Here is a 57671-nt window from a genome sequence, read left to right as displayed (position 1 = left end):
CTCCCCCTTGAGCTGACGTAGAGGGGCCGAGGCGGGCGTTGGCGTCCCACGCGCGGGATGGTCAGTGGGTTTGGGTTGGGCTTGCTTGGGGCGGGGGTGGGTCGTCCAGGTGGAGGAGTGAGCGGCCTCCGGTGCGGTGGGCCAGGAGGGCGCCGAACGTCAGGGTGAGGACGCCCGCGACGATCGCCAGGGCCAGGCGGCCGTCCGCGACGATCGACATGCCGAGGCCCAGCAGGCCGCCGATGACCCAGACGAGCTGGTGCAGGGTCTCGGAGACGGCGAACGTGGACGAACGGACGTCCTCGCCGATCTCGCGCTGCACCACGGCGTCCAGCGAGAGCTTGCCGAGCGACTGGCCCAGCCCGGCGGCGAGGGCGACCGCGAGGGCGGCCCAGAGGCCGAAAAAAGCGGCGCTGATCGCCGTGACGGCGGTGACGAACGCGAGGGTGCCGAAGACGATGATGCGGGGCGCCCGGGCCTTCATCCAGGCGCCGAGCGCCGTGCCCGCCAGGCCGCCCGCTCCGGCGGCGGCCGCCAGGAGGCCCAGCGCGACGTTCGCCGAGACCTGGTCGAAGCGTTCCTGCCGCAGGAGGAACGCCAGGTACAGGATGAGGAAGCCCGAGAAGGCGCGCAGGATCGCGTTCGCCTCCATCGCCTCGGCCACGACCGGTCCCACGCGCGGGAACGTCCGCCAGCGACGGGCCTTCGGGGCCGGCGAGTCCGCGGGGACGGTCTCGGGGGAGTCGACGTGGGCGGGAAGGCGCATGCTGAAGATCACGCCCGCCAGGAAGATCAGCATGGCGATGCGGAGCAGCCAGCCGGGGCCGATGAACACGGCGAGGCCCGCCGCCAGCGGGGCGGCGATGGAGGCCGCGATGAGCCCGGCGAACGAGGCACGCGCGTTGGCGGTGACCAGCGTGATCTGGTCGGGCAGGACGCGGGGCGTGACGGCGGCGCGGAGCACGCCGAACGCCTTGGACAGCACGAGCACGCCGAACGCGGCGGGCAGGAACGTCACCGCGTCGTTGTTGGAGACCGCCCCCGCCATGCCCCAGCACAGCAGGCCGCGCGCCACGAACGTGCCCGCGATCGCGTACCGGCGGGCATGCCGCATCCGGTCGAGCGCCGGACCGATCAGCGGCGCGACCAGGGCGAACGGCGCCATCGTGACCAGCAGATAGAGGGCCACCTGGCCGCGCGCCTGATTGACGTCCAACCCGAAGAACAACGTGCCGGCCAGGGCCACCGCGACGAGGGCGTCGCCGGTGGAGTTGACGGCGGCCGCCTCGATGAGGCTGCCCAGACCGCTGCGGCCCGCGCCGTGGGCGTGCGTGGCGCGGCGGGTGAGCCTGCCGGTGGAACGGGCGGCCGAGCCGACGCGCCGGACGGCCCGGCCCGCACCGCGCGCACCCGTGCCCATGCCCTGCCGGAAACCCATGCGGCTTGATCCCCCAGTCCGGTCCGCCTCGTATCTCTCTGTGGGAACGTTCTGAACCATCTTCACCCCGGAAGGCCCCGTCTTCACCCCCGACCAGGCAAGGACTGAGCTTTACCCGGGCCTCGGCGCGCCAATCCCGCGGCCCGCCCGCCGCCCGGCCGGGGCCCGGATCCGTTGATCTACGGGATTTTGTGCGGCCATGGGGCGACGGGACGGGCGCTGTGGCCGATGGGGTGCGCGGTCACGCCATTCCATGAGCGAGAATTGGGATGTGAGCCCACTCCGTCAGTCCAGCCCCGCGCGTTCGTCCACCACCGGGTCCGCCCGGCGAACCCGTCCGCCGGCCGTCGACGCCGCTTGCGCGGAGGCCGTCGATCTCGCTCGTGCGGCCGCGGCCGACACCGCCTGGCCCACCCCCGTCGGCGAGCATCGGGGCGTCCGGGCCGAGGGCGACCGGCTGGTCACCCACTACTTCGACTGCCTCGACACCGCCTATCGAGGCTGGCGCTGGGCCGTCACCGTGACCCGCGCCGCCCGCGCCAAGGTCGTGACCGTCGACGAATGCGTCCTGATGCCCGGCGATGACGCGCTGCTCGCGCCGCCGTGGGTGCCGTGGCTCGAACGGCTGCGCCCCGGCGACCTCGGCCCGGGCGATCTGCTGCCCACGGCGCCCGATGACGTCCGGCTCGCGCCCGGATTCACGGAGGTCTCCGACTCCACTGATTCTCAGCTGGTATGGGAGCTCGGTCTCGGCCGGGTCCGCGTGCTGTCCCAGGAGGGCCGCGACGAGACCGCGAGCCGCTGGTACGAGGGGGTGGCCGGGCCGCGCGCCCTGATCGCGTCCTCGGCGCCGGCGCAGTGCTCGACGTGCGGGTTCTACCTGCAACTCGCGGGCGAGTTGCGGCAGGTCTTCGGCGTCTGCGCGAACGAGTACGCCCCCGACGACGGCCGGGTGGTCTCGGCCGACCACGGGTGCGGCGCGCACTCCGAGGCGGTCAACCTCCCGGCCGCCTCCGAGCACAATCCGCCGGTGATCGACGAGCTCGGGTACGACCTCATGCCCGCCTCGGGCACCGCGACGCCGGACGCCGAGGCCGAAGAGGCGCTCGGCCACAGCTGATCCCCCGTACGGTGTCGGTGATGTCGTCCAGACGGGTGGGGTGAACGGGCCGGTGACCGAACCGTCGCACCTGGATCCTTCGCGCACGGATCCGTTCGGGACCGGGGCCCTTCGCGAACGGGTGCTCCGCGCCTGGGCGGAGTCGCCCGCGCGGTTCCGTGAGGACGCCAACGCCGAAGAGGACTACGCCCTCGGCGGCTACCGCGACCGTGTCATCGTCGAGCTGGCGCAGAACGCCGCCGACGCCGCCGCGCGGGCCGGCGTCCCGGGCCGGCTCTGGCTGAGCCTGCGCGACGGCGTCCTGGTCGCCGCCAACAACGGCGCCCCGCTCGACGCCCCTGGTGTCGAGGCGCTGTCCACCTTGCGCGCGTCGGCCAAACGGGACGACGCGGGCGCGGTGGGGCGGTTCGGGGTCGGGTTCGCCGCGGTGGTCGCGGTGAGCGACAGTCCTTCGATCGCGGGAGTCGAATGGTCCGCGGTCCGCGCCCGCGAGCTTGCGGCGCGGATCCCCACGCTGGCGGACGAGCTCCAACGCCGTGGTGGTCACGTCCCCCTGCTCCGGCTGCCCTTTCCGCTCGCCGATCCGCAGCCGCCCCTTCCGGAGGGCGCCACGACGGTCGTCCGGCTGCCATTGCGCGACGCCGCGGCCGACGCCCTCGTCCGCGACCAGCTCGGCCAGGTCGGCCCGGCCCTCATGCTCGCGCTGCCCGCCCTCGCGACCATCGAGATCGACGTCGAGGGCGCGCCCCTCCGCACCCTGACCGCCGACCACGACACGCGGACGGCCGATGACCGCGCGCGGACCGCCGACGATCACATGCGGGCCGCCGATGACCACGCGCGGACCGCTGGTGATCGCACGTGGACCACTGGTGAGCACGCGCGGACGGCCGATGACAGCATGCGGGCCGCCGATGATCGCGCGCGGACGGTCGGTGATCGCACGCGGGCCGCCGATCAGCGCGAGTTCGGTATGGCGGTGATTGACGGGGTTTCCTGGCGGACCGTTGAGGCCCATGGCCTGATTCCGGTCGAGCTTCTGGCCGACCGTCCCACCGAGGAGCGCGCCCGTCCCACCTGGCAGGTGCGCTGGGCGATGCCCGAGGCCGGCGGGCTTCCGGCGGGCATGCCCGCGGTCCTGCACGCTCCGACGCCCAGCGACGAGCGGCTCGATCTGCCCGCCCTGCTGATCGCCTCGTTCCCGCTCGCCCCCGACCGCCGCCACGTTGCGCCTGGGGCGCTCACCGGTTTCCTGGCCGAACGGGCCGCCGAGGCCTATGTACAACTGCTGCGCGGCCTGCCGGCGACGACGCGCCTTCTTGATCTGATCCCCGGGCCCGTCGGCGCGGGCGAGCTCGACGCGGCGATTCGCCGGGCCGTCCTCGCCCGCCTGCCCGAGACCCCGCTCCTTCCGGCGGCCGCGGCTCCGGACGGCGAGGTCGTCCGGGGCCGGGACGCGGTGGCGGTCGACGGGCCGCCGGCGCTCATCGAGCTGCTGTCGGGCGGGCAGGAGGGCACCGAGGTCGTCGTGCCGGGCCTGCTGCCCGCCGGATGGCCCGTCCGGCACCAGGCGCTGGGCGCGCTCGGCGTCCGGCGCATGGAGCTCGCGGACGTCGTGGACGACCTGGCCGCGCTCGACCGGGAGCCCGCGTGGTGGCGGCGGTTGTACGAGGCGTTCACGGGAGCGTCCACCGACTCCCTCGGGGCCCTGCCCGTGCCGCTGGCCGGCGAGCCCGACCCGTTCCGCGAGCACGGGGCCCGGATGGTGCGCGGGCCGCGCGGGCTGCTCGTCGCCACCGACGGCATCGACCCGGCGGGCCTCGGCGCCCTCGGGCTGCGCTTCGTCCACCCGGAGGCCGAGCATCCGCTGCTGCTGCGGCTCGGCGCGATCGAGGCGGGCCCGCGCACGGTGCTCGCCGATCCGGCCGTCCGGGCCGCGGTGGAGGGTTCGTTCGACGCGGACGACCCGGAGCTGGTCGCGGCGGCCGTGCTCGGTCTGGCGGCGGCGGCGCATCTCGATCCCGGCACCGAACCGTGGCTCGCCGAGCTGGCGCTGCCCGGCGACGACGGCGATCTCTATCCGGCGGGGGAACTCCTCCTGCCCGGCAGCCCGCTGCGCGACATCATGGCCGACGACGCGCCGTTCGGTGTGGTGGCGGCCGAGCTGGTCGAACGCTGGGGTCCCGAGCCCCTCGAGTCCGTCGGCGTGCTCAACGGATTCGCCCTGGCGCGCGGCGAGGACGTCAACCTGGCCGCCCTCGCCGACCTGGTCGAGTCGTTCGACCTCGACGGCGAGGACCTGTGGGCGGACGAGGCGCTGGAACGGCTCGGGTTCCAAGACCTGCCGCCGCTGGTGCCGGAGTTCCAGGCCGTCCGCGACCTCGAACTCGTCGCCGACTGGGACGCCGCGCTCCGCGCCCTCGCGCTGCCCCCATGGCGTGCCGCGCTCGTCGAGCCCGCACACGTGATGCTTCACGACGGCCGCCGCTTGGCGGTGCCCTCGTACACCGCCTGGTGGCTCGGACGGCATCCCGTGCTGGACGGGCGGCGGCCCGGCGAGCTGCGGTTCGCCTCCGGCTCCGATCCGCTGGCGGGGCTGTACGACGTGGTGTCCGGCGACCTCGACCGCGAGGTGCTGCTGGCGCTGGGCGTCCGCACGTCGCTCGCCGGGCTGCTGGCGGAACCGGGCGGCGCGCAGGAACTTCTGGATCGCATGGCCGACCCCGCCCGTACCGTCGCACGCGGGCAGCTGAGCACGCTCTGGACGGCCCTGGCCGACCTTCCCGACGGCGTACGGGTACGTCCCCCGGAGCGGGTTCGCGCCGTCGTGGACGGCGAGGTGGAGGTCGCCGAGGCCGCCGACGCGCTGATCCTCGACCGTCCCGACCTGCTGCCGCTGCTCGTGGGCCAGCCGCTGATCATCGCCGCGTCCGGACGGGACGAACGCCTGGCCGAGCTCCTGGATCTGCCGGTCGCCAGTGAGGAGATCCCGGGCGTCCTGGAGTCGCCCGGAGAGAAACACCCCGTCCCGCACGCCGTACGCGCGGTCCTACCGGACGCTCCCGACACCTACCTGGCCCACGAACGCCTCGTCGTGGACGGCCAGCCCGTGTCCTGGTGGTGCGGAGACGGAGAGATCCACGCCGCCGGCCCGGAAGGCCTGGCCCGCGGCCTCGCCTGGACCTGCGACCGCTGGGAGGACCGCCTCCTCCTCGAAGCCGTCCTCCGCGACCCGTCCGCCCTCCCGACCCTCCAAGCCGAATCCGACCTCCACGAAGCCTGAGTCGGCCTTCGCGAAGCCTGAGCTCACCTGCTCCGCGAAGCCTGAGTCGCCCCTCGCAAGACCTGCGGCGATCTTCGCGAGGCCTGAGGCGACCTTCACGAGGTCTGGCCGACCCTCGCAAGACCGAGTCGGCCTTCGCGATGACCGAGGCGATCTCCCGCGAGCCAGGCGCGCGAGGGCTCGTTACTCGGGGGTGCGGCGGGCGGCTCTCGCGGCTTCCTCGCGGGCGCGGCCCGACTGGAGGCGGGGGACGTACCAGATGGCGAAGAGGCCGATGGCGATGCCGGTGACGCACACCCAGAGCCACCAGCGGTCGTCGGTGCCGATGATCAGGAGGGTGACCAGGGCGATCGCCCACGCGACGGTGCCCGCCACGGCGATGCGCACGTCGTTGGTCTCCAGCGGCGGCGGATCGGGGCGGCGTGCACGGGTCATGCGATCAGCCTAAACGGCGGCCCCCAGAGAGCTGGATCACACCCTGGGTCGCGCGCGGATAACGATGATCCGAGGGGAAGCGTTCGTTACCGGTTGAGGTCTTTTCGGTCGGCCGCGTTTCTGTCACCGTGCGCGCATGAGCACAACCGATGACGCAGTCGAACGGCAGGCGAGTCCACTCGACCGGTACTTCAAGATCTCCGCGCGCGGCTCGACCGTGGGCCGCGAGGTACGGGGCGGGCTGGCGACGTTCTTCACCATGGCCTACATCGTCGTCCTCAATCCGTTGATCATCGGGACCGTCGCCGACGCGGACAAGCAGTTCCTCGGCGACCTGACCACGCCGGGGGCGAGCATCCCGCTGGTGGCGGCGGCGACGGCGCTGGTCGCCGGGCTGCTGACGCTCGCCATGGGCGTCATCGGCCGCTATCCGTTCGCGATGGCCGCCGGGCTGGGGCTGAACGCGCTGCTCGCGTACAGCATCGCCAGCGGCATGTCGTGGGAGGACGCGATGGGCATCATCGTCCTCGAGGGCCTGATCATCACCGTGCTGGTGCTGACCGGGTTCCGGGTGGCGGTGTTCCGGGCGATCCCGGCGGGGTTGAAGACGGCGATCGCGGTCGGCATCGGGCTGTTCATCGCGCTGATCGGGTTCGTGGACGCGGGGTTCGTGCGGCGCATCCCGGGGGCGGCCGGCGAGGCGACGGTGCCGTTGCAGCTGGGCGCCACGGGCAGTTTGTCCGGCTGGCCGACGCTGGTCTTCGCGTTCGGGCTGATTCTGACCGTGCTCCTGGTGGCGCGGAAGGTGCGCGGGGCGATCCTGATCGGCATCCTCGCCACGACGGTCGTCGCGATCGTGGTGGAGGCGCTGGTCGACGCCGGGCCGTTCAACAAGGGACCCGGGCCCGACGGCAAGCCCGTGATCAACCCGGACGGCTGGCAGCTGAACGTGCCGAAGTGGCCCGACAAGGTCATCGACACGCCTGACCTGAGCCTGATCGGCGACTTCAGCCTCTTCGGGAGCTTCGAGCGGGCCGGGGTCACGGCGGCGATCCTGTTCGTCTTCACGGTGATGCTGGCCGACTTCTTCGACACCATGGGCACGGTCGTCGGCGTCGGCAAGGAGGCCGAGCTGCTCGACGAGAAGGGCGAGCTGCCCGGCATCCGCAACGTCCTGCTGATCGACTCGGTCGGCGCGGCGGCCGGCGGCGCGGCGTCGACCTCGTCCAACACGACCTACATCGAGTCGGCCGCGGGTGTGGCGGAAGGCGCGCGGACCGGGCTGGCGAGCGTGGTGACCGGCGGGCTGTTCCTGGTGGCGATGTTCTTCGCGCCGCTGGTCACGATCGTGCCGTTCGAGGCGGCCACGCCGGCGCTGGTGGTGGTCGGCTTCCTGATGATGACGCAGATCAGGCACATCGATCTGAACGACTACGACATCGCGATCCCGGCGTTCCTGACGATCGTGCTGATGCCGTTCGCGTACTCGATCACGGTGGGCATCGGGGCGGGCTTCATCAGCTTCGTGGCCATCAAGGCGGCCCGGCGCCGCTTCGCCGAGATCCACCCGCTCATGTGGCTGATCGCGGTGCTGTTCGTGCTCTACTTCGCGCTCGACCCGATCAAGGAGCTGCTGAACGTGAACTAGGGCTGGTGGAGGCCGCTGATGACCATCCGGATGAGGAGTTCGTAGCTGGTCTCCAGATCCTGCGGGAGGCCGAAGCCTCCCGACGCCTCCAAAATGGCGAAGCCGTGCGAGGTGGAGCGCAGCGCCCGGGCGGCGTGGATGAGGCCGTCGTCGTCGAGCTCGTACGCGCGGAGGGTGGCGAGGATGATGCCGACGAGCCGGTCGGCGGCGTTCTCCATGCGCGGCTCGGGATCGGGGGCCTGGTCCATGGCGGCGTAGCGGCCGGGGTGGTCGACCACGTACGAACGGTAGGCCCGCATGATGGCGCGCACCGCGTCGTCGCCGGAGCGGCCGAGCGCCGCCTCGCCGAGCCGTTCGGTCAGCTCCTCGATCACGCGGAGCGTGACGAGCTGCCGGAGCTCGGCGAGGTTGCGCACGTGCTTGTAGAGGGACGGCGTCTGGACCCCGGCCTTCGCGGCGACCGCCGAGAGGGTGAGGGCCGCCGGGCCGTCGGCGTCCACGATCGTGATCGCGGCGTCGACGACCCCGTCCGGGGAGAGCCCGGCCCGCGGCATCAGGCGGCTCCCTGGGGGGTGGGCGCGACCTGGCCGAGGAAGGCGAGGACGGCGGCGGCCGTCTCGGCGGGGAACTCCTGGTGCGGGTAGTGGCCCGAGCCCTCGATCATCACGATCTCGGTCGTACCCGCCAGCTCGCCCGCGACGAGCTCGGCCTCGACCTTGGGGTCGGGGAAGTCGGGGTCCTTGGTGCCCATCACGACCAGTGCGGGCTGGAAGACCCGGGGCAGCACACCCTCCATCTCCGGCTTGTCGTCCAGGCCCATGGTCCGCGCCGCCGCGAGCCGGCCGCGCTCCTTCATGTTCGCCTTGAGGGTCTTCAGGTACGCGGGGAAGTCGGCGGGCTTGGGGCCCTTGAGCAGGTTCTTGTAGTACATCCCCCACAGCGCCGGGCTGCTGAGGATCACCTTGGCGAGCTGCCGCATGAACGGGTTCATGGAGACCGTGCGGGCGAACGGGGCCTCCAGCACGATGCCGCTCACGAGGGAGGGCTCGGTGGCGGCCACCCAGGCCGCGGTGCCGCTGGAGAACGAGTTGCCGAGCACCACCGCCGGGCCGCCGCCGAGGTGCCGGATGAGCGCCGCCAGGTCCTTGCCGCCGTCGGTGATGCTGTACGAGTCGAACGGGACGCTCGACTCGCCGTGGCCGCGCAGGTCGATCGTGGCGACGCGGTAGCCGGCCTCGACGAGCTTCGGCGCCAGCAACCGGAACGTGGCCCGTACGACGCCCATCCCGGGGGCGAGGATGACGAGGGGCCCCTCGCCGGTCACGTCGTAGGCGATCCGTCCGCCGGGAACTTCGATGTACTCCGTCATGCCGTCCACTCCTTAAGGTCGATAGCCGTAAAGCTAATACTCTTAGCCTGCCATGTCAAGCGGCTCCGTGGGACGATTGGAGGCCGGGAGTCCAGCGACCGATCGGAGGGGCCGGAGTCGTTGTGCGCCGCCGTGCCGGCGGGTGGAATATCCGCCGCCGCCAGGTCGTTAGCAAAGGCAATGACTTCTGCGAACGAACATGACCATGCCACCGACCGGAACCGGAGCGTCCGTGCCGTCCTCGGCGCACGGGCTGGCCGAAGACCTGCGCATCTCGATCGCCCGGCTGTCGCGCCGCCTGCGCCGGCTGAGGCCCGTCCCCACCGAAGGCGACGGCGGTCCGGGCCCGCTGTCGCTGACGCAGTTCGCCGCGCTCGCCGCCCTGGAGCGCCATCGGACGATGACGCCCCGGGAACTGGCCGACCACGAGAAGGTGCAGCCGCCCTCGATGACGCGCGTGATCGCGTTCCTGGAGGGCCGGGGACTCGTGGAGCGCAGCCCGCATCCGACGGACGGGCGCCAGGTGGTGCTGAGCGCGACGGCGGCGGGCCGGGATCTGCTGGCGGAGGAGCGGCGCCGCAAGGAGGCGTGGCTCTCGCAAAGGCTCAGCGAGCTGACGCCGGAGGAACGGGTGATCCTGCGCAAGGCGGCCCCGATTCTGGACAAACTCAGCCAGGCCTGACGCCGGCTTCCACGCCTTCCGCCACTACGGCTGCCGCGAATGCAGCCGTAGCTGGCGACAGTGTCACCACGGCTGGCGGGAGTGTCGCCGTGTCTGACGGGAGTGCTGCCGCGCCTGGCGAGGGTGCAGCCGTGTCTGGCGAAGGTGCCGCTGTGCCTGGCGGGATGTTCCGGTCGCTGCGCAATCGCAACTACAGGCTCTTCACCGCCGGGCAGGTCGTCTCCAACACCGGCACCTGGATGCAGCGGGTCGCGCAGGACTGGCTCGTGCTGGAGCTCACCCACGGCAGCGGCGTCGCGCTCGGCATCACGACCGGGCTGCAGTTCCTGCCGATGTTGCTGTTTGGGCTCTGGGGCGGGGTCGTCGCCGACCGCTACTCCAAGCGCCGGGTGCTGATGATCACCCAGGTGTCGATGGGCGCGCTCGCGCTGATCCTCGGCGTGCTGGCCATGAGCGGGACGGCGCACGTCTGGCACGTCTACGTGCTCGCGTTCGGCCTCGGCCTCGCCACGGTCGTCGACAACCCCACCCGGCAGGCGTTCGTCGTGGAGATGGTCGGCAGGCGCGATCTGCCCAACGCCATCGCGCTCAACAGCGCCACGTTCAACGGCGCCCGGCTGGTCGGGCCCGCGCTCGCCGGCCTGCTGATCGCCGCGATCGGCACCGGTCCGGTCTTCCTGGTGAACGCGGCGTCGTTCGGCGCCGTGCTCCTCGGCCTGTACGCGATGCGGGAGCGCGACCTGAACGTCGCCGAGCCGGTCGCGCGCGCCAAGGGGCAACTCCGCGAGGGTCTCCGGTACGTACGCGGACGCAGCGATCTGATGCTGGTGCTCGCCCTCGTCGGCTTCGTCGCCACGTTCGGCATGAACTTCCAGATCACGGTCGCGCTCGTCGCCCGCGAGGTCTTCCACACTGGCGCGTCCTCGTTCGGCCTCGCGTCGAGCATGCTCGCGCTCGGCGCGCTCACCGGTGCGCTACTGGCGGCCCGCCGCGTGTCACGGCCGCGATTGCGCCTGCTGCTGGGATCCGTCCTGGTCTTCGGCGTGCTGGAGATGATGACGGGCCTGATGCCGACGTACGCGACGTTCCTGGTGCTGCTCGTCCCCACCGGCATCGCGCTCATGACGTTCACCACCGCCGCGAACGCGATGATGCAGCTGAGCGTCGAGCCCGAGATGCGCGGCCGCGTGATGGGCCTCTACATGCTCGTCTTCATGGGGACGAACCCGCTGGGCGCGCCGATGGTCGGCTGGATGGCGCAGGCGTTCGGCCCCCGCATGACGATCGTCGCCGGCGGCGTCATCGCCACGCTCACCGCCCTCGCCGTCGCGGCGCTGGCCGCTCCCGGCGGGACGGCCGCGCGCTCGGTCGCCCGTTCGGTCGTCCGCGCGCCGCGGAAGGTCGTCCGAGCACCGGCGATGCTCGCGAACAGGATGACAGCGGGGCGCGGCTACTGACACTCTTTGACGGTCATTGCTCGGCATGCCGGGATCGCCCGGTTGATGTGCGAGGGTGCTGCTCGTAGGACGAGGGGGAGGGCACGGCGATGGCCGTTTCGATGCAGAAGGGCCAGCGGATCTCGCTGGAGAAGCCCGGCGACGCGCTGACGATGGTCCGGATGGGACTCGGCTGGGACGCGGTGAAGAAGAAGGGCTTCTTCGGCGCCCGCCAGCAGGAGATCGACCTGGACGCCTCGTGCGTGCTGTTCGCCGACGGGAGGCTCGCCGACGTCGTCTACTTCGGCAAGCTCGTCAGCGACGACGGCTCCGTCCGGCACACCGGCGACAACGTGACCGGGCACGGCGACGGCGACGACGAGTCGGTCATCGTCGACCTCGGGCGGCTGCCGGTGCACGTCACCTCGCTGGTGTTCACGGTCAGCTCGTTCAACGGGCAGACCTTCGACGAGGTCGACAACGCGTTCTGCCGCCTGGTCGACGAGACCGGCGGCGGCGAACTCGCCCGCTACACGCTCACGGGCGGCGGCGGGCACACGGCCATGGTGATGGCCCGGCTCTACCGGCACGGCAGCGGCTGGAAGATGGCCGCGATCGGGGAGCCCAGCCAGGGCCGCACGTTCGAGGACATGCTGCCGTCGATCACCGCGCACGCCTGACCCGCGGCCGGTCCCGGATGACAGAGCTGCCCCGCGGGGCCAACGCCCCGCTGCCCGCGCGCCGCGTCGGCGTCACCGTCTCCTGCGCGGTGCCGGTGGACGTGAGCGCGCTGATCGTCGATTCCGGCCGGCGGGTCCGCTCGGACGCCGACCTGGTGTTCTTCAACGCCCCCGAGGCGCCCGGCGTCCGCTGGTCGGAGGCGGGCGGCGGCCAGCGCGTCGAGGTCGACCTCGACGCGGTGCCGGCCGGCGCGGAGACCGTGGTGGTGGCGGTGAGCCTCGCCGGGCCGGGGACGTTCGGCGCCGTCCCGCCGCCGCGGCTGGAGGTCGTGGGCGCGGACGGGACGACGCTGGCGGCGTTCACCGTCGACGGGCTAGGCCCCGAGAAGGCGATCGTCGGAGTCGAGCTCTACCGGCGTGCCGGGGCCTGGAAGGTGCGCGCGGTCGGGCAGGGGTACGCGGGCGGCCTGGCGGAGCTGGTCACCGACCACGGCGTCGAGGTCGAGGATCCGGGCGAGGACGACGCCACGTCCGGCCCCAGGGTCGGCGACGCCGCCCCGGGAAGCGCCACACCGGCAGCCGGGGCAGCACCGATGCCGCCCACGCCTCCGACGCCGCCGACGCTGCCACCTCCGATGCCGCCCACGCCGTCGATGCCGCCCACGCCGCCGCCCACGCCGCCACCTCCGCCGCCGTCGATGCCGCCGCAGATGCCATCAGTGCCGCCGCCTCCGCCTGCGGGGACGCCTGTAGGGACGCCTGCTGGCGCGTCCGCGGGGGCATCCGCGGGGGCGCCGCAGCAGCCGGGGGCGCACGAGGTCGGCTACGTCGAACGGTGCTGGCTGGTCTGGGAGGACGCGAGCCGTTCGCTGGCCGCCTTCCGGGCCTCCACCGAGCACGCCCTCGTCATCCGGAACGACGAGATCGCCGGGCGGGCGCCCAAAGGCCGCCATCAGGAAGTGATGGCCGCCGCGACCGAACGCCTCAACGCCGACGCCGCGCAACTGCGCGACGAGCTCGCGGGCTGCGACCCGTTCTCCACGGCGGAGGTCGCGCCGTTCTCCGGACCGGCCTGGCTGACCTGGCAGCCGCGTACCGACCTGGCCGAAGGTGTCCTGCTGGGCGGGCTGTCGGTCGACGAACTCCCCGGCCTCCAGGTGCCGCTCGTCCTGCGCATGCCGTGGCGGCGCGGGATCTGGATCTCGCGCGGAGCCCTGCCGGGCGACTCCCTCGCCTACGCGTGGTCGCTGGTCACCCGTTTCTTCGCCGCCCTCCCGCCCGGCGTCGCGGGCATCGAGGTCATCGACGCCGCGGGCCTGTCGGGCGCGGGCTGGCTGAACGACCTCGACCCGGTTTCACCCGTACTCCGCGAGGTCCTGCTCGGCGGGGGTGTCGCGACCGGGCCCGCCGCCGCCGAACGGCTCCGCCGCCTGCTCGACCTGATCGACCTGCGCGGCGTGGGCGCCGACGAATCGGAGCTGCCCGCCGGGCCGCCGATCAGGCTCGCCGTCATCCTGGACGCGGGCTCGATGCTCGAAGGCGACCAGGCGCACCAGCTGCTCCGCCTCGTCGAGGACGGCCCGCTGGTCGGCGTTCCGGTGCTGCTGGTGGAGAGCGACACCCCGGCGGCCGAGTCCGTACGGGCGATGCGCGTCCGCCAGGTCTGCAACAGCCTGCCGTCCACGCCGGGCAGCGTCGCCGACTCGTGGGTCGGCGCGGACTGGACGCTCACCCCGGACGTGCTGCAGGACGCCGGTGACGGCACCCGCGCACCGTCCCTTCTGGCGCACGTGCTCGGCGCTCACGCCCGGACGATCGCGTCGTACGGCGGGGAGTCCCAGTCGCTGGGGTGAGCGACACCGGATCAGGGCGTGACAACGCGGCTCATGTGCTGCCAGGCTGTGCAGGTGGCGATGCGCATCGGGCCCTGGGAACGCCGATGAGACTGTTCGTCGCGCTCGTTCCGCCGCCGGACATCCTGGACGAGCTCGACGAGTGCGTCGTTCCCCTCAAGGCCGAATGGCCCGACCTCAAGTGGATCCGCCGCGAGCTGATCCACGTCACGCTGACGTTCCTCGGTGAGATCGACGAACGCACGCTGGAGAAACTGCTGCCGCGGCTGGAACGCGCGGTGGGCCGCCACGACCGGCTCTCGCTCTCGCTGGCGGGCGCGGGCGCCTTCCCCGGCAGCGGCGCGCACGCCCGCGTCGTCTGGGCGGGCATCTACGGTGACCGGCGCGGAGTCGCCCGCCTGGCCGCCTCGACGACCGCCGCCGGCCGCCGCGTCGGCACCCCGCCCGACAAGCACCGGACCTTCCGCCCGCACCTCACCCTCGCGCGATCCCGCCAGCCGGTCGACGTGCGGCCGCTGCTGGAGTCGATGTCCACGTTCGCCGGCTCCTCCTGGACGGCGGACTCGGTCCACCTGATGCGCAGCCACCTGCCGGGCAAGGAGCACCCGCAGCTGGAGTACGAGTCGCTCAAGACATGGTCGCTCCGCTGACGAAGATGTGGCCGTTGTACGCGGCCGGATTCACCACCGCGTTCGGTGCGCACGGCATCGCGGCCAACCTGGGTTCCGAGGACACGGTCACCTCGCTGCTCGTCCTCGGTGGTCTCCTCGCCCTGTACGACGGCGCCGAAGTCCTGCTCAAGCCGCTTTTCGGCACCCTGGCCGACCGCATCGGCGCCCGTCCCGTCCTGCTGGGCGGCCTCATCGCGTTCGCCGCGACCTCTGCCCTCTACGTCGCGGTAGACAGCGCCGCCTACCTCTGGATGGCGCGTCTAGGCCAAGGCGCCGCGGCCTCAGCTTTCAGCCCCTCGGCCTCCGCTTTGGTCGCCCGTCTCAACCCGTCCTCGCACGGAAGGGCTTTCGGCTCGTACGGCTTCTACAAGTCCATCGGCTACACGCTCGGCCCGTTGCTCGGAGGGGCCCTCATGTGGGCGGGAGGGATGAGACTCCTCTTCCTGACCCTTACGATCCTGGCGGCCGCGGTCGCCCTCTGGGCCGCACTCGCCGTCCCCTCAGTCCCGCCTCTGCCCAAAACCCGGCAGACGATCGTCGACCTGGCCCGCCGCCTGCTAGACCGCTCGTTCCTCGGCCCCACCTCCGCCCTCGCCGCAGCGACATCCGCCCTCTCCGTCGGCGTGGGCTTCCTACCCGTCTCCGGTGCCGCCGCTGGAATGGGCACCCTGGCCACCGGCGCGGCCGTCTCCGTCCTCGCAGGCTGCGCCGCCCTCATCCAGCCCAGAGCAGGCCGAGCCCTCGACGCCGGCCGCCTCACGGCCCGCCGTGGCATCCTCACCGGCCTAGCCCTCACCGCCACAGGCCTGGCCGCCGCCACCATCCCGGGCATCCCAGGCGTCCTGGCCGCCGCGGCCCTCATCGGCGTAGGCACCGGCCTGATCACCCCACTGGGCTTCGCCACTTTGGCCGCCGCCACTCCGGCCTCACGCCTCGGCCAGACCATGGGCGCCGCCGAACTAGGCCGCGAGCTAGGAGACGCAGGCGGCCCCCTCCTGGTAGCTGGAGTAGCCACCGTGGCAACCCTCACCTACGGCTACGCAGCCCTAGCCCTCGTCCTGGCGATAGCCCCTCTGCTAGCCCTTACGCCGCGTAACCGTGCACCCGCCACGCTTCACAAGAGCGATTGAGTAAGACGCCCTGTTCGGCAGCCTGGAGTACTCCCCGTGCGTGTGACAACGGTCACATGATGGGCGCCTCTCGATGGAGCTTTCTGTCGATCATTGTGACGCTAAGTTAAGTCAGCCTTGTCGCGTTTGTATTGCTTGCGGAGTGTCTGTGATTACCTGGCGAACGACCCCCAGAGCCCTGGTCTCATCGGCCCTCGGGGCCACCCTCGTGCTGGCGTCGGCCCCGGCGGCCTCCGCGAGCGCGGCCGAACCGTTGCCGCAGCGCATCCTGGTCAATCCCGTCGCGCTGAAGAACTGGGACGCCGACGTCGTGGTGACCGGAAAGGTCCAGCGTCGCAGCGGCGACGGCTGGGCATCGGCGCCCGCCGGTCAGAAGGTGACATTCACCTGGCCGGAGGGAGAGACCGCGGCGACGACAACCGTACGGAGCGACGGGAGCTTCCGCGCCACGTTCGATCCGGGCTACGGGAACGTCACCGCGCGGGTCGACGCCTCCGGCGAGTACGCCGAGGGCCGCGCCCTGGTGATGAAGTGGCTCAGTCGGCTGGACATCGATTCCAAGCGGCACGACCACGAGACCAATCCGGAGTATCCGTTCCGGGGCAAGAAGTTCGAGGTCCGGCGCGTCCTGAAGGCGCGTCGCGGCGAGAAGCTTCCAGGGCGGAAGGTCGTCCTCTGGTGGGCTCCGCGTCCGAAGTGGGGATACCCGAAGACCGGCTGGAAAGCGTTGGGGTCGGGCACAACTGACCGTAACGGGCGAGTGGTGATCCGGGCGACGGCCTGGAAGGACGGCTGGTTGCGGACGACCTTCGCCGGGGACGCCCACTATGCGCCGGTCGAGGACGGATACCCCTTCTGGAGCTACTACCAGACCGCCATCACCAAGTTCAACGCCTCACCCGAGCCCGCTCGTAAGGGGCAGTTCATCACTCTGTCCGGCCGCCTCATGCGCTGGACTGCCGCGAGCGGCTGGCGGCCCGTCAAGAACAAGCACATCGACGCGAACGTACGGGTGAAGGGCACCAGCCGTTGGCGGGACGCTTGGTGCTACAACGGTGGCACCAGCACCGACGCAAAGGGCTGGTTCCGGCTGGGGTGCCAGGCGACCAAGGATGCCTCCTGGCAGGCGTACTACGTGAATGACTACAGGAGCCCGCAGTCCGGAAGTCTGGACTTTCCCGCCATGTCGGCCATCGACTACGTGGACGTTCGGTGAGCTAGGGGCACGCTCTGCCTGGGCCGTCGGCCTTCTTGAGGTCGGCGGCCTTTTGGGGGTTGACGGCTGAGTGAGTACTCACTCAATATGGAATGAGCAGGCACTCAGAGAGGAGCGCGGTCATGGGGAGCTATTCGGATCTGGCGGGCAAGGTCGTCGTCATCACTGGCGGGTCGCGGGGGATCGGGGCGGAGACGGGGCGGGCGTTCGCGGCTCAGGGGGCCAAGGTTTGTGTGGTCGGGCGGGATGTGGAGGCGCTTGAGGGGGTTGTGAGGGGGAGTGAGGTTGCGCTGGGGCTCGCTGCCGACGTCACGGACTCGGCGGCGCTCGCGGGTGTTCGGGAGCGGGTCGAGGCCGAGTTGGGCGTCGTGGACGTGGTGGCGGCGTTCGCGGGCGGGCAGGGGTTTCCGGTGCCGACGCTGGAGCTCACCGAGGAGCGGTGGCGTGAGGTGATCGACGCGGATCTGACGTCGGCGTTCCTGACGGTCAAGGCCTTTCTGGGAGGGATGGCCGAGCGGGGGAGCGGGGCCGTCCTGCTCATGTCGTCGGCGGCGGGGCGGCAGCCTAGCCGGGCCAATCTCGCGTATGGCGTGGCCAACGCGGGGCTGGTGATGTTCGCGCGGCATCTGGCCACGGAGATCGGCCCCAAGGGCGTGCGGGTCAACTGCATCGCGCCCTCGGCGATCCTCACCGAGAGGGTCGAGAAGATGATGCCGGGCGACATCAAGGAGCAGGTGGCCAAGGACCATCCGCTGGGACGGATCGGGACGCCCGAGGACGTCGCGGAGGTCGCTCTCTTTCTGGCTTCGGATGCCAGCAAGCACCTGAGCGGGCTCACGATCGACGTGGCCGGCGGGAAGGTGACCGCTTAGAGCTCAGGTGGGGGTGGTGCCGGACGGTCGGCGTCGGGCGGGCCCCAGGGGACGCCGTACTGTTCGCAGGCGCGGCGGAGCTCGGTCAGGTCGGGTGGGAACGTGACCTGGCGGAGGACACGGCCCGCGGGGCTCCAGACGACCAGGCGGGGCATGCGGTCGGCGGAGTCGTCGATGCCGATGCCGCCCACGCGGTCACGTTCGAGGTCCCATTCGACGCGGCCGCGGCGGGTGACGACGGCCAGGCCGGCGGACGAGACGCGCAGCTGGGCGCGATTGCGGTCGTAGAGCCAGTAGCCGCCCAGGCCGATGAGGATGCCGGCGGGCATCGACCAGCTCGCGGTGGTCAGGAAGCCGCCCAGGTCGGGCCCGAGCCAGACGGCGCCGAGGAGGGCGACCAGCTCGCAGAGGAGCATGCTCATCCCGTATGTGCCGACGCGCGAACGCCGCGTCGCGTCCAGCAGGACGCCGGGCGCCGAGACGGGGCCGGGGGGCGGCGAGAGCTCGAGCGGGGGGATCGTGACGGACGGCGCGGGGGCCGAGAGCGTGGAGACGGCCGAGTGGAAGGCGGCGCTGAGGTACGCGTCGTACTCGGCGTCGGTGATGGGCAGGCCGGCCCGGCGGGCGGACTCGCGCAGGTCGGTGCGGGAGATCCGGAGCGCGGAGAGCGGTGCGGCGAAGAACTCGTCGCCGTCGGAGTCGTAGAGGCGGACCCAGGCGTGCCCGCCGATCGTCAGCAGTTCGATCCCGCCGATGCGGTCCTGCGGCATGCGGAGCACGACGTCGCCGGCGGCGTCGGCCCAGCCGAGGCCGTCGTCGGCGACGACCAGCCGGCCGCCGGGGACCTGGGCGAACACCTCCGGCAGGCCGTCGAGGCCGTAGTCGGGGATGCGGGGGGACCGGGTGGCGGGAGTGATCACGCGATAGCCGTGGTCGTCGAGGGCGTGCGCGAGCTGGAACGCGTCGAGACCGTGCGCGGGCAGGCGGGCGATCAGGCGGAGCCGGTGGTCGAACGCCAGGACGGTGAGGGTCGAGGGCCGCGGGTCGCCGGTGGCGGGGTCGGGGCGCAGGCCGGGGCCGAGGACGAGCGCGGCCACGTCGGTGGCGGGGACCTCGGTGGTCTCTCGGGGGCCGCGGACCTGGAGCCGCTCGTTCGCGATCTCCCAGTGGACGTGGTCGGCCCGTAGCAGCCGGTGCCGGGCGACGAGCACGGCGGTGATCGCGGCCAGGGCCCAGCAGCCGGCGGCGAGCCGGGGACCGAAGCCGTCGGCGCCCTCCACGGCGATGCGCGCGACCATGGTGACGCCGAGAACGCCGGCGAGCGCGCCGAGGAGCGCGATGCGGCGGCGGCTGGGAAGCGGCGCGGGCGTCGAGAGGTCGACCGGCGGGGACGGCGGCTGATCGGCGGCCGGTTCGTGGGAGGCGGCCAGGAGCTGGGCCTCCTGGTCGAGGAGACGCTGTTCGGCGGCGTGGTCGCGGGACAGGCCGGAGTCGTCCAGGCCGGGCACGCGCGGGCCGTCCTCGGCCGCCGGGTCGAGCAGGTCGGCGGCCTCGCCGTCCAGGATGTGCATCGTGATGCCGAGGCGGCGGGCCGTCACGAAGAGGGCCAGCGGCTCCATCCCCATGGCCGACAGCTCGCCGACAGCGGTGCGGCCGAACTTGTGGAACACCGTCAGGACGCCGTCGTCGGAGGTGAGGGCGAGGCCGTCGATCCGGGCCCGTTCGTAGCGCACGGCGCCGGGGCCGAGGCGTTCGAGGCCGGCCGCGGTCAGCCGCCAGCGGGGGCGGGGGCGCCGGCCGGGCGCTCCGGGAGCGGCGCCCAGCAGCCAGGGCGCGGCGGCCACGGCGGCGATCAGTGCCGCCCACAGCCAGACCGGACGGATCGGCAACAGCGCGAGCGCCACCGCCAGCAACGAGAACGGTCCCGCCGCCACCGGCCGCCACCGTCCCCCCGGCCCCTGCAGGCCGGCCAGCTCATGCTCCACAGTCTCCATCCTCTCCGGCGCCTGGCGGGCCCGTCGCCTCCTTCCGACGATCCGATGGCGTGCTCTGTTCGAAAAAGCTCCGGTATGTATCCCTTACGACCGTTTCCGTAGGACGCCGTAGCCGACGGCCGCGGCGATGCCGAGCGCGACGAACAACCCCACGCCGGTGCTCTTGGAGTCGCGGCTGCCCTCGTCCGCGTCGTCCTTGCCGCCGCTCTTGGCTCCGGGCCGCGCCTTCGGGGACGGGATGGCGCTCTCGGGCAGCGGCACCTCGTACACCGGCTGGCCACCGCCCTCCGAGCCCACGAGCAGGGACCTGCCGTCCGGCGAGTACGTCACCGACTCGCCCTGCTCCTGCGCGGGCAGCCCGATGGAACGCAGGGACTTGCCCGGCCTGCCGTCGTCCTTCACGGAATAGATTCGCGCGCCGAAGTAGGTGCGGATGACGTAGCTCCGCCCGTCGGGCGCGAAGGCCCCGTCGGTGGCGATGGCCGGGGCGTCCGCGACCTTGCGCAGCTTGTTGTAGCCGCTGCTCCGCAGCCGTGCCGGGGCCTCGTACAGCGCGCCGGAGAACAGCTTGCTCGCGACGTACAGCCGGTTGGTGCGCGGGTTGATCATCATCGTCTCGGCGTTGCGCGGGCCGTCCTCGTACTTCAGCTTGAACGAGGTCGCCCGCACGGTCTGGCTGCGCAGCCGGGCGGGCTCGGGGATCCGGTAGACGGTGACGAACGGCCACGCGCCGCCGAGGTTGTCGCCGATGTCGGCCACGTAGATCGCCGGACGGCCCTTCTCGTCCTGCCCCATCGCCATGCCCTCCCAGTCGCGGGCTCCCGCGCCCGCGAGGGTCAGCACCGCCCTGGTCGAGCCGTCGGGGCCGAGCGCGAAGATCTGCGCCACGCCACCGGAGTCGTTGTGCGTGTAGATCACGCCCTGATGCCGCCTGCTGACCGCGAGCCCGCTCGACTCGTTGATCCGCGGATCAGAGACCTTGAACACAACCTTCGGATCACCCGCGACCCCGCCCGCGGAGCCTGCGCCCAAGCCGCCGCGCGCAGCAGCAGGACCGGCGGCCGAAACGGTCGCGATCGAGATGGAGTCTGCGCCAGGAGCGGCGGCGACAGGGCCGGGTAGCGAGGCGGCGTGTGGAGCGGCGGCCGAGGCCGCGCTGGCGGCGGCGTGCGCGACGGAAGGGGCGGCGGCCGTGAAGGGGCCGGGTGTCGCGGCGGCCGAGGCGGCGCTGGCCAAGGCGGCGTGTGGAGCGGCGGCCGAGGCGGCGCTGGCAGAGGCGGTGGGGGTGAGGGGGCCGGGGATTGTGGTGGCCAGGGTGAACGTGGCGAGCAGCGTGGTGGATCGGGCACGGCGGGTGCCGGTGGTGCGACGGGGGCGGCGCGGGGGCTGCGGGCGCATGAACTGATCATCCCCGTTCCGGGGCCTGCCGATCACGCGCGCCCCGCCGTCGGGATGCGCGCCGGCGCTCGTTTCGGCCACATTCAATTCAGCAGCGCGCCGACGACCACGGCGAGGACGAGCGCGGTCAGCACGGTGGGGAGCAGCCATTGGGGCGCACGGTTCACGTTCCGAGCTTATTCGCCCGGGCGGAGGGCTCGAACCGGGAGCACGAGATCTGCATCTCATCCAGCATGTGCGGATTGTTCGGGTTGCTGCGGTCGCCCCTCGCCGACCACCCGGAGCTGGCGTCGGCCGCGTTCGTCACGCTGGGCACCCTGGCGGAGGAACGCGGGCGCGACTCGGCCGGCGTGGCGCTCGTGACCGGCCGTCCCGTGCCGCACGCGACGCCCGCCCGGGGGCGCGCCGACGACCGCCGGTCGGACCTGAGCCACGGCGGGGTGCGGGTGGTCAAGGGCCGCGGGCGGTTCTCCGGCATCTGGCGTCCCGACCTGCTCGAACAGCTGGACCGGTCGCCGATCGCGCTGGGCCACACCCGCTGGGCCACCCAGGGCTCCCCGTTCGACCTGCTGAACGCCAGCCCGCTGGTCGTGCCGGACGGCACCGGTTCCGGCATCGTCGCCACCCACAACGGCGACGTGGAGGCCGGGGCGCTGCGCGAGCGCCATCCGCTGCTGCCCCCCGCGCTGGGCACCACCGACAGCGAGCCGGTCTTCCAGCTGCTCGCCGGATGCCGCGGCGCCGCGAACGTGACCGGGCTGCTCGGCTCGCTCGTCGGCCGGGCCGCGCTCGCCTGGGTCGACCGGGCCCGTCCCGACCGCGTCCACCTGGCCAGGGCCGCGCTCAGCCCGCTGACCCTCGCCGTCGACACCGAGCAGAACTTCTACTGGGCTTCCAACCCGCGCTGGCTGCGCGAGGTCGAGCGGCACACGAGCGTGCGCTTCATGTCGGCCGTCATGCTCAGGGAGGGCACGTACCTCCAGGTGGGGCTGACCGCCGCCTCGTCGCGCCGCCGTCCCCGGCCGCGCGTGCTGACCCGCGCGGGCTTCCTTCCCACCGCCCGTGACTGGGACCTGGACGACCGGGTGTGGACCGGCTTCACTGCCGCCGACATGGCCCGCGACCGCGCGACCCTGCGCCACCGCGTGATCGAGACTCCGGCCCCGCAGCCGGTGCCGGACACGGTCGCCGCCGCCACCGTGACCCCGGCCGGGCTCGTCCCCGCCATCTGAAGACAGAAGAGCCGGTCCCGGTGCCAGGCGTGGAGATCACGCCCGGCGCCGGGACCGGCTCATGTGTTCGTACGGGTCAGAGGCGCTCGACGACGTAGTCGACGCAGGCGGTGAGGGCCTCGACGTCGGCCGGGTCGATCGCCGGGAACATGCCGACGCGCAGCTGGTTGCGGCCCAGCTTGCGGTAGGGCTCGGTGTCGACGATGCCGTTGGCCCGCAGGGTCTTGGCGACCGCCGCCGCGTCGATCTCGTCGGCGAAGTCGATCGTGCCGACGACCTGCGAGCGCTGCGCCGGGTCGGTCACGAACGGCGTCGTGTACGAGGTCTTGTCGGCCCAGGTGTAGAGGCGCTGGGACGAGTCGGCCGTGCGGGCCGTCGTCCAGGCCAGGCCGCCCTGCTCGTTCATCCACTCGATCTGGTCGGCGAGCAGCAGGAGCGTGGCCACGGCCGGGGTGTTGTACGTCTGGTCCTTGGCGGAGTTGTCGACCACCGTCGGCAGGCTGAAGAACTCGGGGATGTAGCGGTCGGTGGCCGCGATCTCGCCGATCCGGGCGAGCGCGGCGGGGGAGGCGAGGGCCACCCAGAGCCCGCCGTCGGAGGCGAAGCACTTCTGCGGCGCGAAGTAGTAGACGTCGGTCTCGCTCACGTCCACGGGCAGGCCGCCGGCGCCGGAGGTCGCGTCGACCAGCACCAGGGAGCCGTCGCCGCCGACCCGCTTGATCGGCATGGCGACGCCGGTCGAGGTCTCGTTGTGGGTGAGGGCGTAGACGTCGACGCCGTCCTCGGTGACGGGCAGCGGATGCGTCCCCGGGTCGCTGGAGATCACCGACGGGTCGTCCAGCCAGGGCGCGCCCTTGGTGACCTTGGCGAACTTGCTGGAGAACTCGCCGAACGTCACGTGCTGGGACTTGGCGCGGACGAGCCCGAACGCCGCGATGTCCCAGAACGCCGTCGTGCCGCCGTTGCTGAGCAGCACCTCGTAGCCGTCGGGCAGCGAGAACAGCTGCGACAGGCCGCTGCGGACCCGGCCGACGAGGGACTTGACCGGCTTCTGCCGGTGCGAGGTGCCCATGTAGGCGGAGCCGGACTCGGCCAGGGCGGCGAGCTGCTCGGGACGGACCTTGGACGGGCCGCAGCCGAAGCGGCCGTCGGCTGGCTTGAGGTCTGCGGGAATGACAATGGCTGGGTTCGCGCTCTCGGTCACCCGAGCAAGCGTAGTTGACCTGCGGCGTCGATCTTCGGCGGGTCCGCATCATGAGACGCGTTCCGCTGCGCCCGGCCCGAAATGAGCACTAGGGTGCGGATGTGCGCCCCGTCAGATCCGTGCTGCTCGCCACCGCCGCCACCACCGTCGCCGCGGCGACCGCGGCCGTCCTCGCCCGGCGCCGGCTGGTGGTCGTGCATGTGACCGGGCCGAGCATGCTGCCCACGTACCGGCCGGGTGACCGGGTGCTCATCCGCCGGGTGCCCGCGCGGAGGCTCCGGCATGGCCAGGTGGTGGTCTTCGAGGGGCCGCGGGAGGGCCGGTGGCGTGCCGGTCCGCTGCCCGGGCTGGACGCCGACTCATGGATGATCAAGAGGGTCGCCGCGCTGCCCGGCGATCCGGTGCCCGGTGACGTCGTCCCGGCCGTCGCGGACGCGGTGGTCCCGGACGGGCGGCTGGTCGTCATCGGGGACGGCGTGTTCAGCGCCGACTCGCGCAAGTGGGGGTACGTCCCGGCCGATCGGGTGCTGGGCGTGGTCGTGCGCAGGCTCGCGTCCGGCCGGACGCCGGTGGAGCACGAGTCCGCTCAGCCCGGCTGGACGCCCGAGGGGGCCGGCTGGGTACCGGTGGACGGCTCGTAACCACTGGCCTGCAGCGAGAACAGCCGGGCGTACTCGCCGTCCCGCGCCATGAGCTCCGCGTGCGAGCCCCGCTCGGTGATCTGCCCGTCGGAGAGCACGACGATCAGGTCGGCCTCCCGCACGGCGCCGAGCCGGTGCGAGATCAGCACGCTGGTGCGGCCGGACCGGTGGGTGCGCAGCCCGAGATGGATCTCGTGCTCGGCCTCGGCGTCGAGACCCGAGCTCGGCTCGTCCAGGATGAGCAGGTCCGACCGGTCGCGCATGAGCGCACGGGCCAGTGCGAGCCGCTGCCACTGCCCGCCCGACAACATCACGCCCGCGTCGGCGTCGTTGTCGCCGAAGAAGATCCGGCTGAGCAGCGTGTCGTAGCCGCGAGGGAGCGCGGCGAGAACGTCGTGGATGCCGGCGCGGCGGGCGGCGTCCTCCAGTACCGCCCGTTCGCCGCCGGTCGCCAGGTCGCCGAGCATGATGTTCTCGGCGGCGGTGAGGTCGTAGGACATGTAGTCCTGGAAGACCGCGCCGATCCGGCGGCGCAGCTCGTCCGGGTCCGCGTCGCGCAGATCCACGCCGTCCCAGCGGATCGAGCCGCGCACCGGGTCGTACAGCCGGCACAGCAGCTTGACCAGGGTGCTCTTGCCCGCGCCGTTGAGCCCGACGAGCGCGACCGAACGGCCGTGGGGGATGAACAGGTCGACCCCGCGCAGCACCCACGGGTGACCCTCGTCGTAGCGGAACCACACGTCGCGCAGCTCGATGCCCTCGCGCAGCGCGGGCAGCGGCACCGGCTCGGCGGGCACGGGCAGCAGCGGCTCGGTGCGCATGACCTTCAGGTAGCGGCCGAACATCAGCAGCGCGTTGTGCGCGTCGGCCCACTGCCCGACGATCGTGTTCAGCGCCGCCTGCACCCCGGCGACGGCCGCGATGAAGACCGAGACGTCGCCGATGCTCAGTGCTCCGTCGGCCGCCGCGAGGATGGCCCACAGCAGTCCGCCGCCCGCGATCACCGCGCCGAGCAGCGAGAGCAGGCCCTGGCTGCGCAGGGTCCGGCGCTCGATGTCCTCCTCGGCGGCGTTGATGGTGCGCAGCTCGGTGAGCATGCGCTCGCGCAGGTGGCCGCCCAGGCCGAACAGCCGCACCTCTTTGGCGGCCTCGGGACTGCTGAGCAGGGCGCTGAAGAAGATCTGCCGCCGCGTGTTGGTGCTGACGCCCCACATCATGCGGGCACGCCGCCTGCTCAGCGTGAGCTGGGCGCGGGCCGAGGGGAGGGCGGCGAGCAGGATGACAACGATCATGACGGGGCTGATCACGACCAGAGTGCCGACGAAGCCGGCCAGCGTGATCGTGCCCTGGCCGATCGCGAGGGAGCCGCGGACGATGCGGTCCGGCGCGTTCTGGCCCGCCTCCTGTGCGAGCCGGAGATCATCGTGGAAGGCGGGGTTCTCGAAGCGGCTGAGGCCCGGGTCGGCGTTCACCCGCTCGTACAGGCGTCCGGAGATGAGCACGCGCAGCGATCGGTTCAGCCGGCCCTGCGTGTAGTCCGACACGTGCGGCAGAACGATGAGGACGAGGCCCGCGGCGGCCAGCGCGACCGCGGCGGGGGCCAGCTCCCCGGCGGCCGTGCCCTTGCCGATCCCGTCCAGCACCACCTTGGTGAGCCAGGCCGTGACCACCGGCGCGAGACCCATCAGCACAGCCGCGGTGACCGAGCAGATCGTCGCCCCGGGCTGCGCCCGCCAGCTCAGTACGGCCGCGGACCGCGCGCGCTCCCAGAGCGTGCTGCCGTCGTCCCCGTCCTGCTCTTTCATGGGCTTGGCTCTCCCACTCGCGTTCAGCGGACCAGCCGGTAAAGCGGAACGGCATCCGCCCGGGCTTGATGACGGATGCCGTTCGCCGAAGAGCTGGGTCAGCCGGACAAAACGGTGATTACCAGAGTCGCTTACAGTAGGTGATACCGCCCATGGGGCAGCACTCGTACACGCCGCCTCCACGGTATTCGCGCCAGCAGCCGGGGTCCGCGGACGCCTTGGTGCTGGGGGCGAGCCTGTCCAGCAGGCGGTCGCCGAGCTTGCTGAGGGAACGGATCATGGTGTCTCCTCCGTCCGGTGGAGCTCCGGGGGGCCCGGTGCTCCTTGGCGACTGGACGCTATCCGGCTTAACGATCTTGAAGACATGTGCAAGATCCACATCCCGGCGACGGTTTTTGATCATGAAATGTGCGTTTGTGACTGGCTTCCTGACTTAGCGGCGGCGGCGGTAAAAGGCCCAGGTCAGAAGTCCCCCTAGGGTGATCACGCACAGTGCGGCGATGGTCGCGGGCGGGTAGAGCCAGGGGTCGCCCTTGTCGCGGGCCTGGAGGGCGGTGTCGATCGAGTCGTAGGCGAGGAAGGCCAGCAGCAGCCCGGCGAGCGCGGCGGCGATACGGCCGGAGGCCGCGTTGGTTCGGCGCCGCCGCGCCTCCCGTTCCTCCTCGTAGCGGCGGAGCTCCGCGGCCACGTCGCCCGCGTCGCCCGCAGCGGGCGCGTCGGCCGCAGCGGGTGCCTTCTCCGACGCCGACGGCGGTGACGACGGGCAGGCGCTGGGGCCGATATCGCCCTCAAGCGGCTCGTCAGAGTCATCGATCACGGATCAATCATCGCAGGGCATGCAAAAGGCCCCCGGCGGGCTGCCGGGGGCCTCGAGCGCGTCGTGCGGGGGCGGACGTCCTGCCGGAGAGAATCCGTCAGGCGTCGTAGCGCTTGAGGGCCTCCGCCGCACCGGTGACGTCCTCGATGGAACGGCTGCCGGGGCCGACGTACTTGGCGCTCGGCCGGACGAGGCGGCCGGTGCGCTTCTGCTCCAGGATGTGCGCGGCCCACCCGGCGGTACGGCCGCAGGTGAACATGGCGGGCATCATCGCGGTCGGGACCTGCGCGAAGTCGAGGATGACCGCGGCCCAGAACTCGACGTTGGTCTCGATCGCCCGGTCGGGACGGCGCTCGCGCAGGACTTCGAGGGCGGCGTCCTCCAGGGACTTGGCGGCCTCGTAACGCTCGGCGCCGAGCTCCCTGGCGGTACGGCGGAGCACGCGGGCGCGCGGGTCCTCGGCGCGGTAGACGCGGTGGCCGAAGCCCATCAGCCGGTCGCCGCTGTCGAGGATGTCGGTGACCACCTTGCGGGCGTCGCCCACCTGCTCGACCTTCTCGATCATCGGCAGGACGCGGGCCGGGGCGCCGCCGTGGAGCGGTCCCGACATGGCGCCGATGGCGCCGGAGATGCTGGCCGCGACGTCGGCGCCGGTGGAGGCGATGACGCGGGCGGTGAACGTGGAGGCGTTGAGACCGTGCTCGGCGGCGGAGACCCAGTACGCGTCGATGGCCTGGACATGCTTGGGATCAGGCTCACCGCGCCAGCGGATCATGAACCGCTCGGTGATGGTCTTGCCCTCGTTGATACGGGTCTGCGGCACCATGGGCACCGCCACGCCGCGGGCCGACTGGGCCGCGAACGACAGCGCCGTCACCGACACCTGGGCGAGGTTGGCGCGCGCCTCCTCGTCGGTGATGTCGAGCAGCGGGCGCATCCCGTAGGCCGGGGCCAGGATCGGCAGGGCGCTCTGGACGTCGACCCGGACGTCGCCGGAGTTGACCGGCAGGACGTGCGGCTCGGCGGGGGCGAGGCCCGGGTCGAAGCTGTCGTCGACCAGCAGGCCCCAGGCGTCACCGAAGGAGACGCGACCGACGAGTTCTTCGATGTCGACGCCCCGGTAGCGGAGGGCGCCGCCCTCCTTGTCCGGTTCGGCGATCTCGGTCTCGAAGGCTACGACCCCCTCGAGACCAGGTTTGAAGTCGGACATTTCGTCCTGCCTTTCGCGTCCATAGTGATAAGGCGGTGCCGTGCCATTGAACCCTGTCCGCCCTACTGGTGAGTACCCAGGCCCCTGTGAGTTGCACAATGTCCTGGTGGGAGGCTCAGACGCTGTGGATCGCCCAACGCCCGACCCCGCACGGCTCCGCAGATCTTACGAGGGAGGGGAACTGCTGGAGGCGCAGGTCCCGGCCGATCCGTTCGCGCTCTTCGGCGCATGGTTCGCCGATGTCGTGGCGGCGGGCCTGACGGAGCCGAACGCGATGGTGCTGGCGACCGCCTCCGCCGATGGCGTGCCGAGCGCCCGGACGGTGCTGCTGAAGGGGTACGGGCCGGGCGGCTTCCGCTTCTTCACCAACCTGACCTCGGACAAGGCCCGGGACCTGGCGGCCAACCCTCGTGCGGCGCTCGTCTTCCCGTGGCACGGGATGCACCGGCAGGTGCGTGTCGTGGGCCGGGTCGAGCCGCTCACGCACGCGGAGAACGCGGCTTACTTCGGCACCCGTCCGCACGGTTCACAACTGGGCGCGTGGGCCAGCCACCAGTCCGCGGTGATCGCGGGCCGCGAGGAGCTGGAGGCCCGCTACGCCGAACTCGCCGCCCGCTGGCCGGATCCGGCCGAAGCCAACCCCGCAGCCGACGCCAAGCCCGCCGGTGGCACCGAGCCCGCCGGTGGCACCGAGCCCACGGGTGGCACCGAGCCCACGGGTGGTGCCGCACCCGCCGGCGCGGCCAAGCCCGCCGGTGGGGTCGAGCCCGCTGCTGGGGCCGCGCTCGCTGGTGGGGCCGAGCCTGCTGGTGCGGCCAGTTCGGGCGGCGAGGGGGGTGTGCCGTTGCCTGACTTCTGGGGTGGGTATGCCGTGATCCCCGAGTCGGTCGAGTTCTGGCAGGGCCGTCCCGACCGGCTGCACGACCGGCTCCGGTATCGGCGGGAGCGCACCGGCTGGGTGCTGGAACGCCTCGCGCCGTGACGCTCGGACGGCCGTTCACGGTGGGTCAGCACTGATCACAGGTTTGGTGACTGTCGGGCGAAGTGCTTAACCTTGCTAAGGAATGGTCACCGACGATGAGCGAGCGACGTGCAGAACGCAACCGGGCCCTCGGAAGAGAGCAGTGAGCCCCGTTCAGGCTGGATGAGGCGGATCGCGATCGACACGCGTCCGCTCGCCCATCCCGCGTACCGGCGGTTGTGGATGGGCCAGGGCGTGTCGTTCGTGGGGTTCCAGGTCACCGCCGTGGCCGTCCCGGTGCAGGTGTACGACATGACGAAGTCGTCGTTCTGGGTCGGGGCCCTCGGCGTGGTCAACCTCGTCCCGCTGATCATCTTCGGGCTCTGGGGCGGCGCCGTGGCCGACCACATGGACCGGCGGCGGCTGCTCTTCATGTCCTCGTGCGTGACGTGGGTATCGACCCTCCTGCTGCTCGCGCAGGCGCTGCTCGGGGTGCACAACCTCTGGCTGATCATGGCGATCGTCGCCGTCCAGGCCACCGGCTTCGCGGTCTCCTCGCCCACCCGCAGCGCGATCATCCCGCGGCTGCTGGAGAAGGAGCTCGTCCCGGCGGCCAACACGCTCAACTTCACCGCCAGCCAGGTGGGCATGCTCGCCGGGCCGCTCTTCGCAGGCGTGATCCTGGCCACCTTCAGTTACTCGGCCGCCTACGGGTTCGACGCGGTCCTTTTCACCGTCGGGCTGTACGCGGCGTTGCGGCTCCCGCCCGTCCCGCCTCTCGGCGACCTCAGGGGCACGCCGGGCCTCCGTTCGGTGTTCGAGGGCTTCCGCTACCTGGCGACGCAGCCGGTCCTGCTGATGTCGTTCGTCGTCGACATCATCGCGATGGGCGTGGCCATGCCGCGCGCGCTCTTCCCCGAGCTGGCCGACACCCGCTACGGCGGTGACGAGGCCGTCGGCTGGCTCTTCGCCGCGATCGCGATCGGCGCGGTGCTCGGCGGCCTCTCCTCGGGATGGATCGGCCGGGTCCGGCGCCAGGGCATCGCCCTCGTCGCGTCGATCGTGGTGTGGGGCCTGGCGGTCGCCGCCGCCGGGCTGGCCCACAGCTTGTGGCTGGCGGTCCTGCTGCTCGCTGTGGGAGGCGCGGCCGACCTTGTGTCCGCTGTCTTCCGCCAGACCATGCTTCAGACGTACGCGCCGGACGAGATGCGTGGACGCCTCCAGGGCGTCTTCACCGTCGTCGTGGCAGGAGGCCCTCGCCTGGGCGACCTCCGTGCGGGAGCCACCGCCGCCATGGCAGGGGCCACGGTTTCCTGGGTGGGCGGTGGCCTCGCCTGCGCCGTCCTAGTCGTGGTCGCCGCGCTCGCCGTCCCAGCCCTTCTCCGCTACGACACCCGCACCGCGACCCCCGTCCCAGCCCCCGCACCAACCCCCGCCAAGTAAGGCGGCGTCTAGCCGAGGGCGTTGGCTACCTTTTTCAGGTCTTCTACCAGGCCGGCGTACATCTCGTCGCGGTTGTCGGAGCGGAGCACGGCCGACGGGTGGATGGTCGCTAGGAGCCGGGCGCCGGAGTGGTTCTTCTCCTCGGCGTCGGCCTTGGCGGCGGGGGTGCCGAGCAGCTCCAGGTCGGGCATGGGGAGGAGTTCGCCGCGTTGCTTTGTCACGCGGAACGTGGAGCCTAGGAGCGCCTTGCCTGCGGTGGCTCCCAGCGTGACGACTATGTCGGGGTCGAGGCTCTGGAGTTCGGCGATGAGCCAGGGGCGGCAGGCGCGCATCTCCCCGGTGTTGGGGTTCTCGTGGATGCGGCGCTTGCCCTGGTACTTGAACTTGAAGTGCTTCACCGCGTTCGTCACGTAGACGTCACCGCGTTCGATGCCGGCCTCTTCCAGGGCGCGGTCCAGGAGGCGGCCCGCCGGGCCGACGAAGGGCGCGCCCTGGCGATCTTCTTGGTCTCCCGGCTGCTCGCCGACGAGGACGACGTGCGCGCCGGGCGATCCTTCGCCGAAAACCGTCTGCGTCGCGTTCTCGTATAGCGGACAACCTTCGCAACCCGCCGCGGCCCGGCGCAGGGCCTCAAGATCGGTCCGGACCTGCGGATCTTCCGGCAGGAAGGGTTCGGCGTCACGGGAAGATTTAGCGGCCATGGTGTGTTGCTCCATACCCACCGCGAGAGGGATATGTGCAGGCACCGCCTCCGGGCTGTCTGAGCAAGTAGACTCGAGCGCACAAGACTGGAGGGAGCTCGTGACCTCACACGGCCTGATCGACACCACGGAGATGTACCTCCGGACGGTGTTCGAGCTCGAAGAGGAGGGGATCGTCCCTCTCCGCGCGCGCATCGCCGAGCGCCTCTCGCAGAGCGGCCCGACGGTGAGCCAGACGGTGGCACGCATGGAGCGCGACGGGCTGCTGCGGGTCGAGGGGGACAGGCACCTCGAACTGACCGAGTCGGGCCGCCATCTGGCGGTGTCCGTCATGCGCAAGCACCGTCTCGCCGAATGCCTGCTCGTCAACGTCATCGGCCTGCCCTGGGAAGACGTCCACATCGAGGCGTGCCGCTGGGAGCACGTGATGTCGGAGGAGGTCGAGCGGCGCCTGGTGGCACTGCTCGACAACCCGACGTCCTGCCCGCACGGCAACCCGATCCCCGGCCTGGACGAGCTGGGCGGGCACGGCGACGACGCCGAGGCCGCACCGGTCTCGATGATGTCCGACGTGGCGACCGCCGCCGGTGCCCAGGCGATCGTTCGCCGCATCAGCGAGCAGGTGCAAAGCGACAGTGATCTGATGCTTAAACTCAAGCAAATCGGGATACAACCGGGACGCGAGGTAACTCTGCGGAAGACGGACGACGGAGTGCGGGTGACATGTGACGACGAAGCCGACGGCCCTGCGAGCGAGCTGCCGCGCGACATCGCAGAGCACGTCTTCGTCAGCCGGCGCTGACGAGGCTCCGTTGGTGATCGAGTCCCCGGTCTTTTCCGAAGATCTCCGTTCCGGCCCGGCGTTCTGGCGTATCCATGAGGCGAGTTCGTCGTTCAATACTGGGGACGTATATGGATTCGGACGGGCGGGGTCATGAACGACTGGGGGGAATCGCCGTTCGCGGCGCACCTGCCGCCTGAGACCGTCCTCGCCCAGATGGAGATGGCGGTCATCGTCTGTGACCGCTTCAGCAACGTCATCTACGGCAACTCGTTCGCCCGGCAGCTCTTCGGCTTCGGCGGCGACGAGGTGATCGGGCACTCGGTGTTGTCGCTGGGCATCGCCGAAGAAGATCACGAGCAGGCCACCGAGCTGGCCAGGCATGTGCTCAAGGGCGGCGTGTGGGAGGGCACCTTCTGCAACCTGCGCGCCGACGGCACCTCGGTCTACACACGGGCGCACGCGGTGCCGCTGCGGCATCCGTCCGGGGCCGTCGACGGCATCGTGATCTTCGCTCGCGAGGCGCTCCGCAGCAACCAGCGCGAGCAGGACCGCTACGGCCTGCTCGAGCGCATCGGCGAGCGGCTGGCCGGATCGCTGGAGCTGCAGACCACGCTGCGCCGGGTGGCCGACATCCTGGTCCCGCAGTTCGCCGACCACTGCTTCATCGACCTGTTCGACACCGGCGAACGGCAGAACCAGGCGTACGGACGGCTCGTCCGGCGCGCGGCGCGGCACGCGGGCGGCTGGGAGCCCCCGCCCGGCACCTGGGCCGACATCGGCGAGTCGATCTCCTACCCGGCCGGGCACTTCAGCGCCAAGGCGATGAGCCGCCGCGACGCGGTGCTCGTCGAGGACATGGTCCAGCACCGCTACTCCGCGCCGAGCGAGTCCAGCAAGCGGCTCGGCGACGAGATGGGCATCACCTCGGTGATCTCGGCGCCGCTGATCGTCCGGGGCGAGCTGCTGGGCGTCATGAGCGTGGCGCTGTCCAACCTGACCAAGCGTCCCGACCCGCACTACGACGGCTTCGACCGCGACCTGATGGGCGCGATCGCCGGACGGGTCGCGATCGCCGTCGACAACGCGATGCTCTTCGAGGAGGAGCGCGAGACGGCGCTCGCCTTCCAGAAGAACCTGCTCCCCAGCGAGCGGCCGCCCAGGCTCGACGGCCTGCAGGTGGCCTGGCGCTACGAGCCGGCGCGGCCCATCGAGTCGCACGGGCACGGCGTCCAGACCCAGGTCGGCGGCGACTGGTACGACGTGATCCCGCTGTCGGCGGGCCGGGTCGGGCTGGTCATCGGCGACGTCGAGGGGCGCGGGGCGCGGGCCGCCGCGGTCATGGGCCAGCTGCGCGCCGCGATGCGCGCGTTCGCCCAGGACGACAAGTCGCCCGCCGAGATACTGCGCAAGCTGGACGAGTGGGTGCGCACGATGACCCGCCCGGAGCGGCAGCGCTCGGGGTGGGCCCCCTACAACGACGAGATCCGGCCACCGTTGGTCTCCTGCACCTACTTCGTCTACGACGCGTGGTCGCGGGTCCTGGAGTTCGCCAACGCCGGGCACGATCCGCCGCTGCTGATCTCCGACGGCGAGGTCTCGGAGCTGAAGTTCGACAGCGAGGGCGCGATGCTCGGCGTCCGCGCCCCGGGCATGGGCGGCGAGATCATCTTCAACGAGGAGTCCGCCGAGCTCAAGCCCGGCACGACGCTGGTGCTCTACACCGACGGCCTGATCGACCGGCGGCCCAAGGAGAACGGCGAGTACCACAGCCGCGAGGAGGCCCGCGAGATGGTTCGCGCGGCCATCGCAGCGGTCGCCCGCCGTGACGTGGAGACGATCGCGGGCGCCGCCTACGAGGCGGTGCAGGGCGACATCGACGACGACGTGGCCATCGTGGTCATCCGCACCGCCGGCGATGAGCTCGCGGTCGAGGAACGCCTGTTCCCGGCCGAGCCGATCATGGTGTCGGAGGCGCGCCGGATGGCCGCCGACGCGTTCGCCGCCTGGGGCATGCTCGACGAGCAGGCCGAGCTGGCCTGCCTGCTGGTCTCCGAGGTCGTCACGAATGTCGTGCTGCACGCCACGACGACCCCGACCCCGCGCCGCGAGCTGGTGCCCTCCGGCATGCCGCAGGTCCAGTTCAACGCGGCGGGCGACCTCGACGCCGTCTTCGACGAGGACGACTGGAACCTCGGCGCCGACCTCGGCCGCCGCGAGCCCCCCACCAAGGACTTCCGGCTGCGGCTCCGCCGCGGCGAGGACGCGATCTGGGTGGAGGTCTTCGACTCCGACCTGCGGCTGCCCCGCATCCGCAGCGCCGGCGAGACCGACGAGGGCGGCCGCGGCCTCTACCTGGTCGACCAGCTGGCCACCCGCTGGGGCGCCCGCCCCACCGCCGACGGCAAAGCCGTCTGGTTCGAGCTCCCGCTGCGTTGATTGGAGCTCCGGCTCCGCCGGGCTCGCCCGGCGGCCCGGATCTCTGTGCGAGCGCGACGAGGTTGTCGCGGGGTTGACGGCGTAGCTTGGTGGGGTGCGTGCCTGGATGGTCGACAAGCCCGGACCTATTGGTGATGGGCCGTTGCGGCGGATCGAGCGGGACGTTCCTGAGCCTGGGCAAGGTGAGCTGCTGGTTCGTGTGCTGGCCTGTGGGGTTTGCCGGACGGATCTGCATGTCGCTGAGGGTGATTTGGCTGTTCATCTGCCCGGGGTTACGCCTGGCCATGAGGTTGTCGGCGAGGTCGTTGCCGTTGGGGCCGGGTGCCGGACGGGCGTGGGTGCGCGGGTCGGGGTGGCCTGGTTGCGAGGCACTTGCGGGGCTTGTCGGTTCTGTCGGCGGGGTGCTGAGAACCTGTGTCCCTACTCGGTTTATACGGGGTGGGACGCGCACGGCGGGTACGCGGAGTATGCGATCGCCGTGGACGCGTACGCCTATGCGCTGCCGTCTGAGCTCGATGATGTTCGTGTGGCGCCTTTGTTGTGTGCGGGGATCATTGGTTATCGGGCGTTGCGGCGGGCGGAGGTGCCGCCGGGCGGGCGGCTCGGGATCTGGGGGTTCGGTGGTTCGGCGCATCTGGCCGCGCAGATCGCCCGGGCGGAGGGCGCCGCGGTACATGTGTTCACGCGGTCGGCGGCGGCCCGGGAGCTGGCGTTGTCGCTGGGCGCGGACTGGGCCGGTGACTCGTTCGACAGCTCGCCCGTCTTGCTGGATTCGGCCATTATTTTTGCGCCTGCGGGCGGTCTTGTGCCCGTGGCGCTCGAACGGCTCGATCGGGGCGGCACGCTGGCGATCGCCGGGATCCATCTGACCGACGTGCCGTCGCTCGACTACCAGCGGCATCTCTTCCAGGAGCGGCAGGTGCGGTCCGTGACCGCCAACACGCGGGCGGACGGGGAGGAGTTCCTCGCGCTGGCCGCCCGGCTCGGGGTGGCGGTGACGACGCGGCCGTACGGGCTGGACGACGCCGATCGGGCGTTGGCCGATCTGGCGGCTGACCGTTTCACCGGAGCGGCCGTGCTCGTGCCGTGAGCTCAGATCGGCTCGGCGGCCACGTGCGCCCAGTTCTGCGTGAACCAGAGCTCGCCGCCGATGATGCGGGGCTTGGCGCCGGTGCGGGGGCCGCCGTCGACCTCTTCTTCGAGGGCCTCGCGGATCTCCGCGGCGGCCGCCAGGGAGTGGGCCCCGGCGAGCCAGGGCTCCACCGGCCGTTCGACCGTGAAGACGTCCAGCCGCCGGACGTTCGCGCCCGCGCTCGTGATCAGGTCGGTGAGCCCGGCGATCGAGAAGGTGCCGGGGTGGTCGGGGTTGCGGACCCGTTCGATCCAGTCGCGGTCGGCCCCGGCAAGGTTGGTGCGCACCACGTCCGCGATGATCAGGCGTCCGCCGGGGCGGGTCACGCGGAGCAGCTCCCGCAGCACCTGAGCGGGATCGCCGAGGTTGTAGAGGGAGAAGCGGGTGGTGACCAGGCTGAACGTGTCGTCCTGGTAGGGCAGCGCGGTCGCCTCGGCCCGTACCGTCAGGGCGTCGGGCGACTCGATCGGAAAGCCGTCGGGGTCGGTCAGGTCATGCCCGCCCCTGGCCGTCTGCTGGGCCCGTCGTAGCTCGCGGTGGGCGGCGTCGGCCAGATCGCCGGCCGCGTCGGCGATGCGGACGGGGCCGGTGCCGAACTCGACGGTGGGCACCCGGCCGTGGCCGTCGGTACGCCCGGCCCAGGCGGCCGGCGGGGGCGCCGCGTCGACGGCGGTGACATGACGTACTTGGGGCGACAGGGCGGCGGGCATCGGCCCGCGGCCCCGGGCGACGTCGAGGCAGACGTCGTCGTTGGTCGGCTCGGCGAAGTCCAGCAGGCGTCGTACGTGCGGGGTCACCGTGCCGCCGGACTCATGGACCTCGGTCGCGGGGTGCGGCACGTCGGTTCTCCCTCGGCTCAGGTCGGCTTCGCCCTGCGGGATGCCGCTCGGTCTGGCCGTACGCGCGCGCCACCGGCACGACTACGAGCGGGGTCTGGAAGCCGAATTCGTCAGTTATGACTCTCCGGTAGGGGAGAAAGTTCGCCCCTCGGAGGAGAAAATGCCACCGAATCTCATGGGTGAAATCTCCCTACTCGATCCGCTCGCCGAACAGGGCCAGCGTCACCAGTACGAACACGACGAACACCGCGATCCAGGTTGGCACGGGCATTCTCATCCGCTGGGCGGCCCAGCGCACCGCGAATCCGCACAACAGCGCCGTCACGACGAGCGCGATGATCCCTTCCATGGCCACCTTCGTTCCGGGGGGAGGTGCCTGTCCCCGAAACGATACGGGTAAGGCGGCCGGGCGCCGATGGCGTCGCCACGCGGACGGCCGGGTCGGTCACGCGGGCGCTCGCGGCCCGAGCGGATCGGGTGGCGATCACCCTGTGATCTTCCGAGTCCGTTGGGTAGGTCTCCTGCGTACGTCCATGTCATGGGGGGCGCGGGATGACCGCTGAGACAACGGCCCAGAAGGAGAGCAGGTCCATGCCGCAGGGCAGGGACCTCTATGTGATCCTCGGCGCGCTCATGCTCGCCATGTTGCTCGCGGCGCTCGATCAGACGATCGTCTCCACGGCCCTGCCGACGATCGTGAGCGATCTCGGCGGCCTCAACCATCTCTCGTGGGTGGTGACGGCGTACCTGCTCTCGTCGACGGCCTCCACGCCGTTGTGGGGCAAGCTGGGCGACCAGTACGGGCGCAAACGGCTGTTCCAGACCTCGATCGTCATCTTCCTCATCGGCTCGGCGTTGTGCGGGGTCGCCCAGGACATGACGCAGTTGATCGCGTTCCGCGCCGTCCAGGGCCTGGGCGGCGGCGGGCTCATGGTCCTGGTCGTCGCGATCGTGGGCGATGTGGTGCCGGTCCGGGAACGCGGCCGTTACCAGGGCCTGTTCGGCGCGGTCTTCGGCGTCTCCAGCGTGTGCGGGCCGCTGCTGGGCGGCTGGTTCGTCGACAACCTGTCATGGCGCTGGGTCTTCTACATCAACATCCCGATCGGCATCCTCACGCTGATCGTCATCGCCGCCGTGCTGCACGCCACGTCCGTCCGCGAACAGCACAAGATCGACTATTTGGGCACGCTGCTGATCGTGGGCTGGGCGGTCGGGCTGGTGCTGATGACCACCTGGGGCGGCACGGAGTACGCGTGGACGTCGCCGCAGATCATCGGGCTCGGCGCCGGCTCGGTCGTCCTCATCGTGGTGTGGGTCTTCGTCGAGCTGCGCGCCACCGAGCCGATCATGCCGCCGCGGCTCTTCCGGGAGGGCATCTTCTCGCAGAGCTCGGCGATCAGTTTCGTGATCGGCTTCGCGATGTTCGGCGCCATGACGTTCATCCCGATCTTCCTGCAGGTCGTGCACGGCGTCTCGCCGACGATGTCGGGCGTGCACCTGCTGCCGATGATGCTCGGCCTGCTGGTCGCCTCGATCGGGTCCGGCCAGCTCATCAGCGCCACCGGCCGCTACAAGATCTATCCGATGGCCGGCGCGCCGATCGTCGCGCTGGCCATGTGGTTGTGCTCGAACATGGACGAGACCACCTCGACGCTCTCGATGAGCCTGCGGTTCGCCCTGCTCGGCTTCGGGCTCGGGCTGGTGATGCAGGTCCTGGTGATCGCCGTCCAGAACGCCGTGCCGTACAAGGACCTCGGCTCGGCCACTTCGGGTGTCACGTTCTTCCGCCAGATCGGTGGTTCGTTCGGTGTCGCCGTCTTCGGCTCGGTGTTCGCCAACCAGCTCTCGTCCAACATGGAGAGCGTGGTCCGCAAGGGCCAGCTTCCGGCGGGCTTCGACCCGTCCGCCGCCGAGGGCAACCCGAAGCTCCTCGACCGGCTGCCGCCGCAGGTGAAGGCCGACGTGCTGCACGTGTACGCCGACTCCATCCAGACCGTGTTCCTCTGGGCCGTCCCGATCGCGCTGGTCGCGGTCGTGCTGACCTGGTTCCTGCGCGAGACACCGCTCCGCGCGACCGCCGGAGCCAAGGACTACGGCGAAGGTCTCGGGGGCGCGCCCACCGTGCGGTCTTCCCGGCACGAGATCGAACGGGCGCTCAGCGTGCTCATGCGCCAGGACGCCAAGGCCCTGGAGCTGTACGAACGCCTCGGCGCCCTCGCCGGGGTCAACCTGACCGCCGGCAGCATGTGGGCGCTCTGCCGCATCGCCAAGGACGGTTCGGTCCCCGGTGAAGAACTCGCCGAACGCGCCGGCGTGCCCGTCGAGCATGGCCGCCCGTACGTGGATCGCCTGATCAACGCGGGTTTCGTCCTGCGCCAGAGCGGCGACCTCGTCATCACCGAAAGCGGCAGGGTGGCCGCCGACCGGCTCTTCGAGGCGCGCCGCCAGGGACTCGCCGAACATCTGGACGGCTGGTCGCCCGAAGAACATCCGGAGCTCGCCGGGCTCCTCATCAGGCTCTCCCGCGAGAGCCTCGGGGACGACGCCGACGGCAAGGCGATCCATGCCGGGGCCGCCTCCGACGCCTAGCGTCCCGCGTGGGAGCGGGGACCTACCGAGACCCAGGTCACATGGCGTTGCGTCCGCGGGGATGTAATCTCATACTGACTGACCGAATCTCACTCGGTTTCGGGACGGAACCCCAACCCCACCTTTTGGAGGCGCAGTGGCCGAGGCGTACATCGTCGGCGCGGTCCGTACCCCCGTCGGCACCAAGAAGGGTGCCCTGAAGGACGTTCACCCCGCCGACCTCGGGGCCCACGTGCTCAAGGAGCTCGTGAACCGGACCGGGGTCGACCCGTCCGCCGTCGAAGACGTGATCACCGGCTGTGTCATGCAGGTAGGGCCGCAGTCGCTCGACATCGCGCGTACCGCCTGGCTGTCCGCGGGCCTCCCCGAGAACGTGCCCGGCGTGACCATCGACCGGCAGTGCGGCTCCTCGCAGCAGGCGATCCACTTCGCCGCGCAGGGCGTGCTGTCCGGCACCCAGGACCTCGTGGTCGCCTCCGGCATCGAGCAGATGGCGGTCGTGCCGATGGGCTCGTCGGTCGCGATGGCGATGGAGAAGGGCATGCCCTTCCCCTACGGCGACGGCTGGAACGAGCGCTACGGCCAGCAGGAGATCTCGCAGTTCCGCGGCGCCCAGCTGATGGCCGAGAAGTGGGGCCTCTCTCGCGAGGACCTGGAGAAGTACGCCCTGGAGAGCCACCAGCGCGCGGCCAAGGCGATCGAGGCCGGCTATTTCGACCGGGAGATCGCGCCGATCGCCGGTCTCGCCAAGGACGAGGGCGCCCGTCCCGACACCTCGCTGGAGAAGATGGCGGGCCTCAAGCCGCTCCGCGAGGGCTGGGCCCTCACGGCCGCCGTCGCCTCGCAGATCTCCGTCGGCGCCTCCGCGCTGCTCATCGCCTCCGAAGAGGCCGTGAAGCAGCACAACCTGACGCCGCGCGCGCGGATCCACACCCTCACGGTGTGCGGCTCGGACCCGGTCTACATGCTGACTGGCCCGATCCCGGCGACCGAGAAGGCGCTGCAGCGCAGCGGCCTGAAGATCGACGACATCGACGTCTTCGAGGTGAACGAGGCGTTCGCCCCCGTGCCGATGGCGTGGGCCGCCGACACCGGTGCCTCGCTGGAGAAGACCAACCCCAACGGCGGCGCGATCGCCCTCGGCCACCCGCTGGGCGCGACCGGCGGCATCCTGATGACCAAGCTGCTGCACGAGCTGGAGCGCACGGGCGGCCGCTACGGCCTCCAGACGATGTGCGAGGGTGGCGGCCAGGCCAACGCCACGATCATCGAGCGGCTGTAAGACTCTGGCGGCCTGTCCGATGGAACCGCGCCTCCGGCCCGTTCCATCGGACAGCGCCGCGCGCTCGCCGTGGCCGAGCTTCTTGCGTGGTCGGAGAGCCGGTCGTGGTGAGCGGCCATGGAGGGAAGCATGTACGAGGCGATCCTGTACGAGGTGGCCGACCGGGTCGCCACGATCACGCTGAACCGGCCGGACGCGCGGAACGCGCTCAGCGACCAGATGATCGAGGAGCTGCTCGACGCGTTCGGCCGGGCCAGGGCCGACGACGGGGTCCGGGTCATCGTGCTGACCGGCTCGGGCGACCGGGCGTTCTGCGCGGGCGCCGACCTCGGCGGGCTGGGCGCCAAGCAGGACGCGGGCCGCTCGGTGGCGGACGGCGACGCCGTCCGGGCGAGCGCCCCGTACCGGCTGTTCACGGCGTTCCCGGCGCTGGGCAAGCCGATCATCGCGCGGCTGGCCGGGCACGCGGTCGCGGGCGGCCTGGGGCTGGCGGCGGCGTGCGACCTGGTGATCGCCGCCGACGACGTCAAGCTCGGCACCCCCGAGGTCAACGTGGGCCTCTGGCCGATGATGATCATGGCCATCATCAACCGGAACGTGGCGCCCAAGCAGGCGTTCAAGCTCTACTACACCGGCGCCCGGATCACGGCCGAGCAGGGGCGCGAGATCGGCCTGGTGACCGAGGTCGTGCCGCGCGCCGAGCTGGACGCCCGGGTGGCCGAGCTGGCCGGGACGATCGCGGCCAAGAGCCCCGTCGGCCTCCGCATGGGGCGCGAGGCCTTCTTCGCCATCGAGGGCCGCCCGCTGGAGGACCAGGTCGCGCACCTGCTCGGCGAGCTGGTCGTGCTGGCCGGGACCGAGGACGCCAAGGAGGGCATCACGGCCTTCCTGGAGGGGCGCGAGCCGGACTTCCAGGGGCGCTGACCTCGTCCGGAAGGCGCGGTGGCACCACCATCCGAGCGCGGCGGCACCATCATCCGAGCGCGGCGACACCTCCGTCCGACCATCGGCGCCTCCGCGATCCGCGGGCGCTCGCGTGGTTGAGTGATCGACCATGCCCGTGCTTGCGAGCCCCGTGCTTGAGCGAAGAGCCGCGCTGCCCGTCGACGACGAGCACGCGCCGCTGTACTCCGTGGGCCAGGTCGCCGCGATGTTGCAGCTCCGGCAGGCGTTCCTGCGACGCCTCGACGAGTACCAGGTGGTCTGCCCTCGCCGGACGCAGGGCGGCCAGCGACGCTACTCCCGGTTCGAGATCTCCCGCGTGCAGTACGTCGTGGAGCTGGTGGGAGAGGGCATGACCCTCACCGCGATCCGCCGCGTCCTGGACCTGGAGCAGCGCGTCCGCGAGCTGGAGCGCCGCCGGGAGGACGACGCCCGCCGCATCCGCGAACTCGAAGCACGCCTGCGCGGCCGTCGCGCCACCGTGCCGCCCATGTGACCCGGCCGAGCCGACCGTAGGCCGCGTGGTCGGGCGGGTTGGTAAGGCAGCGTGTTCTGGCGGGCGATCAGGCGATGGTGAGGCTGAGCGTGCGCTGGATGCGCGCGGCGGTGGCCTGCATGCGGTGCGCGGAGGCCTCGATCTTGGGCAGCTTGCCGGGCCGGCAGGAGATGGCCAGCGCGCCGACGACGCTGCCGGTCGCGTCGGTGACCGGGACGGCGGCGCAGCCGGTGCCGATCGCGTACTCCTCGTGGTCGAAGGAGATGCCGGACGGCTTGGCGAGCGCGCGCAGGAGCTGCTGCCGGTCGGTGATCGTGTGCGGGGTGAGGTCGACGAGCGGGTGCCGGGCCAGGTAGTCGCGGCGGCGCTCCTCGTCGAGCTGACGGAGCATGCACTTGCCGATGGCGGTGGCGTGCGCCGCGTCGTCGAAGCCCACCCAGAGGTCGACGCGGGGCGTGCGGGGGCCGTCGGCGATGTCGACGATGCGGATCTCGTCGTCCTCGTGCATGCCGAAGTAGGCGGCGACGCCGAGCTCGTCACGCAGCGCCATCAGGGTCGGGCGGATGCGGGCGAGCAGCTGCTGGGTCTTGCTCTGGCCGTGCAGGGACTGCACCCGGTCGCCGAGCACCCAGACGCCGTCCGACAGCCGCATCGCATAGCCCTCATGGGCGAGGGTGCGCAGGAGGTGGTAGGTGGTGGCCAGGGGCAACCCCGACTCGCGGGCCAGTTGCTTGGCGGGCGCCCCATTGGGATGCGACGCCACCGCCTCCATCAGGTGCAAGGCACGTTGCACTGAGGCGATGAGAGTAGGTCTCCGTGTCTCATCCATCACGCACAGCGAACCCCTCTGGCCTCGTCAGGTCAAGGCCTTTCGTGATACTGGCTCCATTGGATCACTTCCGGAGTGCCTTCGCGTGGGGTTTACAAAACTCGACCGGCGAATTCAGAGCGGGTGGAACGGTCCTTTCTTGCGCCTTTCCGAGTGGCACGGACTTTGTTCTCGCAGGCAACATTGGTCACCTGAAACGCAGGAACCACAATGTGCCGTTCTCACCTCCGGTCACCGTTCACTCTTCCCCCTCGACCGCCGTGCCGCAGGCTCTACTCAGGGGTACAACTCGGGAGTAACTTCACAGGAAACACGCGGAAGCAACTCCGAGGAGCCGGTATGACCCAGCCGAGCCGCGTCGACGAGCGCACCGCCCGCAAGGTCGCCGAAGAGGCACGCGAGACCGAATGGCGGCTTCCGAGCTTCGGAAAGCAGCTGTTCATGGGCGACTTCCGTCTCGATCTCATCCACCCGCACCCGCGTCCCGGCGCGGCCGCCGCGCGCAAGGGCGAGGAATTCCTGGCCCGGCTCCAGGAGTTCTGCGCGACCAAGGTGGACTCGGCCGCGATCGAGCGCGACGCGCGCATTCCCGACGAGGTCGTCAAGGGGCTGCGCGAGCTCGGCGCGCTCGGCATGAAGATCCCGGAAAGCCACGGCGGCCTCGGACTCGGCCAGTACCACTACGGCCGGGCGCTGATGATCATCGGCTCGGCCAGCCCGGCGCTCGGCGCCCTCGTCTCGGCCCACCAGTCCATCGGCGTCCCGCAGCCGATCAAACTCTTCGGCACCGACGAGCAGAAGAGCACCTGGCTGCCGCGTTGCGTCAACGAGATCAGCGCGTTCCTGCTGACCGAGCCGGACGTCGGCTCCGACCCGGCGCGGCTCCGCACCACCGCGGTGCCCTCTGAGGACGGCGGCGAGTACGTGCTGAACGGCGTCAAGCTGTGGACCACCAACGGCGTCGTCGCGGACCTGGTGGTCGTGATGGCGCGCGTGCCGAAGTCCGAGGGGCACCGCGGCGGCATCTCCGCGTTCGTCGTCGAGGCGGCCTCGCCGGGCGTCACCGTCGAGCGCCGCAACGCGTTCATGGGCCTGCGCGGCATCGAGAACGGGGTCACCCGGTTCCACGACGTGCGGGTGCCGGCCGCCAACCTGATCGGCACGGAGGGCGCCGGGCTGAAGATCGCCCTCACCACGCTCAACACCGGCCGCCTGTCGCTGCCCGCGCTGTGCGCGGCGGCCGGCAAGTGGTCGACCAAGATCGCACGCGAGTGGTCGGCGGAGCGGGTGCAGTGGGGCCGCCCGGTCGGCGAGCACGAGGCGATCTCGAAGAAGCTCGCGTTCATCACCGCCACCGCGTACGCCCTGGAGGCCATGCTCGACCTGTCCGGCCAGCTGGCCGACGACGAGCGCAACGACATCCGCATCGAGGCGGCGCTGGCCAAGCTGTGGTCCTCCGAGATGGCCTGCAAGATCGCCGACGAGCTCGTCCAGGTCCGCGGTGGCCGCGGCTACGAGACCGCGGCGTCGCTGGCGGCGCGGGGCGAACGCGGCGTGCCCGCCGAGCAGGTGCTGCGCGACCTGCGGATCAACCGCATCTTCGAGGGCTCGACCGAGATCATGCATCTGCTGATCGCCCGCGAGGCCGTCGACGCGCATCTGTCGGTGGCCGGCGACATCATCGACCCGGACGCGTCGCGCGGGCAGAAGGCGCGCGCCGCGGCCCGTGCCGGCGGCTTCTATGCCCGGTGGCTGCCGACGCTCGTCACGGGCGACGGGCAGCGTCCCGGCTCGTACGGCGAGTTCGGGCCGCTGGCGCAGCACCTGCGCTATGTCGAACGCGCCTCCCGCAAGCTGGCCCGCTCGACCTTCTACGCCGCCGGACGCTGGCAGGGCAAGCTGGAGTACAAGCAGGGCTTCCTCGGCCGCATGGTCGACATCGGCGCCGAGCTGTACGCGATGAGCGCCGTCTGCGTCCGAGCCCTGGAAGACGGCAAGGAGACGGCAACCGAGCCGCAGGGCGAGCGGCCGGACGACGGCGAGACGGCGCGTTCGCCCGGGGTGTCCGCGATGAGGCTGGCCGATGCCTTCTGCCGGCAGTCGCGGGTGCGCATCGAGGAGCTCTTCGAGGGGCTCTGGCGCAATACCGACGCCATCGACTCCAAGCTCGCCAAGCAGGTTCTCTCCGGTGAATTCACCTGGCTGGAAGAGGGCGTTCTCGACCCGTCCATTCCCGGCCCCTGGATCGCCGACGCCACCCCGGGCCCGTCCAGCAAGGAGAACGTCCACCGCCCGATCGGCTGACACTGCCCGTGTCTTCTGAACGGGAAGCATCGCAGGGTGTCACCATCTGAAAACTCTCTGCCTGCGTTCTGTGCCGAGTGTCGATATGTTGCTCGGACGCAGTGGTGATGACTGACGAGCCCCCGTCCCGGAGTGCGGCCCGACCTCGATGTGCTCGTGGCCACGGCTGTCCAAGGGTTCGGCCTCCCGGCCGCCGCACTCCGGGACGGGATCGTGCGGGTGTCCGCCAAGCGGGTTCGCACGTCCGCGTGAGTGAGCTCACCGGGGCGTTCGCGGCTCAAATGCGCGCAGTCGGCTCCTGAGCACTCACCGTGGACTAGACTGACCCGACCTTGCGCTAGAGATCGGCCCGCCTTGAAGTCCAGGTCGGCACGCCGGTCCGGCGAACGCCAGCCGATTGCCAGGCGAGCCACAACGCACTCCAGCGAGCGGGAAGTATGCACTCACCAGGTCAGAAGAAGTCCATTGCCGGTACCCTCCTCAAGCTCCTCGGCAGCAAGACGCAGCCTGCCGTTCCCACCGCCGGCGACGGCGAACTCGTCCAGCCGGCCGCGGGCGACGGCGCCCTCGAGAACCACCTGGGCGGTGACGAGGCCCGCAACTACCGCAAGTACGAGTACGACATGGTGGCCCCGCACGTCGGCCGTTCCCTGCTGGAGATCGGCTCCGGTCTCGGGCACTTCTCCGAGCAGTTCGCCGGCCGTCTCGACTACCTGGCCGTGAGCGACAACGACCCCTACTGCGTGGGCGAGCTGCGCAACCGGTACGACGACAACGACGACGTCGAGGTGCTCGACCTGGAGCTGCCGGCCGAGATCGACATCCGGCAGAAGGTCGACACCGTCGTCATGATGAACGTCCTCGAGCACATCAAGGACGACGTCCAGGCGCTGCGCGACCTCGCCTCGGTGACCCTGCCCGGCGGCCGCATCGTCATCTGGGTGCCCGGCTACATGCAGCTCTACGGCGACTTCGACCGCAAGGTCGGCCATGTGACGCGTTACACCCCGGCCACCCTGGAGGCCTCGGTCCGCGAGGCCGGGCTGGTGCCCGAGGTGCTCAAGCCGATCAACTTCCTGGGCGGCATCGCCTGGTGGGCCGCGGTCCGCCGCGGCGGCGCCGGTTACCCGGACCCCCGCCTGGTCAAGATCTACGACCGGACGGTCATCCCGACCACCCGCGCCATCGAGCGCCTGGTGCGGCCGCCGTTCGGCCAGACCGTCTTCTGCGTGGCGCGCGTCCCCCGCTGACCGTCCCACGTGCGTGTGTGTCCCTACGCGTGACCTCCGGCACATGTGCGCTTTGACGCGGGCGTGTCGACGCGCGCGCTCGCGAGAGTGGCCGTTTGCGGTAAGTAATCACACCCTCTCGGGTCGTGTTCATCCGGGTACGATGCGGGGAAACCCTCCGAAAGGCCGGTTCCCCCCACCGGCGATGCGACCCGAGGCGGCCCGTGACGAGCGTTGCGCTGGAACGGCGGGCGGGCAGGCTGCCCGCGGATGTGACCAGGTTCGTCGGACGGAAGCGTGAGCTCGCCGAAGGCAGGCGGCTCATGGAGGCGTCCCGGCTGGTGACGCTGACCGGGGTGAGCGGGGTCGGCAAGACCCGGCTGGGGCTCCGGCTCGCGGCGGAGGCCCGGTCCGGCTACGCGGACGGGGCGTGGTTCGTCGACCTGTCGGCGTTGCGCGACGCCGAGCTGCTCGCGCACACCGTGGCCGAGGCGCTGCACGTCCCCGACCAGTCGGCGCGTGACCGGCTCGACATCCTGGCCGACTATCTGGCCGACCGCGAGCTGCTCCTGGTGCTCGACACCTGCGAGCACCTCGTGGACGCCTGCGCGATGCTCGCGGAGGTGCTGCTGCGCGCCGCCCCGCGCCTGCACCTCCTCGCCACGAGCCGCGAGGCGCTGGACGTGATGGGCGAGCACACGATGGTGCTCCCGCCGTTGAGCCTGCCCGACGCCGAGGGCAGCGAGGCCGAGGCCGCGGCCAAGGCGGTCGCGACGTCGGACGCGGTGGCGCTCTTCGCCGACCGGGCCGCCGCGGTCGTGCCGGGGTTCACGTTGGGCGAGGCCGAGCTGCCCGCCGTGGCCCGGCTGTGCCGGCGGCTCGACGGCATCCCGCTCGCGATCGAGCTCGCGGCGGTACGGCTGCGCGCGCTGTCGATCGAGCAGCTCGTCGACCGGCTGGACGACCGGTTCCGGCTGCTCGGCACGCACCGCGCGCAGCGGGCCGGCCGGTCCCGCCACCAGACGCTGCGGGCGGCGGTGCAGTGGAGCCATGAGCTCTGCACGCCGCAGGAGGCGTTGCTGTGGGCCCGGCTCACGGTGTTCCCCGGCGGGTTCGATCTCGCCGCGGCCGAGTGCGTGTGCGCCGACGCGGAGAACGCCGACACCGGCCTTCCCGCCGACTCCGTCTACGAGACGCTCGCGCGGCTCGTCGAGAAGTCGATCGTGCTGCGCGGGGAGGGCGGGCGGCACTACCGGATGCTCGACACCCTGCGCGAGTACGGAGCCGACCTGCTGGCGGAGCTGAACGAGACCGAGCGGCTGCGGCGCCGTCACCGCGACTGGTTCCTCGGCCTCGCCACCGGAGCCGAGGCCGAGGCGTTCGGCGCCGATCAGGCCGAACGTCTCGACCGTCTCATGCGCGAGCACGCCAACCTGCGTACCGCCCTCGACTACTCGGTCACCACGCCGGGCGAGGCCGCGCAGGCGATGCGGATGGCGACGGCGCTGGGCCAGTTCTGGTTCTCCGCCGGTCTGCTCGGCGAGGGCCGGCTATGGCTGGGCAAGGCCCTCGACGCCGACGGCGGGGACGAGGCGACGCCCGGCAGGGCCAAGGCGCTCTGCCTGGCCGGGTTGCTCGCGGTGCTCCAAGGCGACCTTGAGGCGGCCGAACGTTTCCAGGCCGAGGCGGTGCCGCTGGCGACCGACACCCTGGAGCGCGCCTACACCGTCGAGCTGGCCGGGCTCGTCGCGTTCTTCCGCGGCGACCTGGAGACGGCACGGCCGCTCCTGGCGGCGCCGGCGCCGGGCGGCGACATCTGGACGATGCTGCGGCTGCCGTTGCTCGCGGCGCTGCACTGCCTCACCGGCGAGATCGACCGGGCGCTGGAGTACTGCGAGGAGTGCCGGGTCATCAGCGCGGCCTGCGGCGAGCAGTGGTGCCTGGCGTACTCGACGTGGGTGCGCGGGCTCGCGCACTGTCTCCGCGGCGACCCGCAGGCGGCGAGCGTGGAGGCGCGGCGGACGCTGCGGCTCATGCGCGAGCTCAACGACCGGCTCGGCGGCGCGATGGCGCTCGACCTGGCCGCGGGCTGCGCGGGCTTCACCGGGGCGTACGAACGGTCGGCGCGGCTGTTCGGCGCCGCCGACCGGATGTGGCGGATCGTCGGCGCGCCGATGTTCTTCGGCCCCGGCTATCTCTCGCTGCGCGACGTCGTGCTCGGTGAGGTGCGCGTCTCGCTCGGCGAGGGCGGCTGGCGGGTCTGCTACGAGGAGGGGCTCCGGCTGAGCCTGGACGAGGCCATAGACCACGCCCTGGACGACCGTCCCGGCGTCGACACGCGCGGCGTCGACCCGTGGGAACCGCTCACCCGCCGCGAACGCGAGATCGCCGCCCTGGTGGCGCAGGGGCTGTCCAACCGGGAGATCTCCCAGCGGCTGGTCATCGCCAAGCGCACGGTCGACTCCCACCTCGAACACATCCTCGCCAAGCTGGAGATGGCCTCCCGCACCCAGATCGCCGCCTGGGTCACCGAGCGCCTCCGGCCCTCCCGCGAATGATTTAGGTACGGCTATCGGGATGTCTCCCGATGCACCCGCGTGCTCGCGTCCGGAAGACTGTGTACCTGCCGAAAGGGTCATGGACCGCCTCTCCGCGCGGAGAAGTGCCGCGTACTTCCGCGGGCCGCGGCCCGGACGGCGACCACTGAAGTTCCCGTGTGGTCCGACGGTTCGGCGGCGGGTGCCCGGGAGGGGAGGCTCCCTCCGCCGAATCCACACCGTCCGGTTCACACGTCCTGATTCACACCGCCACGTCCAAGCCTTTGGTCAGTGGCGGGGGCCGGGGAAGAGGGCCAGGCGGTGCGCGGTGGCGGCGGCCTCGCCGCGGCTGGCGACGTCGAGCTTGGTCAGGATGTTGGAGACATGGACGCTCGCGGTCTTGGCCGAGATGAAGAGCACCTCGGCGATCTCACGGTTGCTCTGCCCGTCGGCGACCAGCCGTAGCACTTCGAGCTCGCGCGGCGTCAGGCCCAGCGGCGGGCCCGCCGGCGCGGTGCCGGTGCCCGGCCCGGTCGCGCGGGTGAGGCGGGCGCGGCGGCGGAGGTCGTCGAGGTGCGCGGCGAGCGGCCCGGCCTGGAGCCGTTCGGCGAGCTCGGCGGCCCGGTGCAGGCGGTCGGCGGCGGCCTCGCGGTCACCGTCCAGGATCGCGGCCTCGCCCGCGCGGGTCAGCGCGGTGGCGAGCGGAAAGAGCTGGCCGAGCTTCTCCCACGCGGCCGCGGCGGCGTCCCAGGAGGCGCGGCAGGTCACCCCGCGGGCACGGGACGCCTCGGCCAGGAACGTGAGCCGGTGCGCCCGCTGCGCGGGGCCCAGCACCTTGAGCCCGGCGGCGCGCGCCTCGATCTGGGGCAGCGCCGGCGCGCCGTCGATCGTCGCCTGGTCGCCGAGCGCGGCGCAGGCGGTGGCGCCGAGCACCATGACCGGCCAGGCGTAGCGGCTGTCGTCCGGGAGGCCGGTGGTGGGGATCACCGGGCGCACGGCCTCCAGCGCCTCCTCGTACCGGCCCGCCGTGACCCGGAGCCGGGCCTTCAGCCGGAGCGTGGCGAAGTAGTCCTGGGTCTTCAGCCACTCCCGCTTGAGATCCACGATCTCGTCCGAGGCGGTGAGCCAGGACTCACCGGTCGCCAGGTCGCCGCGCGCCGCCGCCACCTCGCCGAGGAGCACCAGCAGGGAGGTGCGGATCGTGATCGCGGGATCCTGCTCCAGCGCCTGGTCGAGGACGGTGAGCGCCTCGTCCCAGCGGCCGAGCGAGACCAGCGGCTCGGCGAGGTTGATGGCGAGGAACGTGCCCTTCGTCCGGGCGACGCCGAAGTCCTCGGCCTGTTCCATGCCGCGCCGGGCCACCTCGACGGCCTCCTCGTGCCGCCCGCAGCCCTCCAGGAAGTGCGACTTGATCACGGCGAGGCGCAGCACCACGCGGTGGCTCCCGGTGCGCAGCGCGACCTCCTCGGCCGCGGCGAGCATCTCCTCGTCGCCGTCGTAGTCGATGTCGGCGCAGAACAGCGTGATCAGCGCGTCGGCCTCGGCGGTGACGTCGCCGAGCGCGCGGGCGATCTCCATCGACTCGGCGGCGGCGAGCCGGGCCTCGTGGGTGTCGGTCGTCAGCCGCACGTACTGCGCGAGCGTGGCCAGCGTGCGGGCGCGGATCACGCTCGGCTCGGGCGGCAGGCAGCGCACCGCCTCGCGCAGGTCTTCCACGAATCCGGGCCGGGCGAGCTGGTGGCGCATCTGGCCGCGCAGCTCCAGCAGGGCGGCCCGGCGGGTGCTCGGCCCGCCGGCCTCCTCGACCTCGCGCAGCGCCGCGGAGGCCAGCTTGATGCCGATCTCGTACTCGCCCGCGAGCTCGGCGGTGGCGGCGGCCTGCTCCAGGACGTCGGTGTGGCCGGCGCCGATCCGTTCGGCGGCGTCCGGCACCCGTTCCCACAACTCCAGGACGCGCGACAACATCGCCAGCGACTCGGCGTAGGCGAGGGCCTTGTGGGCGTCGCCGGCCGCGCGGCTGGAGCTGACGAGGGCCCAGGTGGCGTCGTGCGCCGCGTTCCAGTGGTGGCTGAGCTCCACCCACAGCCGGCCGGCGGGAACGAGGCCCGGGGTGTTCTCGAGGGCCTGGGCATAGCGGGTGTGGAGCCTGGTGTGCTCGCCCGGCAGGAGATCGTCGTGGAGCGCCTCGCGGATCAGGGCGTGCCGGAACGCGTAGCCGTCGCCGTCGACGACCAGCACGTTGGCGGCCACGGCGGGCCGCAGCAGCCGGGTCAGCGCGCCGTCGTCGAGGCCCGAGACCGCGGCGAGCAGCGCGTGCTCGATGCGGGTGCCGCCGCCGCTGGCGTCCCGCAGGACGTCCTGGGTCTCCTCCGGCAGCCGCTGCACCCCGACCAGCAGGAGGTCGCGCAGCGACTCGGGGATCTCGCTGGCCAGCGTCCCGTCGCTGTCGAGCAGGGCCTCGATGAACAGCGGATTGCCCTCGCTGCGCGCGTGGATCCGGGCGGCCAGCTGCGCCTGCGGCTCGGCGCCGAGGATGCGGGCGGCCAGTTCGGCGACCTCGGCGCGCGACAGCCGGGCCAGCTCGACCCGCCGGACCTTGTCGCTGCGGTCGAGCTCGGCCAGCAGCGGCCGCAGCGGGTGGGCGCGGTGCAGCTCGTCGACGCGGTAGGTGACCACGATCAGCAGCGGGGCGGAGATGATGTTGCGGATCAGGAAGGCCAGCAGGTCACGGGTGGACCGGTCGGCCCAGTGCGCGTCCTCGATCACCAGCACCAGCGGCTGCTGCTCGGCCAGCCGTTCGAGCAGGGTGAGCACCAGCTCGAACAGCCGGGCGCGCTCCTCGCCGGTGGGCGCGTCGCTCTCGGGCTCGCCGAACTCGGGCAGCAGGCGCGCCAGGCCGCGGGTGTCGCCGCGCGGCAGCAGCCCGGCCACCCCGTCGATGCCGATGTCGCGGACCAGGCCGCGCAGCACGGTGGTGAACGGCGCGAACGGCAGGCCGTCGGAGCCCAGCTCCAGGCAGCCGCCGACCAGCAGCCGGGCCCGGGACGTCCCGTCCCCGGCCGGCGTCTCCACCGCCCGGGCGAACTCCCGGACGAGCCGGGTCTTGCCGAGCCCGGCCTCGCCGCCGACCAGCACGGCACCCGGTGCGGCGGCCAGCGCCTCGTCCAGATCTCCGAGCTCGGCCGAACGACCCACCAGGACAGGGCTCATCACGCGCGCGCTCACGCACCAAGGATGCCTTATGGATCGGACGAGATCGGACGAATTTTCGCCAGCAAGATCGTTAATGCCAGCCCTGGTCCCGGTGCCGATCGAGCTCGGCGACCGGCCCCGGCGGCAGCGGCGGGTGGACGGACGTCCGCACCGGGCTCCCGTCGATCACGCCCCGGCTCGCGAAGTGCTCGTGCGCCATCATCTCGGCGCGCGTCAGCAGCGGGGCCACGGGCGCTCCGGCCGCGCCGAGCCGCTCGACGGCCTCGTCCCGGGTGAGCCCTGCGACCGCGCCCGCGACGGCCTCGTCCAGTTCCTCGACCCGCCCGAGCCGTTCGAGGAAGGGCACCGTCGCATACTCGTCCAACCCGAGAACGCCGCAGGTGGCCGCCCACAGATTTTCCTCGGACACCACCCCGAGCGTTATCTTCTGGTCGTCCTTGGTCGGGTAGACCCCGTAGCCGGGGACGGGTCCGGTGCCCTCGCGCCTGGTGGCCGTGGGAACCGTGCCGACCCAGTTGGCCAGCACGTCGGCCATGCCGAGGTCGATCCGGTCGCCGAGGCCGGTCGCGCGGGCCTTGAGGCAGGCCGCTGTGATCGCGAACGCGGCCATCGTCGCGGCCGCCATGTCGGCCACCGGCAGCTCGTCGGCGTCGGGCGAGACCGCGTCCGGCGGGAGGGCCGCCGCGTACGCCCGGTAGTTGACGTCGTGGCCGGGGACCTTCGCCAGCGGCCCGTCCGCCCCGTACCCCGACAGGGAGCAGTAGACCAGCCGCGGATTGAGCGCCCGCACCACCTCGTGCCCGACGCCGAGCCGGTCGGCGACGCCCGGCCGGAACCCTTCGACGAAGACCTCGGCCCCGGCGGCCAGCTCCAGGCAGCGCGCCCGGTCGCCGTCGTCCTTCAGATCGAACGCGACGCTGCGCTTGTGCCGGTTGAGCAGGTCGAAGTGGCTCCGGAACATCCGCATCGGCTCGCCGCCCGGCGGCTCCACCTTGATCACGTCCGCGCCCAGCTGGGCGAGCAGCTGCGTGGCGTACGGCCCGGGCCGCCACATCGTCAGATCCAGTACGCGCAGCCCGTCCAGCAACGCCATCGGCACTCCCGTAGATCGTGGTCGGCCCCACGGTGCCGCCGCGGTGCCGAGCGAGTCAAGCGAGCGCTTGGTCAATTTGCCGGGGCGTCCTTCGCCGGCGGGCCGTTCAAGAGAACCGCGGGCTGCTTGAGGAGCCATCGCTCGACCGCCGCACTCATCTTCTCGCCCGCCTCCAGCACCGCTGCCTTGGCCGCGGTCGGGTTGGTGTTCGCCGCTTGGTGGAGGATCACGCCGAGCACGAGGCGGCCTCGCACGCGGGAGGCCCACATCAGGTTGCCGCCTGCGGCGGTGCCTGAGCCGGTCTTGATGCCGATGAGGCCGTGCTTGTTCAGCAGCGTGTTCGTGTTGGGCAGCGTTCTCGTGTCGCCGGGGATGGCCGTGTCGGTCTGCGCCACCACCGCGCGGAAGACCGGGTCGCGCATCGCCTCCCTGGCCAGCTTGAGCTGGTCGGCCGCGGTGCTGACGGTGCTGTTCTCGTTGCCGCTGGCACCCGTGTACGTGGTGGCGGCCATGCCGAGGCGGCGGGCCGTGGCGTTCATCCGTTCGACGAAGCGTTCCTGCGAGGCCGAGTCCCAGCGGGCCAGGAGGCGTGCCACGTTGTTTCCCGAAGGGACCAGCATCAGCTCCAGAAGATGGCGCAGCCGTATTTGCTGACTCTCTCTGAGCGGGGCGGTGCTCTCCTGGCCTGCGTACGACTCGTTGGCGGCTGTAGCGTCCACATCGATCAGGGGGCCGTCGTCGCCGGGCCGAAGCGGGTGGCGGCGCAGGATCACGTAGGCGGTCATGACCTTCGTCACGCTGGCGATGGGCACCGGATCCGGGGCGCCGCTGACACCCAGGCTGCCCACGCCTTCCACCTCGACGGCCGACTGGCCCTCGGACGGCCACGGCAGGGGCACGCCGGGTACGGCTGCCCCGGTGACGGACGGTTTGGTTCCGCAGCCGGACAATGCGGTTCCGCAGCAGAACAGGGCGCTCGCCAGCAGGAGAAGCATGAAGGAACGTCGCATGCTGGACACGGTGGGCCAGCCGCGTGTCCGTCCGGCCGTGGCCGTGTCTCCGCCAAGGCTTGACCTTGTATCAACCGTGTATCAGAGGCGGAGGGTGGCGACGGCTCCGCCATCGGGGGCGTTGGTCAGGGTCAGCTCGGCGCCGATGACCTGGGCCTGCCCCAGCGCGATCGTCAGGCCGAGGCCGTGGCCGTTGCCACGTTCGGCGGCACCCGTGCGGAAGCGCCTGGGGCCGTCGGCGAGGAGTTCCGGGGGAAAGCCCGGGCCCCGGTCGCGGACCTCGATCACCTGATCCCGGACCGTGATCTCCACCGGGGACGCGCCGTGGCGGTCGGCGTTGAGGACGAGGTTGGCGAGGATCCGGTCCAGGCGGCGCGGGTCGGTCTCGGCGACCGGATCGCCCGAGGCCACCACCCGCGCTTTGACCCCCACCCGGGCTGCCGACTCCTCGGCCACTTCGGCCAGCGGCACCCGTACCCGTTCGGCGACCTCGGCGCCCGCGTCCAGCCTGGAGACCTCCAGCAGGTCCTCGACCAGCGAGCGCAGGACCCGCACCCGGTCGCGCACCAGCTCGGTGGCCTCGCCCTCCGCCAGCAGGTCGACCGCGGTGACCAGGCCCATCAGCGGTGTCCGCAGGTCATGGGCGACATCGGCGGTGAACCGCTGCTCGGCCAGCAGCCGGTGCTGGAGGCTCGCGGCCATGGAGTCCACGGCGGCGGAGATCTCGGCGATCTCGTCACGCCCGCCGGGCCGCCTGCCGGAACGTCCACCCGGACGCGCGGCGACGCGGGCGTCCAGGTCGCCGTCGGTGATCCTGCGGGCGGTGGCGGCGACGCGTCGCAGCCGCCGGTTGGCCAGTTCGGCCACGCCCACCGAGACCGGCAGCACCACGGCGAGCGCGATCAGCGCGGCCCGGAGCATGGCCCGGTCGAGGGCCCGCAGCCCGCGCAGGTCCGAGCTCATGTCGATCTTCACGGCGGCGACGAGGCCCCCGTCCACCGGCTGTGCGCCCCACATCCACAGTTCTTCGGACCGCCGGTCGTCGTACCAGGTGGCGGGCGACTCGGCGGCCAGCCGGGCGCGCAGCGGCGCGGGCAGCTGATCCGGACTCAGGACCGATTCGGTCCACGGGACGGGCTTCGTGGGGGGAGTGCCCGCGCGGCTCTGCTCGGCGACCTGCGCGACCGACTCCAGCGCCCGCCCCTCACCCAGCCGCATCGTGCGGTCGAGGGTCGTGCGATGGACGAGCAACCCGACCACGGCCACGACCGCGCAGCAGGCCAGCGCGATCAGCGCCGCCACCTTCCACCGCAGCGAGCCGAGCATCATGACCTGCGCAGCTTGTAGCCGAACCCGCGCACCGTCTCGATCCGCTCCGGGCCGATCTTCTTACGCAGCCGCTGGACGCAGAGATCGACGACGCGGCTGTCGCCGTCCCAGCCGTACTCCCACACGTTGCGCAGCAGCGTGGCCCGCTCCAGCACGATTCCCGGATGGGCGGCGAACTCCAGCAGCAGCCGCAGCTCGGTCGGCGCCAGCTCGACCAGCCGCCCGTCGAGCCGGACCTCCAGCGCGGCCGGGTCGACCGTGAGCCCGCCGAACGCCAGCACGCCCGACGAGGGCGCGGGAGCGGTGACCCGGCGCAGCAACGATCTGATCCGGGCCACCAGCACCGGGATGTCGACCGGTTTGACCACATAGTCGTCGGCGCCGGCCTCCAGCCCCGACACCACGTCCAGCGAGTCGCCGCGCGCCGACATCATCAGGATCGGCACCTGGCCGGCCTCCCTGACCCTGCGGCACAGTCCGATGCCGTCCAGCCCGGGGAGCATCACGTCCAGCAAGAGCAGGTCATGGTCGCCGGCGAGGAAGGACTCCAGGCCGCTCAGCCCGTCGGCGGCGGCGTCCACGCCGTAGCCGTACCGCTCGAGCGCCATCGAGACGGACTTGCGGATCACCTCGTCGTCCTCGACGAGCAAGATGGAGATCACGCTGTACCTTACGACCCTCCGCAAAGCGCGGCGCTGGGGCGTTGCCCGATCTGTTCTTTCCTGTGGATCGCTCCTGGGCTAGGCCTGAGTCAGCGGGCTACGGCTTGGCGGTAGGTCTGGTCGGTGGTGAGGAGGTTCCGGTGGGTGTCGTCCGCGGTGATGACGCCGTCGTCCAGGACCAGGACGCGGTCGGCGGCGTTCAGGAGGGGCGGGCTGGTCGTGAGGACGATGGTGGTGCGGCCGCGGCGTAGGTCGGCGATGTTGCGCGCGATGAGTTGTTCGGTGACCGCGTCCACGGCGGTGGTCGGGTCGTGCAGGACGAGGATGCCGGTGTCGGCGGCCAGGGCGCGGGCCAGAGACAGGCGTTGACGCTGGCCGCCGGACAGGTTCGCGCCGCGGTCGCGGACGGTGTGGTCGAGTCCTTCGCGGTGGAGGGCGACGACGTCGGTCAGCAGGGACGCCTCGACGGCCTCGGCGATCATCCGGCTGGTGCCGGAGGGGTCGATGTTCGAGCGGAGGGTGCCCGCGAAGATCTCGCCGTCGTACGGGTTCACCAGCATGTGTTCGCGGATCGATTCGATTGACAGGTCTGCTGTTCGCTGCCCGCTGATCCGGATTGCGCCGTCGTAGGCGTCGGGAGGGATGGTGGCGGACAGGATTGCTGCCAGGTCGGCTGCCGCACGGGGTTGGTACGCGGCGATCGCCATGAACTCGCCTGCGGACACCTGGAACTTCAGCTTGCGCAGGGAGCCGTACCGGACGCAGTCGACTTCGAGGTCGCCGCTTGGGGACGGACGTTCCTGCCCCGGGATCATTGCGGGGGGCGCGGTCAGTACGAGCGCCATCCGCTCGGCGGACGCGCGCGCGATCATCACGTACTTCGGCATCTCGGAGAAGAGCTTCAGCGGTTCCATGATGAATTGCGCCAGGCCCACGGCCATGACGAGCTCGCCGATGGTGATCTGCCCCTGGAAGGCGAGGTGGCCCGCGGTGAGAGTCACGGCGGCGGCGAGGATCGCGTTGAGGGCCAGCGCGGTGCCCGCGTACGCCCCGTTCACCTTGGCGACGGTGATCGCCTGGTGCGTCGCCTCGGTGCTGACCGTCCGGTAGGAGCGGAAGGCCGCGTGGTTGCCGCCGAAGCCGCGCAGCGGGCGCAGGCCGGTGATCAGGTCGGCGACCTTCGCGCCCGCTCGGGCCACCCGGGCCTGCTGTTCTTGGGTGCTTGCGCCGATCCGTCTGGACATCACGCTCAGGATTGACAGGATGGCGGCGGTTCCGATGATGACGAGGAGGCCGAGCCGGACGTCGGCCATGCCGAGTGCCGTCGCCGCGATCAACACCGCGACGAGCGAGCTGATCAGCAGCGGGACGACCTCGATGATGTCGGCGGTCTGGTCGGCGTCCTCGGTGGCGATGGTCAGGACCTCGCCGGACTTGAGATCGACGTCCCTGGCCACCGGCTGGAGCCCGCAGCCCGCGACCCGCACGCGCCAGTGGTGCGCCTCGGTCGTGTTGGCCTTCTGCAGGACGCGCATCCCGAACCGCCACGAGAACGAGACGGTCGTGATGATCACGGCGAGGGCGGCGATCGAGAGGGCGAGGGAGGCCGGGGTCCGGTCCCGCATGGTGTGCTCGACGATCAGGCCGAGCGCGATGGGGAAGGCGGTCTCGCCCGCCTGGTACAGGCCCATGAGGGCGGTGCCCCAGGTCATGGCGCCGAGGTTGC

The 57671-nt window shown here is 71.7% G+C and carries 46 protein-coding genes (1 of these 46 only partly in view); 25 read left to right on the top strand and 21 right to left on the bottom strand.

The window, feature by feature from the left end; genetic code table 11:
- Window positions 1-61: 61 nt before the first annotated feature.
- A complete protein-coding gene (locus ACGFNU_RS45885; RefSeq protein WP_392602992.1) occupies window positions 62-1438 on the bottom strand; it encodes an MFS transporter in 1377 nt (458 codons plus the stop codon).
- Between the two features lie 271 nt (window positions 1439-1709).
- Between ACGFNU_RS45885 and ACGFNU_RS45880 the strand changes: the two genes are divergently transcribed.
- Both ACGFNU_RS45880 and ACGFNU_RS45875 read left to right on the top strand, forming a co-directional pair.
- Complete coding sequence (locus tag ACGFNU_RS45880; RefSeq protein ID WP_392602990.1) at window positions 1710-2558, top strand: DUF3027 domain-containing protein; 849 nt, start codon at window positions 1710-1712, stop codon at window positions 2556-2558.
- A 52-nt stretch (window positions 2559-2610) separates the two neighbouring features.
- Window positions 2611-5841 carry a sacsin N-terminal ATP-binding-like domain-containing protein gene (locus ACGFNU_RS45875; RefSeq protein ID WP_392602989.1) on the top strand — a complete coding sequence of 1077 codons (3231 nt, stop codon included), beginning with the start codon at window positions 2611-2613 and terminating at the stop codon, window positions 5839-5841.
- A 183-nt stretch (window positions 5842-6024) separates the two neighbouring features.
- Here the strand turns inward: ACGFNU_RS45875 and ACGFNU_RS45870 are convergent, their stop codons facing one another.
- Window positions 6025-6276 (bottom strand): DUF2530 domain-containing protein, encoded by a 252-nt coding sequence (locus tag ACGFNU_RS45870; protein ID WP_392602988.1) that lies wholly within the window; start codon window positions 6274-6276, stop codon window positions 6025-6027.
- Window positions 6277-6412: 136 nt separating this feature from the next.
- Here ACGFNU_RS45870 and ACGFNU_RS45865 point away from each other — a divergent pair, with 136 nt between their 5' ends.
- Complete coding sequence (locus tag ACGFNU_RS45865; protein ID WP_392602987.1) at window positions 6413-7924, top strand: NCS2 family permease; 1512 nt, start codon at window positions 6413-6415, stop codon at window positions 7922-7924.
- On the opposite strand, the gene ACGFNU_RS45860 is transcribed toward ACGFNU_RS45865, so the two are convergent.
- Both ACGFNU_RS45860 and ACGFNU_RS45855 read right to left on the bottom strand, forming a co-directional pair.
- The gene (locus ACGFNU_RS45860) at window positions 7921-8478 is read right to left on the bottom strand and encodes a TetR/AcrR family transcriptional regulator (protein ID WP_392602986.1); all 558 of its coding nucleotides are present in this window, start codon (window positions 8476-8478) and stop codon (window positions 7921-7923) included. The genes ACGFNU_RS45865 and ACGFNU_RS45860 overlap by 4 nt on opposite strands.
- Window positions 8478-9293, bottom strand: coding sequence for an alpha/beta fold hydrolase (locus tag ACGFNU_RS45855; RefSeq protein ID WP_392602985.1), 816 nt, complete (start codon window positions 9291-9293; stop codon window positions 8478-8480). The genes ACGFNU_RS45860 and ACGFNU_RS45855 overlap by 1 nt, the downstream gene beginning before the upstream one ends.
- Before the next feature lie 205 nt (window positions 9294-9498).
- On the opposite strand from ACGFNU_RS45855, the gene ACGFNU_RS45850 reads away from it, so the two are divergent.
- The 8 genes from ACGFNU_RS45850 (at window position 9499) to ACGFNU_RS45815 (ending at window position 17833) form a co-directional block, all read left to right on the top strand.
- Window positions 9499-9975, top strand: coding sequence for a MarR family transcriptional regulator (locus ACGFNU_RS45850; RefSeq protein WP_392602984.1), 477 nt, complete (start codon window positions 9499-9501; stop codon window positions 9973-9975).
- Between the two features lie 164 nt (window positions 9976-10139).
- Window positions 10140-11432 carry an MFS transporter gene (locus tag ACGFNU_RS45845; RefSeq protein WP_392603015.1) on the top strand — a complete coding sequence of 431 codons (1293 nt, stop codon included), beginning with the start codon at window positions 10140-10142 and terminating at the stop codon, window positions 11430-11432.
- Between the two features lie 89 nt (window positions 11433-11521).
- Window positions 11522-12091, top strand: a complete 570-nt coding sequence (locus ACGFNU_RS45840; protein WP_392602983.1) for a TerD family protein — start codon at window positions 11522-11524, stop codon at window positions 12089-12091.
- A gap of 17 nt (window positions 12092-12108) precedes the next feature.
- Window positions 12109-13944, top strand: a complete 1836-nt coding sequence (locus tag ACGFNU_RS45835; protein ID WP_392602982.1) for a TerD family protein — start codon at window positions 12109-12111, stop codon at window positions 13942-13944.
- Window positions 13945-14030: 86 nt separating this feature from the next.
- Window positions 14031-14594, top strand: a complete 564-nt coding sequence (gene thpR, locus ACGFNU_RS45830; RefSeq protein WP_392602981.1) for an RNA 2',3'-cyclic phosphodiesterase — start codon at window positions 14031-14033, stop codon at window positions 14592-14594.
- On the top strand, window positions 14579-15745 hold the full coding sequence (locus ACGFNU_RS45825) for an MFS transporter (RefSeq protein WP_392602980.1): 1167 nt from the start codon (window positions 14579-14581) through the stop codon (window positions 15743-15745). Before thpR ends, ACGFNU_RS45825 begins: the two co-directional genes overlap by 16 nt.
- Before the next feature lie 148 nt (window positions 15746-15893).
- Complete coding sequence (locus ACGFNU_RS45820; RefSeq protein WP_392602979.1) at window positions 15894-16961, top strand: hypothetical protein; 1068 nt, start codon at window positions 15894-15896, stop codon at window positions 16959-16961.
- Window positions 16962-17053: 92 nt separating this feature from the next.
- Window positions 17054-17833, top strand: coding sequence for an SDR family NAD(P)-dependent oxidoreductase (locus tag ACGFNU_RS45815; RefSeq protein ID WP_392602978.1), 780 nt, complete (start codon window positions 17054-17056; stop codon window positions 17831-17833).
- On the opposite strand, the gene ACGFNU_RS45810 is transcribed toward ACGFNU_RS45815, so the two are convergent.
- Window positions 17830-19827: a hypothetical protein gene (locus ACGFNU_RS45810; protein ID WP_392602977.1), complete on the bottom strand. Its 1998-nt coding sequence runs from the start codon at window positions 19825-19827 to the stop codon at window positions 17830-17832. The genes ACGFNU_RS45815 and ACGFNU_RS45810 overlap by 4 nt on opposite strands.
- A gap of 84 nt (window positions 19828-19911) precedes the next feature.
- Entirely contained in the window at window positions 19912-21225 is a 1314-nt protein-coding gene (locus tag ACGFNU_RS45805) for a hypothetical protein (RefSeq protein ID WP_392602976.1), read from the bottom strand.
- Window positions 21226-21467: 242 nt separating this feature from the next.
- On the opposite strand from ACGFNU_RS45805, the gene ACGFNU_RS45800 reads away from it, so the two are divergent.
- Window positions 21468-22457 carry a hypothetical protein gene (locus ACGFNU_RS45800; protein ID WP_392602975.1) on the top strand — a complete coding sequence of 330 codons (990 nt, stop codon included), beginning with the start codon at window positions 21468-21470 and terminating at the stop codon, window positions 22455-22457.
- A gap of 76 nt (window positions 22458-22533) precedes the next feature.
- Here ACGFNU_RS45800 and serC read toward each other — a convergent pair whose 3' ends face one another.
- Complete coding sequence (gene serC / locus ACGFNU_RS45795) at window positions 22534-23661, bottom strand: phosphoserine transaminase (RefSeq protein WP_392602974.1); 1128 nt, start codon at window positions 23659-23661, stop codon at window positions 22534-22536.
- A 101-nt stretch (window positions 23662-23762) separates the two neighbouring features.
- On the opposite strand from serC, the gene ACGFNU_RS45790 reads away from it, so the two are divergent.
- Window positions 23763-24302: a S26 family signal peptidase gene (locus ACGFNU_RS45790; RefSeq protein WP_392602973.1), complete on the top strand. Its 540-nt coding sequence runs from the start codon at window positions 23763-23765 to the stop codon at window positions 24300-24302.
- On the opposite strand, the gene ACGFNU_RS45785 is transcribed toward ACGFNU_RS45790, so the two are convergent.
- The 4 genes from ACGFNU_RS45785 to ACGFNU_RS45770 form a co-directional block, all read right to left on the bottom strand.
- On the bottom strand, window positions 24248-26107 hold the full coding sequence (locus ACGFNU_RS45785) for an ABC transporter ATP-binding protein (protein ID WP_392602972.1): 1860 nt from the start codon (window positions 26105-26107) through the stop codon (window positions 24248-24250). The two genes, ACGFNU_RS45790 and ACGFNU_RS45785, sit on opposite strands and share 55 nt — an antisense overlap.
- Before the next feature lie 118 nt (window positions 26108-26225).
- Window positions 26226-26387 carry a hypothetical protein gene (locus tag ACGFNU_RS45780; RefSeq protein ID WP_392602971.1) on the bottom strand — a complete coding sequence of 54 codons (162 nt, stop codon included), beginning with the start codon at window positions 26385-26387 and terminating at the stop codon, window positions 26226-26228.
- Between the two features lie 153 nt (window positions 26388-26540).
- A complete protein-coding gene (locus ACGFNU_RS45775; RefSeq protein ID WP_392602970.1) occupies window positions 26541-26924 on the bottom strand; it encodes a hypothetical protein in 384 nt (127 codons plus the stop codon).
- 97 nt (window positions 26925-27021) lie between these two features.
- Window positions 27022-28134: a citrate synthase 2 gene (locus ACGFNU_RS45770; protein WP_392602969.1), complete on the bottom strand. Its 1113-nt coding sequence runs from the start codon at window positions 28132-28134 to the stop codon at window positions 27022-27024.
- A 124-nt stretch (window positions 28135-28258) separates the two neighbouring features.
- Between ACGFNU_RS45770 and ACGFNU_RS45765 the strand changes: the two genes are divergently transcribed.
- Entirely contained in the window at window positions 28259-29116 is an 858-nt protein-coding gene (locus tag ACGFNU_RS45765) for a pyridoxal 5'-phosphate synthase (RefSeq protein WP_392602968.1), read from the top strand.
- Between the two features lie 162 nt (window positions 29117-29278).
- Window positions 29279-30538 (top strand): MFS transporter, encoded by a 1260-nt coding sequence (locus ACGFNU_RS45760; protein ID WP_392602967.1) that lies wholly within the window; start codon window positions 29279-29281, stop codon window positions 30536-30538.
- A gap of 8 nt (window positions 30539-30546) precedes the next feature.
- Here ACGFNU_RS45760 and ACGFNU_RS45755 read toward each other — a convergent pair whose 3' ends face one another.
- Window positions 30547-31239: a UdgX family uracil-DNA binding protein gene (locus ACGFNU_RS45755; RefSeq protein ID WP_392602966.1), complete on the bottom strand. Its 693-nt coding sequence runs from the start codon at window positions 31237-31239 to the stop codon at window positions 30547-30549.
- A 100-nt stretch (window positions 31240-31339) separates the two neighbouring features.
- Here ACGFNU_RS45755 and ACGFNU_RS45750 point away from each other — a divergent pair, with 100 nt between their 5' ends.
- The 3 genes from ACGFNU_RS45750 (at window position 31340) to ACGFNU_RS45740 (ending at window position 35549) form a co-directional block, all read left to right on the top strand.
- Window positions 31340-32041, top strand: a complete 702-nt coding sequence (locus ACGFNU_RS45750) for a metal-dependent transcriptional regulator (RefSeq protein ID WP_392602964.1) — start codon at window positions 31340-31342, stop codon at window positions 32039-32041.
- Window positions 32042-32173: 132 nt separating this feature from the next.
- Complete coding sequence (locus ACGFNU_RS45745; protein ID WP_392602963.1) at window positions 32174-34459, top strand: SpoIIE family protein phosphatase; 2286 nt, start codon at window positions 32174-32176, stop codon at window positions 34457-34459.
- 106 nt (window positions 34460-34565) lie between these two features.
- Complete coding sequence (locus tag ACGFNU_RS45740) at window positions 34566-35549, top strand: zinc-binding alcohol dehydrogenase family protein (protein ID WP_392602962.1); 984 nt, start codon at window positions 34566-34568, stop codon at window positions 35547-35549.
- A 2-nt stretch (window positions 35550-35551) separates the two neighbouring features.
- On the opposite strand, the gene ACGFNU_RS45735 is transcribed toward ACGFNU_RS45740, so the two are convergent.
- Window positions 35552-36430: a class I SAM-dependent methyltransferase gene (locus ACGFNU_RS45735; protein ID WP_392602961.1), complete on the bottom strand. Its 879-nt coding sequence runs from the start codon at window positions 36428-36430 to the stop codon at window positions 35552-35554.
- A gap of 190 nt (window positions 36431-36620) precedes the next feature.
- Window positions 36621-36779 (bottom strand): hypothetical protein, encoded by a 159-nt coding sequence (locus tag ACGFNU_RS45730; RefSeq protein WP_392602960.1) that lies wholly within the window; start codon window positions 36777-36779, stop codon window positions 36621-36623.
- Between the two features lie 203 nt (window positions 36780-36982).
- Here ACGFNU_RS45730 and ACGFNU_RS45725 point away from each other — a divergent pair, with 203 nt between their 5' ends.
- The 4 genes from ACGFNU_RS45725 (at window position 36983) to ACGFNU_RS45710 (ending at window position 41739) form a co-directional block, all read left to right on the top strand.
- Window positions 36983-39019, top strand: a complete 2037-nt coding sequence (locus tag ACGFNU_RS45725) for an MFS transporter (protein ID WP_392602959.1) — start codon at window positions 36983-36985, stop codon at window positions 39017-39019.
- 136 nt (window positions 39020-39155) lie between these two features.
- On the top strand, window positions 39156-40301 hold the full coding sequence (locus tag ACGFNU_RS45720; protein WP_392602958.1) for an acetyl-CoA C-acetyltransferase: 1146 nt from the start codon (window positions 39156-39158) through the stop codon (window positions 40299-40301).
- 129 nt (window positions 40302-40430) lie between these two features.
- The gene (locus tag ACGFNU_RS45715) at window positions 40431-41225 is read left to right on the top strand and encodes an enoyl-CoA hydratase/isomerase family protein (RefSeq protein ID WP_392602957.1); all 795 of its coding nucleotides are present in this window, start codon (window positions 40431-40433) and stop codon (window positions 41223-41225) included.
- A gap of 130 nt (window positions 41226-41355) precedes the next feature.
- Window positions 41356-41739: a helix-turn-helix domain-containing protein gene (locus ACGFNU_RS45710; RefSeq protein WP_392602956.1), complete on the top strand. Its 384-nt coding sequence runs from the start codon at window positions 41356-41358 to the stop codon at window positions 41737-41739.
- Between the two features lie 67 nt (window positions 41740-41806).
- On the opposite strand, the gene ACGFNU_RS45705 is transcribed toward ACGFNU_RS45710, so the two are convergent.
- Window positions 41807-42532, bottom strand: coding sequence for an IclR family transcriptional regulator (locus ACGFNU_RS45705; RefSeq protein ID WP_392602955.1), 726 nt, complete (start codon window positions 42530-42532; stop codon window positions 41807-41809).
- Window positions 42533-42907: 375 nt separating this feature from the next.
- Here ACGFNU_RS45705 and ACGFNU_RS45700 point away from each other — a divergent pair, with 375 nt between their 5' ends.
- The 3 genes from ACGFNU_RS45700 to ACGFNU_RS45690 all read left to right on the top strand — a co-directional run bounded on the left by ACGFNU_RS45700 (window position 42908) and on the right by ACGFNU_RS45690 (window position 48659).
- Window positions 42908-44872, top strand: a complete 1965-nt coding sequence (locus ACGFNU_RS45700; RefSeq protein ID WP_392602954.1) for an acyl-CoA dehydrogenase family protein — start codon at window positions 42908-42910, stop codon at window positions 44870-44872.
- 437 nt (window positions 44873-45309) lie between these two features.
- Complete coding sequence (locus ACGFNU_RS45695; RefSeq protein WP_392602953.1) at window positions 45310-46122, top strand: class I SAM-dependent methyltransferase; 813 nt, start codon at window positions 45310-45312, stop codon at window positions 46120-46122.
- A gap of 203 nt (window positions 46123-46325) precedes the next feature.
- A complete protein-coding gene (locus ACGFNU_RS45690; RefSeq protein ID WP_392602952.1) occupies window positions 46326-48659 on the top strand; it encodes an ATP-binding protein in 2334 nt (777 codons plus the stop codon).
- A 267-nt stretch (window positions 48660-48926) separates the two neighbouring features.
- Here ACGFNU_RS45690 and ACGFNU_RS45685 read toward each other — a convergent pair whose 3' ends face one another.
- The 6 genes from ACGFNU_RS45685 to ACGFNU_RS45660 form a co-directional block, all read right to left on the bottom strand.
- Window positions 48927-51863 carry an AAA family ATPase gene (locus tag ACGFNU_RS45685; protein ID WP_392602951.1) on the bottom strand — a complete coding sequence of 979 codons (2937 nt, stop codon included), beginning with the start codon at window positions 51861-51863 and terminating at the stop codon, window positions 48927-48929.
- A 58-nt stretch (window positions 51864-51921) separates the two neighbouring features.
- Window positions 51922-52944: a CaiB/BaiF CoA transferase family protein gene (locus ACGFNU_RS45680; protein WP_392602950.1), complete on the bottom strand. Its 1023-nt coding sequence runs from the start codon at window positions 52942-52944 to the stop codon at window positions 51922-51924.
- Window positions 52945-53015: 71 nt separating this feature from the next.
- A complete protein-coding gene (locus ACGFNU_RS45675) occupies window positions 53016-53954 on the bottom strand; it encodes a D-alanyl-D-alanine carboxypeptidase family protein (RefSeq protein ID WP_392602949.1) in 939 nt (312 codons plus the stop codon).
- Window positions 53955-54035: 81 nt separating this feature from the next.
- Window positions 54036-55283, bottom strand: a complete 1248-nt coding sequence (locus ACGFNU_RS45670) for a sensor histidine kinase (protein ID WP_392602948.1) — start codon at window positions 55281-55283, stop codon at window positions 54036-54038.
- Complete coding sequence (gene cseB, locus ACGFNU_RS45665) at window positions 55280-55945, bottom strand: two-component system response regulator CseB (RefSeq protein ID WP_392602947.1); 666 nt, start codon at window positions 55943-55945, stop codon at window positions 55280-55282. Before cseB ends, ACGFNU_RS45670 begins: the two co-directional genes overlap by 4 nt.
- A gap of 89 nt (window positions 55946-56034) precedes the next feature.
- Window positions 56035-57671, bottom strand: partial view of an ABC transporter ATP-binding protein gene (locus tag ACGFNU_RS45660; RefSeq protein ID WP_392602946.1) — the 3' portion only. It continues 37 nt past the right edge of the window; only the last 1637 of its 1674 coding nucleotides appear in the window; its start codon lies off the right edge, out of view; the stop codon is at window positions 56035-56037.

The organism is Spirillospora sp. NPDC048911 (assembly GCF_043198015.1).
GTDB lineage: Bacteria > Actinomycetota > Actinomycetes > Streptosporangiales > Streptosporangiaceae > Spirillospora.
This window is presented reverse-complemented; position numbering and strand designations above follow the sequence as displayed.

Bases quoted from the DNA above. Each gene is read 5' to 3' on its own strand.
- ACGFNU_RS45885 (WP_392602992.1), bottom strand. From the start codon at position 1,438: ATGGGTTTCCGGCAGGGCATGGGCACGGGTGCGCGCGGTGCGGGCCGG.
- ACGFNU_RS45870 (WP_392602988.1), bottom strand. From the start codon at position 6,276: ATGACCCGTGCACGCCGCCCCGATCCGCCGCCGCTGGAGACCAACGAC.
- ACGFNU_RS45865 (WP_392602987.1), top strand. From the start codon at position 6,413: ATGAGCACAACCGATGACGCAGTCGAACGGCAGGCGAGTCCACTCGAC.
- ACGFNU_RS45860 (WP_392602986.1), bottom strand. From the start codon at position 8,478: ATGCCGCGGGCCGGGCTCTCCCCGGACGGGGTCGTCGACGCCGCGATC.
- ACGFNU_RS45855 (WP_392602985.1), bottom strand. From the start codon at position 9,293: ATGACGGAGTACATCGAAGTTCCCGGCGGACGGATCGCCTACGACGTG.
- ACGFNU_RS45850 (WP_392602984.1), top strand. From the start codon at position 9,499: ATGCCACCGACCGGAACCGGAGCGTCCGTGCCGTCCTCGGCGCACGGG.
- ACGFNU_RS45845 (WP_392603015.1), top strand. From the start codon at position 10,140: ATGTTCCGGTCGCTGCGCAATCGCAACTACAGGCTCTTCACCGCCGGG.
- ACGFNU_RS45840 (WP_392602983.1), top strand. From the start codon at position 11,522: ATGGCCGTTTCGATGCAGAAGGGCCAGCGGATCTCGCTGGAGAAGCCC.
- ACGFNU_RS45835 (WP_392602982.1), top strand. From the start codon at position 12,109: ATGACAGAGCTGCCCCGCGGGGCCAACGCCCCGCTGCCCGCGCGCCGC.
- thpR (WP_392602981.1), top strand. From the start codon at position 14,031: ATGAGACTGTTCGTCGCGCTCGTTCCGCCGCCGGACATCCTGGACGAG.
- ACGFNU_RS45825 (WP_392602980.1), top strand. From the start codon at position 14,579: ATGGTCGCTCCGCTGACGAAGATGTGGCCGTTGTACGCGGCCGGATTC.
- ACGFNU_RS45815 (WP_392602978.1), top strand. From the start codon at position 17,054: ATGAGCAGGCACTCAGAGAGGAGCGCGGTCATGGGGAGCTATTCGGAT.
- ACGFNU_RS45810 (WP_392602977.1), bottom strand. From the start codon at position 19,827: ATGGAGACTGTGGAGCATGAGCTGGCCGGCCTGCAGGGGCCGGGGGGA.
- ACGFNU_RS45805 (WP_392602976.1), bottom strand. From the start codon at position 21,225: ATGCGCCCGCAGCCCCCGCGCCGCCCCCGTCGCACCACCGGCACCCGC.
- ACGFNU_RS45785 (WP_392602972.1), bottom strand. From the start codon at position 26,107: ATGAAAGAGCAGGACGGGGACGACGGCAGCACGCTCTGGGAGCGCGCG.
- ACGFNU_RS45780 (WP_392602971.1), bottom strand. From the start codon at position 26,387: ATGATCCGTTCCCTCAGCAAGCTCGGCGACCGCCTGCTGGACAGGCTC.
- ACGFNU_RS45770 (WP_392602969.1), bottom strand. From the start codon at position 28,134: ATGTCCGACTTCAAACCTGGTCTCGAGGGGGTCGTAGCCTTCGAGACC.
- ACGFNU_RS45760 (WP_392602967.1), top strand. From the start codon at position 29,279: ATGAGGCGGATCGCGATCGACACGCGTCCGCTCGCCCATCCCGCGTAC.
- ACGFNU_RS45755 (WP_392602966.1), bottom strand. From the start codon at position 31,239: ATGGCCGCTAAATCTTCCCGTGACGCCGAACCCTTCCTGCCGGAAGAT.
- ACGFNU_RS45745 (WP_392602963.1), top strand. From the start codon at position 32,174: ATGAACGACTGGGGGGAATCGCCGTTCGCGGCGCACCTGCCGCCTGAG.
- ACGFNU_RS45740 (WP_392602962.1), top strand. From the start codon at position 34,566: ATGGTCGACAAGCCCGGACCTATTGGTGATGGGCCGTTGCGGCGGATC.
- ACGFNU_RS45730 (WP_392602960.1), bottom strand. From the start codon at position 36,779: ATGGAAGGGATCATCGCGCTCGTCGTGACGGCGCTGTTGTGCGGATTC.
- ACGFNU_RS45725 (WP_392602959.1), top strand. From the start codon at position 36,983: ATGACCGCTGAGACAACGGCCCAGAAGGAGAGCAGGTCCATGCCGCAG.
- ACGFNU_RS45715 (WP_392602957.1), top strand. From the start codon at position 40,431: ATGTACGAGGCGATCCTGTACGAGGTGGCCGACCGGGTCGCCACGATC.
- ACGFNU_RS45710 (WP_392602956.1), top strand. From the start codon at position 41,356: ATGCCCGTGCTTGCGAGCCCCGTGCTTGAGCGAAGAGCCGCGCTGCCC.
- ACGFNU_RS45700 (WP_392602954.1), top strand. From the start codon at position 42,908: ATGACCCAGCCGAGCCGCGTCGACGAGCGCACCGCCCGCAAGGTCGCC.
- ACGFNU_RS45695 (WP_392602953.1), top strand. From the start codon at position 45,310: ATGCACTCACCAGGTCAGAAGAAGTCCATTGCCGGTACCCTCCTCAAG.
- ACGFNU_RS45680 (WP_392602950.1), bottom strand. From the start codon at position 52,944: ATGGCGTTGCTGGACGGGCTGCGCGTACTGGATCTGACGATGTGGCGG.
- ACGFNU_RS45675 (WP_392602949.1), bottom strand. From the start codon at position 53,954: ATGCGACGTTCCTTCATGCTTCTCCTGCTGGCGAGCGCCCTGTTCTGC.
- ACGFNU_RS45670 (WP_392602948.1), bottom strand. From the start codon at position 55,283: ATGATGCTCGGCTCGCTGCGGTGGAAGGTGGCGGCGCTGATCGCGCTG.